Source organism: Rheinheimera sp. (assembly GCF_030824435.1).
Classification (GTDB): Bacteria; Pseudomonadota; Gammaproteobacteria; order Enterobacterales; family Alteromonadaceae; genus Pararheinheimera.
In genome coordinates, this window is record NZ_JAVBXS010000066.1 from 1 (window position 1) to 57,452 (window position 57,452).

Here is a 57,452-nt window from a genome sequence, read left to right on the forward strand (position 1 = left end):
GAGTCCGTCCGTATCTATAATACCCGCCGTCCTCACCTTGCACTAAAATACAAAACGCCCGATGAAGTGCATCGGGCGTTTTAATGAAATAAGGGTCAACTTATTTCAGGACTAGTCACGGTTTAATACCACCTTCCGCAGCAGATGGTTTATGACTAACCCAATTGCTGCAGCTCCTGCTCAGCGGCTTTGTGGTCAAACACACCTTTGACCACCTGCCAGCTCACCGCCAATGCGCCGATAATAAAAATAACGTCGCCAAAGGTGCGTACCCAACGCAGGGTGCGCAAAATGTCGCTTTGCATAAAGGCTTCACTGCGGGCATACCATAAACCTTCGCTGGCGCTGGCATAAAACTGAATAAAACCAACAGGCAGCAGGCTGGTAAATAACATCAGCGCCAGACCACCGTTCATCCACCAGAAGGCGGTTTGCATCAGCTTTTCATCAAAGGTCAGCTGTGGCCGGATATAACGCAGGATCAATAAACAAAAACCAAGCGCCAGGAAACCATAGACCCCAAACAGCGCGGCATGGGCATGGGTTGGTGTGGTGTTTAAACCTTGCAGATAATATAAAGCGATAGGTGGGTTGATCATAAAACCCAACACACCGGCGCCTAACATATTCCAAAACGCCACAGCGACAAAAAACATCAAAGGCCACTTAATATCGGCCATCCATGGGGCTTTATGTTGTAAACGCCAGTTGTCCCAGGCTTCATAACCCAGCACCACCAAAGGCACCACTTCCAGCGCACTAAAAGTGGCGCCAACCGCCATCACAGGGGTAGTGGTACCGGCAAAATACAAATGGTGGAAAGTGCCCGGAATACCACCCAGCATAAACAACGAGGCCGAAGCCAGACTGGCGCTGGTGGCAACAGAGCGTGACACCAGACCCATGCTGCTGAAAATAAAGGCCAGCGACACAGTGGCAAACACTTCAAAAAAACCTTCAACCCACAGATGCACCACCCACCAACGCCAGTATTCCATCACAGATAAGTGGGTGCGCTCGCCATAAAACAAACCGGCACCATAAAACAGGCCCACACAAATGACTGAAGCGGCAAAAAGTGCCAGCAGGTTTTTGTCGCCCGGTGCTTTAAAAGCCGGTACCACAGCACGCAGCATCAGCACTAACCAGAACAATACGCCCACATACTTAATAATTTGCCAGAAGCGGCCAATGTCGATGTATTCATAACCCTGATGACCAAACCAGAAACTTAAGTTCGCCGGCATGATCTGCATAATGGCAAAGTAGTTACCGGCAAAAGAGCCTGCCACCAGCACCACCAGTGCCCAGAACAGCACATCAACACCAAGTTTCTGATATTTAGGATCTTTACCGCCGTTAATAATGGGCGCTAAAAATAAACCCGCTGCTAAAAAGCCGGTGGCAATCCAGAACATGGCAGCCTGAATATGCCAGGTACGGGCCAGGCTGTAGGGCAGCCATTCAGTGGTGTTTAAACCATAAAAACCATCACCTTCCACCGTGTAATGTGCGGTAAAACCACCCAGTAACACCTGCAGCGTAAATAACGCCACCACCACCAGAATATATTTGCCCAAAGCCCGTTGTGACGGAGTGAGTTTTAACCGCGCTATAGGGTCCAGTTTGGGCGCGGCCGGCTCTTCTTCGTCGTGCTGACGTAAAAAGGCCCAGCCCCAAATCAAACCACCAACACCTGCGATCAGCAAAATAATACTGACCAGCGACCAAATCAGGTTTTCAGTAGTTGGTCTGTTATCAATCAGCGGCTCGTGCGGCCAGTTATTGGTATAAGTGGCACCTTTGGCAGTGCGTTCTGTGCTGGCGGCCCAGGCGGTCCAGAAGAAAAACTGTGTCAGCTCCTGCCGGCGTTCCAGCGAGGGCAGGGTATTGTTTTTCATTGCATAGTTTGCGCGGGTTTGCGCCAGCGTCGCATCGTCACCAAATAACGCCTGATAATGGGCGGCGGTTTGGGTGATAGCCAACACCCGGCGCTCACTGAGCAGCAGCGTATCGCTGTTTTTGTCATAAGTATTGCTGCGATAGGCCTGTTTTAACGCAAATTTCAGCTGATGCTGCTGCGCTTCAGTCAGGCTCGCATAGTCGGCGCCAAATTCAGCCTGTGCAGCCAGCTCCAGCCAGGCGGTCAGCTCGCGGTGCAGCCAGTCGGCTGTCCAGTCCGGCGCCTGATAAGCACCATGGCCCCAGATAGAGCCTAATTGCATGCCGCCGACCGATTGCCAGGCGGTCTGACCGTTTAAAATGGTTTCTTTGCTCATTAATACGTTACCGGCAGAGTCCACCACTCTAGCCGGAATAGGGGGCGCCGAACGATAGACTTCAGCACCAAAATAACCCAGCACTGAAAAGGTAATTGCGAGGATGGCGATTAACAACCACCAGAGTTTACGATAGCCGGCCATAAAGACCCCCTGCAGTGTGATGAAGATGCGGATTGTTCATATGCTATTCCTGTGTTTTTGTTTTGAGCCGGGAGTTCCACGGCTGAGCTGCTTTGGCAATAACCAGGCCAGATATTAAGTTTTTGAATTTATTGAATATGTTTTGAAATTCACGCGAGTGGGGTGTTTTTTACCTTGTGGTAGCCGGGTTTTTTATACCCTTGCAGGGTGAAAAATACCCTGACGGCAGCTCTGAAAGCCGCTTTACCTATTTGGCGATATAGGCCGCTTTGGCTGAATGTTTTAAGGTGGCGCAATAGCGGTGCTGGCAGCGACTGCGTTGCAGCTGGGTTGATGCTACAGAGCAAGCCTCATAACAAGTCAAAACACCAGCAGCAAACACTCATACAAAGTACAAAGGGAAAAACAACAATGCAGTATTATCTTGAAATAAAACAAATACATATGTTGTGTGCTTATTTAAGTGTCAGCCTTTTTACCGCGCGTTTTTTACTGGATATGTTAAGGCCCGTAGCGGGCGGCTTTGATTGGCGTAGCAGTAAACTGCGGTTTGTGCCTCATCTGGTGGACACCATGCTGCTGACCATGGCCCTGGCGCTTTTGGCAGTTGGTCCCTGGAAATCTTTTATACATCATTGGCTTGGCATTAAAATTTTATTCTTGCTCTGTTATATTCTGTGCGGTAAAGCGGCGCTGAACTTAAATTATGCCAAAAGTACCAGATTGGGTTTTGGCTTGTTGGCGCTGATGCTGCTTGCTGGTATTTTTTACCTTGTGAAGTTTAAGCCATTGTTATTTTAGCCTGAGCTGCTGCTATGTTAGTCTGAAAGACGCAACTGCTGCCGCTTTGGCAATGAAGGAATAACCTGATGAATGTAATGATTAAACTTTCTGTGGTGTTGCCACTGTTATTGCTGCTGGCCTCTTGTGCTGAAATTAAAGATACCGGCCGTGCCATTGGTCACGGCACCAGGGATGTGGCCAAAAAAGTCGGCCATACCACCCGGGATGTCACAAAAAAAATTGGTCACAGTTCAAGAGATGCGGTGAAAGCTGTTGGCGATAAAACAAAAGAAGTAGTGAAAGATTTAAAAGATGAAGATGAAAACGACAAGACTGATCAATAACATCAGCTGTCGGCCTTTGAACTTTACCTTCGGAAAAACAACGTAAAACAAGGAGTTGTGATGCGTTATTGGATATTGCCGGTGCTGTTGTTGAGTACCGTGGTTTTTGCCCATAACACAACTGCACTTGCTAACAGTGCAACTGAAGTGGCCGATACGCCAGACCTCGCCACTACACCAGAACAAACAGTCGCCACTTTATGGCGGGCTTTGTCCCATGAGCCCGGTGTGGCTGCCGATGTCACAAGCTTAAAAACAATTTTTCATCCGGATGCCGTGGTATTTGGCGCCACCTATAAAGATGGCCAGCCACAATTGAGTCAGCGCAAAGCCACTGATTTTTTGCAAAAAATGGCCGAAGCAAAGCCCAAAGGTTTTTATGAATGTGAAGTGAGCCGGCAGCTGGTGCAGCATGACCTTTTTGCCACTGTGTACAGTGTGGTGGAATCCAGAACAGATAAAAATGCCAAAGCTGCTGATTTTGTTGGGGTAAACAGCATTCAGCTATATAAAGCCGATGCCGGGTGGCAAATTTTGTCTTTGTATTACCACGTCAGTAGACCTGAATTGCCGCTGCCGCTTGGTACAGGCAAGTCGGGTCACTGTTTGTCATAAGTTTTTTGTTTGCGGATAAAGCAGCGGCCACAGCTGCTTTATTGTTGAAATAGTAAAACCCGGCTGAGATGGATCACTTTGTTTTACAAGGAAAGGTTGTGTTAATTTTTGCTTCGTTATTATTAGTGCTTATTGCTTTAGTACATTCAGTGTTGGGTGAGCGTTTTATCTTGCGGCCTTTGTTTAAAAGAGACAATTTACCGCGTTTATTTGGCAACGATAGCTTTACCAAAAGCACTTTAAGATTTGCCTGGCATATTACCAGTCTGGCCTGGCTGGGTTTTGCGGCTTTACTGCTGATGTTGCCTGATTCCAGGCCGCTGTTGTTAACCAGCACTGTGGTGTTTTTCACCAGTGGTTTGCTTGCCGCTTGTTATACCAAAGGCAAACATTTGTCCTGGCTGGTGTTTTTTCTCATTGCCGCGCTTACGCTGACACAAGCCTGCACACTGAGTTGAATTATGCCGTTTTTCAAACAACACAATGACGGCAAATAACAGTAGAAAAAGCAGATGCCTTGCAAGAATAAAAGGGCTTGCTGGTCACTTAATGGCGGCTGTAGTGATAGTTTTGGCCTATAGACCTCAGGGAATATAAATGGATGATATCAAAAAAATGCTGCAACCTTTGTTGAGTGCTGTGGCAGAACAAGCCAACAGTATTGAGCCCTGGCATAGTTTCTGGTACCACAGGCCACAACTAAATTTTCCGCCAAAACCCATCCGTTATATTGCCGATTATAACGGCGGTAAACACCTTGCGCTGGCCTGCACTCAGACTGAACTCAGCGCCGCAGAGCAGAAAAAATTACTGCATTCCTGGTGTGATTACCTGCCACAGCTGCAGCAGGTTGAGTTTTTGTGGTTGCAGTCCAGAGTGCCGCAACAGCTGTTTGATGCAGCCTGTGCCATGCCAAAGCTAAAAGGTTTGTATATCAAATGGGGTGGTGTGACCTCAGCTACTGCGCTCAGTGCTGCCAGACAATTAACATATCTGCACCTTGGCAGCATGCCTTCATTGCAGCCGCTGGAAGTGCTGTCTGAATTAACGCAGCTCAGATGGCTGGAGCTTGAGAATATCAGGGCGAGCCGGGATCTGTCGTTTTTAACTCCCCTGACAGAGCTGCGGGGCCTGTCGTTAATTGGTGATTCAAACAGCTTAAAAACCTTAACACTCAACACACTGACACCCCTGTTGTCGCTGCAACAACTGCAATGGTTGCAACTACAAACTGTTGATATTGAAGATAAATCGCTGGCACCTGTTGCCAGGCTGCCGGCGCTGCAACAGTTGCTGTTAAGCAATAGTTTCCCGATGGAACAGATTGCTCTGCTTGCCGGGCAACGACCTGATATCCACTGCGAATTGTTTAATCCTTGCGGTGAAGCTGTAAACTGGACCCAATGCAAAAAATGCCAAAATGCCACTATGGTGATGCTCACCGGAAAAGGCACACCCTGGTTATGCACAAGTTGCGATGCGGCCCGTATCAGCCGTCATCAGGACGAATTTTGGCGTATTGTGCAAAGCGCCAGGCTCTGAGACTGGCAGCGCTGAGTTATGGCCAGAGGCTGAAAACAAAGCTGAGGTTGTAATATTTGCCGGTTGCTGCCAGCTCACTTGATAATTGCCTGCTGCTCCCCAATTACGGAGCAAGTGATTGTTTATTGGCGAAAAAATAATGGCCGCGATACAGCAGACTTCCCTTGGAGAGCAGATTTTTGGTGATGTGATCTTCTGTGCTGTTGTGGTGTTGATGCTGGCGTTTTTGCCGCTGATTTCGCTGTTGCCCATTCCACCTACTGAAATTAAAAAAATTCAGCAAATTAAACAGCAGCAAATAAGGCAAAAAGATGAATCGGGCGAGCCCAAAAAAGCCAAAGGCCATACCGGCTCCGGCAACTAAAGCCGGCAATCAAAACCGGCAGCTAAACCCAGGCTCATCCTCTTCATCACTTCTGCAAACCGAAACTGCGGTAGCTGATAACTTCCGCAAGCATCATTATCATCATTGGCATTCACCGGATCGAACTTGCTGTCTTCAGCTGAAAATTGTTGATAAAACAAACAAAGGTTATTGACCGCTGTCGGTCAGGCTGGCACAGTCAAAGTTGTTTAAAACCTTATTTTCTCTATCAACCTTGGTTGTTGCTTTAATCGCAACATATTGATGATTAAAAGGATTTACCCTATGAATTATTCGCTGAATGCAGCGCAGACCGATATGCGTTTTGCTTATTGCAGTGGCGCCGCCGGTATGTTGGCTTCGTCTTTGGTCTGGCTTGCCAGTGTGGTGACTGTGATACAGTTTTCCGCACAGCAGGCGGTGTGGGTACTGTTGGTGGCAGGTATGTTTATTCATCCGCTTGGGGTACTGATTGCCAAAGTAGTTGGCCGGCCGGGCAACCATCATAAAGGCAATCCGCTGGCCGGGTTGGCTTATGCCAGTACCCTCTGGCTGATTTTCAGTTTGCCGCTGGCTTATGCTGCGTCTCTGCTGCACATTGAATGGTTTTTTCCTGCAATGTTGCTGGTGATCGGTGGCCGTTATCTGGTATTCAGCACTTTGTTTGGTGTGCACTTGTATTGGATCTGTGGTTTGGCGTTAGCTTTTGCCGGTTTTATGCTTGCCAAAACAGCGGCTGGGCCGCTTTATGGTGCTGTTGCCGGTTGTGTGATTGAGCTGGTATTTGCAGTTGTGCTTTTTGCGCGGGATAAAAAAGAACAGCGCACCAACAGTAGTTTTGGCATGCAGACATTTCAGTCGGATAAACCCTGAGCCAGCAGCAGTCGCAGAACGCTGACAAAAGCTGCGGGCTGGACGCGGCAAAGCAGAGCCCCGGCTGAACAAAAAAGGCAAACCTGAAGTTTGCCTTTTTTGCTTTTGTGATGCAGTCAGTGCAGTGCTGTTATTGCTGTGGTTTGGTATCCGCGGTGTTTTCCAACGTTTTGGCTTTGCGAACCATCGCCCTTACATCACTTAATAACTGCTGCGCGTCATAAACAACACCATCTTTAATGGTGTAACGCACGCCCTGAGTGCGCTCTGGCTGGTTGTTGGCATTCAGCTGATAATGGCCTGTGCCATATAACACTTTAAAATTGGCCAGCGGGTTTTCGGCAACAATCAGCATATCGGCTTTTTTACCCGGCACCAGGCTGCCAATCTCATCGGCCATGCCCAGCGCTTGTGCACCATTGAGTGTTGCTGCCTGAATCACTTCCAGTGCATGAAAACCGGCTTCGCGCAGCAGTTCTAATTCCTGAATATAAGCAAAACCATAAATTTTATAGATATAACCGGCGTCAGAGCCTGCGGTAATTCGACCACCATGGTTTTTAAAATCATTTAAAAACAACATCCAGATGCGGTAGTTTTCGCGCCAGGCAATTTCCTGATCAGTAGTCCAGTTAAACCAGAATGAACCATGGGCGTCGCGGTTGGGCTGAAAAAACTTGCTTAAAGTGGGCAGGGTATAGTCCTGATGCCAGGGGGCTGTGCGCTGCGCTTCGGCATTGCGGGTGGCTTCATAAATGGTCAAAGTCGGGTTAATGGTAAAGTTCAGTTTGATCAGTTCATCCCGCACTGCATTCCAGCGCTCAGAACCAGGCGCTGCTGCCTGTTTCCACAGCTCACCGGCGGCGGCAAAGCGGTCTTGTTCGTTCTGATAGTTATAATGCGCCGGATATTGCTGGATCACCTGACCGGTAAACAGCGCTTCCGGCAAACCATACCAGTGTTCCATCGAGGTCAGCCCCATGCGGGCGCTATCGAGCACATTAGTGCGCATTACATTCAGCTGGGCATGGTGCATCATAGTGCCAAGTTTTAATTTGGCTGCTTCATCCAGTGCAGCGGCAATAATGGCCGGGGTAGCGCCAAAAAACTTAATACCGGCAGCACCGGCTTTTTTTACACCCCGCACCCAGTCGCGCGCTTGCTCCGGGCTGAACACAGGTTTTTTCAGGCCCTGGCCAAAACCGATATAAGGTACTATGCGCGGGGCTACGATGCGGTTGTCGTTGGACGCTTTGACATGTTTTAAGGTCCAGTCGACACCGTTAAAACTGCCGGGTTCCCGTACTGTGGTAATACCGTGCGCCAGCCAGAGTTTAAATACATATTCAGCCGGAATACCTTTGGCAGAGCCGCCAATATGGCCATGCATATCGATAAAACCGGGCAAAATGTACATACCGCTGACATCCAGCTCTTTGTCTTCCTTGCCCGCTTTGGGCCTGTTTTCGGCCACTATCGGCAAACCCGGGTTGCCTACGGCAACAATTTCGGCAATACGGTCGTTTTCAATGACAATATCTACCGGGCCTTGTGGTGGCGCACCTTCACCGCTGATATAAATGCCACCACGTAAAATCAGCCGCTGATAAGGGCCTTCACCTCTGTCGCGTTCTGGCGCCGAAGGCGTGCGCTCGCTTGAGCTTGCCGCCTGAGCCGGTAATAAACAACTGAAAACCAACAGTAATAAAAAGCCAAACAGGCGCGGACTGGCATTGTTCTTGTGCATATAAGTTCCGGTGGGTTGTGATTGTTGTTGTATGGCGCAGTGTGGCAATTGCAACTTGTTGTGGCAACCGGATACGTTTAACAGAGCCACAGCTGCGATAAAACGAGCTGAAGCGCTATGGTTTGCGCTCTGGTTGGTACTTTGTTGTAGTGGCAATTTGTGTAGCCGGGTTTTGCCGATTGCATTCCTGACGGGCGCTCAGTACATTGATGTGGTTCTAAAGCTTTGTGGTTGTTGTAAAAAGCACCCCAAAATGCCTGCTACTATATTGATTTGATTATAAAAAGAGGTTGTTGTGCGCTTAGCCATTTTCATGCTGTTGTTTGTCGTGACTGCTGCCAAAGCAAAAGTCGAGTTATGGGAAAATTATGTTTATTATCCGGTGAATGCCAGCACCAAACAGGAGTTGATAGCAGCCACCGCAGCACACACGCCTATTAAAAAAGATGGCCTTAGTGATATTGCCGACAGCAGTTATGCCATTCAGTGGCGATTTTATGTCAAAGACTGGAACCGGCAGTGTCGTATCGACAGTTATGTCACCGATCTGAGAATTGAGCTCACTTTGCCAAAACTGCAGGTATCGACCACAGAGGTGCAGGACTTGTGGGCACGCTGGTATCCCAATTTATTGCGCCATGAAATGCAGCATGTGGCTATTGCCAAAAAAGCCGCCAACGATATTGATAATGCACTGCGAAGCCTTGGCTCCAAAACAAACTGCAAGGCACTGGAGCAGGAAGCCAATACTGTTGCCAATGCCATTCTGGCTAAAGCAAAAGAAGCGCAGCTGGCCTACGACAAAGAAACCCGCTACGGTGAAACCGAAGGCGCTTCGTTGCAGAGCTTATAACTGACGCTTGTATCATTTAAAGTTTGATACAAACAAATAAAGCGTTACCGGAGTCTGGTGCCAGTGGCTGGATTTTTTCAAAGTCGTGCTCCAGCATCACCACTTCAAAGTCAGGTTCAAGCAGCGCTTTCAGCTCAGCAAAACTGACCGCCACCATAGGGTGGTGGTCCTGCCACAGCTCAGTCACGCCTTGTGTCGTTTTCTGAATTTTCAGCCTGAGCTGCTGTTCATCACCAACACCCTGATAAAACCAGCCCGATTCAAACACAAAATCGCTGTGCTGATGGCTGGCGTGGTGGCGCACCAGGCTGTTGTTATCAATTTTGTGTTTATCCACTGCATTAAAACAAAACACCCCACCGGATTTTAGCGCTGCTACCACATGGCGCAGACAGGCTTTTAAACCCGCAATATTGCCGCTGTAATGCAGCGAATATAAAAAACAAGTAATAAAATCAACGGGTTCGGCAATGTTGAATGCACACATATTTTGTTGTAAAAATTGTGCTTGTGGGCAGCGTTTTTGCGCTAAATCCAGCATCGGCTGATTTAAATCCAGGCCAGTGCACTGATAACCGGCCTTTAAAAAGTGTTCAATATGCGGCCCTGTGCCACAGGCTAAATCCAGATGGGTTTTGCCATCAGCACCAAAAAACTGCTGCAGGCGCATGGCACCGTTACTTTGGGTCTGATAGTCGATGTCGGCACACATTAAATCGTAATAACCTGATAAATCAGTATATAAAGCGTTAAAAGACATCGGCTCTGCTCAGCGGGGGATTGATGTGGGGCGCGCATTTTAACTGAGCAGAGTCCCAATGCGAAGTATTAGTGTTGATGCGAAGTATTTTGCCGCCTTTGCATGGCTGGCGCGCAGTGACGGCGCGCATGTTGCTTGCTTTGCAAATGCGTCCAAAGCACAAAGCTGCCGTGTGCTATGGTGCCGCTTAGGCAAAAATGCTACCAATCCACAGACAACAGCCATGACTGACGGAGGTTGCTCTTGCCGGCTGGCTTTGCCACTAGCACTATAAAGAGCGGGCAGTGACCTCTGCGCTGAGCAATAACCCAAACTATAACTCCGGCGATAACAACAAAAAGGATCTGTGAAGTGCGATATTCACCAGTAGCAAAATCTGTATTGGCCATCAGCATTGCCGTTGCATTGTCTGCATGCCAGCCAAAAAGCGACAATCAGAACAACAGCAGTTCAACGGCGGTGCCTGCAGCTGCGGCTGTGGTCAAAGAACAGTCGGAGTCTGAGCGGCTCTCACAGTGGTTTGAACAAAAATACGAACAACAATTGCAGATGAGCCCACTACGGCTGACCGCGCTTGGTCGTAAAGATAAATACCACGAAATTGACGATATGAGCGCGCAGGCTGAACAAGAACAGCTGGCCTGGTTTGAAGCATCAGTGGTGGAGCTTAAAGCTGGTTTTGATTACAGCAAACTTGATACCGAAGCAAAAACTTCCTACGACTTATGGCTTTATCAGTTTGAACGCGCCAAAGAAGCAGCCACCTTCCGTGACCACTCTTATTGGTTTAATCAAATGCGTGGCATGCATTCGTCTTTGCCACAAATGTTGATTAACTTTCACAAAGTCGACAATCAACAGGATATGCAGGCTTATATCAGCCGTATTGCAGGTGTGGCCAAAGCCATTGCCGATTTACAACAAAGGGCCATAGTTTCGGCCAAAGCCGGGGTCAGGCCACCCCGTTTTGCCTATGAAGGTGCTTTGGTACAGGTGAATAACCTGCTCAAAGGTCAGCCTTTTGCCAAAGAAGGCGCCGATTCACCGCTGTGGAGCGATATCAACAGCAAAATTGATGCACTGGTCAAAGCTGACAAAATCAGCAATGACGCTGCCAATGAGCTGCGTAATAATGCCAAAACGGCGTTAACCAGCCAGTTCCAGGCCGCTTATACCGCGCTGCAACAGTATTTACAGGCCGAAATTGCCACTATGCCGGTTGAAGCGCATGGCGCCTCCGCCTTGCCGGACGGTGTAGCTTTTTATAACTTACGGTTAAAACAATCCACCACCACCAACCTCAGTGCCGATGAAATTCACCAGATTGGTCTGGATGAAGTGGCACGTTTAACGGCCGAGATGATTGCCATTAAAAACAAAGTAGGTTTTACCGGTGATTTAAAAGCCTTTTTCCATTTTATTAAAACCGACGACCAGTTTGTCTATCCGGATACCGATGAAGGCCGCGAAGCTTATATCAAAGATTCTGAAGCTTACCTTGCTTTTATCGGTGAAAAATTACCGCAATATTTTGGTATTTTGCCCAAAGCCAAACTGGTGGTGAAAAGGGTAGAAGCTTTTCGCGAGCAGCCGGGCGCGGCGCAGCATTATTCGGCCGGTACACCGGACGGTTCACGCCCCGGCGTTTATTACGCGCATTTGTCTGATATGAAAGCCATGCCAAAAAATGAAATGGAAGCCATTGCTTACCATGAAGGCAGCCCTGGCCATCATATGCAAATTTCCATTGCACAAGAGCTGGAGTCAGTACCAAAATTCCGTACTCAGGCGCGTTTTACCGCTTATTCCGAAGGTTGGGGTTTGTATTCAGAATTATTGGCCAAAGAAATGGGGGCTTATCAAAGTCCTTATTCTGACTTTGGCCGTTTAGTCACCGAAATGTGGCGGGCAGTGCGGCTGGTGGTCGACACCGGCATGCACGCTAAAGGTTGGACAGAACAACAAGCCGTTGATTATTTTATTGAAAAAACACCAGTGGCCAAAGCGGCAGTGGTGTCGGAAGTGCGGCGTTATCTGGTGATGCCGGGTCAGGCCACTTCTTATAAAATTGGTATGTTGAAAATTCTGCAACTTCGAAGCATGGCGCAACAACAACTGGGTGATAAATTTGATATCCGCGCTTTTCACGACACAGTGCTAAACGGCGGCGCTTTACCACTGGAGTTGCTGGAAAAACGGGTGCAACAATGGGTAGATAGTGTAAAAGCAACTTCAGCTGTTTAATCAGCTGATTGTTGTTATTGCGCAGCGGCGGCCCGCTATCTGGCTTGGGCTGCCCTGTGTGGTTTTTGAGACTTAACTTTATCGGGTGTTTCACAAGGAGGTGGCTTATGTCAGAGCAACAAACAACAAAAATTGCCGTACAAGGGCATTGTTTATGTGGTGCCGTAAGTTTCAGTGCTTTTGCCAGTACGGCGCTTGACGCCTGTCATTGTGGCATGTGCCGGCGCTGGGGCGGTGGGCCATTATTGGCGGTGCATTGTGGCACCAATGTTGAATTTTCCGGTGCTGAACATATTGCGGTTTATGCTTCATCAGACTGGGCAGAACGTGCTTTTTGCCGTGGTTGTGGCAGTCATTTATATTATCGTTTTATTCCGCAAAACAGCTATATAGTGCCGGTTGGCCTGCTGACAGCTCAGGAACAGTTTGTCTTTACCGAACAAATTTTTATTGACCACAAACCGGCTTATTACCGTTTTGCCAACCAGACTGCTGAATTAACCGAAGCAGAGGTGTTGGCAAAATTTGCCGGGCCTGAAGTATAAAAGCTGTTGGCAGACATGGTGCAGGTGGCAAAAAAGTACAAGTGGCAGCCCGTGACTGCAATAATCACACGGGCTTTTGTTTCAACTTAACATTGTGTATTTGCTGCAATATCAAAACAGTAGGGTTCACCTTTTTCCAGTTCATAAGTCACTTTGGAAAAATTCAAAGAGATATTTTCTGTTTGTACTTCTTTTTTATTGGTTGTACCGCCAACACTATAAGAAGTAACCAATACATCCTGTAACAGGATACGCATGCCTTCGCGTTTGATTTCCACTTCGGGAAAGTGTTGTCCTGTCGCCACTGCTTTTAACAGTGCAACCGATTGAGCATCGGTATAACGGGTCAGTGAAATATCCTGCACATTTGCTTTGCCGGCACCACCACCGCCGCCCATATGAGTACTGCCTGAATTGGATGCTCCCCAGGACCATGCCAGTACTTCAGAGGTACCAACACTGTTGATAGTTAACGAAATAGGGCCTTTCACTTCAGCCAGGGCAGGGCCTGCACAACATAAAACTGCGCTGAGGCTGCCTAGATATAAAGAGCGTAAAGCATACATAACATAATCTCCGTCAGATCAGGCCGGGCGCCTGTCACAGCAGTATAGTTGAAGCTCTTTTTATATTAGGAATATCTTTATAAGGTGATATTGAACAACAGCTTACTGTTGTGACTGAGCCGTGTTGCCCGCCATACCAGAGGCAGACGTTGTACTTTGGTCTGCACTGAGACGCCTTGCCTCTTTTTGTTGATCTGGACGCCTGATGGGTATAACGGCAACTGCTGGTTGTACCACTTATGGCGAATTTATTTGCCAAGCTCAAAACCGCACCGGCTTTTATTGCGGCTGCCAGGCCGCAGTTCTACTGTGGCAACAACAAGACTTCAGGGTCTTGGTTTTTCTGACATCAGCATAAGGAGCATTTTGGATGTCACATCACACCATTCAGTTACATCGTGTATTGAAGGCAAGCCCGGATGTTATTTTTCGCGCCTTTTTGGCCCCCTCGGCTTTGGTCAAATGGTTACCGCCCCACGGTTATGTCTGTACTGTGGAGCATTTGGATGCACGGGAAGGTGGTCTGTTTAAAATGGCCTTTACCAATTTCCGCTCCGGGCAAACTCATTCGTTTGGTGGCCAGTATCTGCAGTTAAAACCCGGCGAACTGATCCGTTATATCGACAAGTTTGATGATCCAAATTTACCGGATCCAATGGAAGTCACTGTGACTTTGCGTGAAGTCAGTTGTGGCACAGAACTGCATATCACCCAGCAAGGAGTACCTGCGGCAATACCGGCGGAAGCCTGTTATCTTGGTTGGCAAGAATCGTTGTCGATGTTGGCTTTGTTGGTTGAAGCCCGGTTAGCTGCAGAGAGTTAACGGCTCTTGGTGGATATTCAGTGTAATAGCGCTGGCAACTGTTGTCTGAAAAGTTAATCAAAGGTATATTTTTGTTTTTTCAGGCTGGTCCGGGCCAGCCTTTTTGTTATCAGGCACTGGCTTTTTGTTTGCTGTCATGGAGGATTCGTGCGTCATCATCAGTGGTTACAACAACAACTTATATTTACCGAACATTTAAACAGTGCTCAGTTGGCTGAAATAGTGTTGCAAGCCAAACAAAGTACCATGCTACTGCGTTATGTCGCGAGGTTGATGCCCTGGCTTATCACAGTGTATTTGCTGGGTTTGAGTCTGATGTATTTTAATCAGCGCAATGATGCCGGTTTTATCAGCTGGTTGACTGTGGTGACATTAATTTCAGTGGCGGGGCTTTGTAGTTATTATCTGGATCAAAAAGTGGTGCGCTCCAGATTGCTGGAACTGCTTAAAGGTCGTTGTTAAGCCGCTCTTGGCTGTTGACCCCGGCTGCGGCACAAGGCGTTGCCAGCAGTCGAAAGCCCCAGACCCCATCAGCAACCGGAGTATAACGCATGAAAACCATAGGCATGCTTGGTGGTATGAGCTGGGAATCAACCTTGAGTTATTACCAGGCCATTAATAGCATGGTGCGGCAACAATTGGGTGGTCTGCATAGTGCCCGTATTCTGTTGTACAGTGTTGATTTTGCAGATATTGAACAACTGCAACAACAAGGCAATTGGCAGCAGGCGGCTGAGCTGTTAACTGATGCCGCCCTTGCACTACAAGGTGCCGGCGCCGATTTTTTGATTTTATGTACCAATACCATGCACAAAGTGGCTGCTGATTTGGTGCAAAACATCGACATTCCGTTGTTACATATTGCCGATGCCACAGCTTTGCAGCTACAACAAGATGGTATTAAAACTGTAGGTTTGCTTGGCACCCGCTTTACCATGGAGCAGGATTTTTATAAAAAGCGCCTGACTGAACAATTTGGCATTCAGGTGCTGGTGCCGGATGAAGCTGGCCGTGCTCTGGTGCATCAGGTGATTTATCAGGAGTTGTGTCTGGGAGAAATTAAAGACAGCTCCCGCCAGCAATACCTGAAAATTATTCAGCAGCTGGCTGACGCTGGTGCTGAGGCAGTTATCCTCGGTTGCACTGAAATTGCGTTGTTAATCAACACTTCAGACAGTAGAGTACCTTTGTACGACACCACGGCATTGCATGCCAGAGCTGCAGTGACCATGGCGCTTGCGGATACAGCTGAGCCGCAGTTGTAACCCATCAGCAATGCCCCTTGTTTGTGGTCTTTGCAGGCAAATATGCTTGCTAAAACAAGGCGCTGGTGCTGTTTGCAACAAATAGCCCGGGCGGCGCCCCTTTGGCCCGGACATACCATCATTAACAATATACAGGTCAGCAGGTTTTAGACCAGCGGGGAGCGGGCATGGAATATCTGTTTTCATACGGAACTTTGCAATTGTTACAAGTGCAGCTGGATACATTTGGCCGGCCGTTACAAGGGCAGGCCGACAGCCTGAGTGGTTTTGTATTGACCCAACTTTTAATCACAGATCCTGCTGTGCTCAAAAGCAGTGGTTGTCAGCACCATCCTATGTTGCATTACACAGCGTGCAGTACCGACATCATTAAGGGCACAGTGTTTATGCTGACAGCAGCAGAACTACTGGCTGCCGATAGTTATGAAGTTGATGCTTATCAACGTGTGATGGTGAAAATGGCTTCAGGTTTGTCTTGTTGGGTTTATGCTGCCGCCTCTGAAGCCGCGATGATAGCGCAGGCTTTTGCAAAACCGCTAGCTGCAAAACCAGCTGCCGCAACCTAACGGCGTTTTGTTGGCAGCAGTCCACACTTTAATTTTTTATCAGCCTGATGAGTTTGTTATGTTGCATAAAACACCAGATCCTGCAGTGATGATCCGACCCGCCTCAGTTGCAGATGCTGCTTCTATTGTACTGATATATAACCATTATATTGAACACACCACTGTGACTGCTGAACAGGAAAGCCTCTGCGCCAGCGACATGGCCGAACGTATTCAGTCCGTGCTGAGCGAAAAGCTGCCATGGCTGGTATTGCAGGGAGAACACGGACTTATTGGTTATGCATATGCCAGTAAGTGGCGCAGCCGTATTGGCTATCGTTATTCAGTGGAATGCAGTGTCTATCTGGCACCACAGCAAAGTGGGCGTGGTTATGGGTTTTTGTTGTTACAACAATTATTCAGTGTATTAAATCAGGCTGGTTATCATGCTGTGATAGCGGGTATTGGCTTGCCTAATGCTGCCAGTGTGGCTCTACATGAAAAACTGGGAATGAAAAAAGTAGCGCATTTTCAGGAGGTTGTAACCAAGTTTGGTCAATGGCTTGATGTGGGTTATTGGCAGCTGGTTTTTGACCAGAGCCCGCAGGCGGCAAATACGCAGCTGTCGGTGGACGGCAAAACAACAGTATAACAACGGCGCCACCTGCCGCTTTGGCTTCAGCTTTGCTTTTTACAAAGCCGCTGGTTTGATGTTGAAACAGACCAGGTTGTCACTGAATAAATACAGCAGGAGAGTTTTTATTTATGTTACAGATCCGCCATGCCGAGCCCGCCGATGCTGTAGCTATCAGCACACTGGTGCAACAACTGACCCTTCGTTATATAGCCCCCGACTGCAGCGAAGAGGGCACTGCCTTATTGTTAAAGTCAATGAGTGCTGAGGCCATTGGCGGATATATTCAGCAGTCCCACTTTGATTATTTGCTGGGTGAAGTTGATGGTGAACTGGTAGCAGTGGTAGCAACCAGAGACAACAGCCATTTATATCATTTGTTTGTTGTCAGTCATTGTCAGGGGAGGGGTTATGCCGGTGAGCTGTGGACAGCAGCCAAAACACGTTGTTTGCAAAGGGCAAATACCAGGGTTTTTACTGTAAATGCATCCTTAGCTGCGGTTGCTGTTTATCAGCGTTTTGGTTTTGTGGTGGTGGCCGGACGGCGTGAAGCTCAGGGTATTGTTGATGTGCCAATGCAGCTGTTATTGTCAGATGAAACCGCCACAAGGGCTGAGTTTTAGTTGTTTATGCTTTTTTCTCCTGTTGGCAATAAGTAAAAACAGCTACAACTGGCGCGATAATAGAACCAACCACCTCTTTCCTGCTCCTACCAGTGGATATTTTTCCAGATTCTGCTGAAATTATTCGCTTAATAACTGCTGTTTTAATCAGTTTTTGGTATATCTCTTGCGGTTTCGGTTTATCTTTCGTTAACAAAATGTGCTTTTGTTTAGCACTGGATGTCATATGAAAGCGCTTTTTCACAATTAAAAGCTGTAGTAGTGCCAATTGTCTTTACATGTTGTTTATTAATTGTTTTTTAAACGTATATTTTTATGTTTGCTAAAAGTTATTTTTGTACTTTTTTATGTGTTTTTTGTGCTTCTGGATATTGTTTTTTGTTTGTTCTACATTACAAGATGATGTTTAGTTGTACGAGAACATACGGAGAAGTAAATGAATGGAGTGTTGTTGTCTGTTCGTTCAGGTAAACGGAATGCTGGTTTTACGTTAATTGAAGTGATGATTACCGTTGTTATTATCGCCATCATCGCGGCTATTGCATTTCCTGCTTACCAACAAATGGTACTGAGGTCTCATCGCTCAGATGCCATAGATACGCTTGCCAACACAGCACAGCTGCTTGAACGTCAGTTTACCGAAACCAACAGTTATACCGGCCTTGTGTTACCTACCGCCAGCACCAATGGTTTTTACACAATCAAAGCTGATATTACAGCTGCCAGCTATACCCTGACGGCAACGGCCACCGGACGTCAGGCCAAAGATACCGAATGTCTGACTTTTTCTATTGATAACACAGGTCAGAAAGACGCCACAACTGCAGGAGCCTGCTGGTGATGACAGGCGCAAAGCTGAGAGGCAACAAAGGTTTTAACCTGATTGAGCTGCTGGTAACGCTGGCCGTTTTTGCAGTGATTTTAGGTATTGCTATTCCATCTTTTATGGACCTTATCCGCGACAGTAAAGCCAGAACCCAATCCAACCAGATTTTAAGTTACCTGCATTTTGCCCGTTCCGAAGCTGTTAAACGCCAGTTGAATGTTGAAGCGCGTATGACGCAGTTATCAACAGGCTGGAATATGCAGATATTGCGCACCGACACCAATGAACTGCTGCGGCGGCTGGATGTATCGGATGCTGCTGTGGCATTGGGCGGTGATGGTAATGTGATTTTTGACAGCCGGGGCAGACCACAACAACAGGGTTGCATTGGCGTGATTGTTGAACAAACCAGTAAATACAGCCGCCAGGTGACAGTGTTGCCGGGTGGCAAAATTGCAGTGGAGGCAGGGCAATGTCAATAAAAAATGGCGTTGTATCACAAGCTGGTTTTAGCTTATTGGAAGTGCTGATAGCCATGTTGATTTTGGCTTTTGGCGCTTTGGGCCTGGCTGGTTTACAGATGAAAACCTTACAGTCCAGCCACTCCGCTTATCAGCGTGGCCTTGCCAACATTATTGCTGCTGACACTGTAGAAAGGTTGTGGGCCAACGCTGCTGCTGCCGCTCCTCTGACGGTGCCGCAAATTCAGGCTCAGGTACAACAACGCTGGAGCCTGACTAACGATAACAATGTTACTTTGCCAGGTCTGGTGGCAACCATTGTTGAACCTGCTGCCGGCGATACGCTGTATACAGTGCAAATTACCTGGGATGAAACCCGTTTCGATGACGATAACACCTCGTTTTCTTATTCATTCCGGCTTTATCCTTAGGAGCAACTGATGGTTCGGCAGCGACAATTTACCTATCAGGCCGGCGTAACGCTGGTTGAGCTGATGATCAGTCTGGCTCTGGGCGCTATTCTGTTATGGGGTGTCACTTCAGTGATGGTCTCGGGGCATTTGTCATACAGTGAAGCGCAGCGTTTTACCGCTTTGCAAGGTGATTTTTCTTATATTAATGACTCTATTTTAGTGGACAGCCGGGGTGCCACCGTTGTAGCAACTGCCAATAATGGCGCTGTGCTGACGCTGACAACAGCTGCCGGTGCCATAGTGTACCAGCGTAATAATAACGGCGAACTGACCCGTCAGTTAAATGCCGATCCGGCTTCCATAGTGGCCGAAAACGTTGACATTTTTACGGTCGCTTGTTTAGACCCGCTGGGGGCTGTTGTAGTTTGTGGCAGCGCAGTGCAAATTGAAACCACAGTTGAGCTGACAACCAGCCGTGGTAATGAGGATCGTCAGCATCGTATTTCGTTTCGCTCTGCGCTGCGAAATGCGGTATTGCAAAGTAAATTTCAGCCAGCTGCGGGGGCGTGAATATGAAGTATGGTCAGAAAGGCTCAGTGTTGATCATCTCACTGTTACTGTTAATGGTTGCAACCTTAATCAGTGTGGCCGGTATCAGTTCGATGCAAATGAACGAACGGATTTCTTCCAATCAAAAACAAGTGTCTGAAGCTTTTATTGCCGCCGAAAGTGGCCTGATAGAAGTAAAAGCTTTTTTTGATAACGAAGACAATGCCGGTTTGTGGGGCGACCCTGATGCAGTGCTTGAAGCACTGAAAGCAGCCGAACATGGCCTGGGTAACAATGTGGAATGGCAAATTGAAACCATCGATTTTGTCAGCAAACCAGGTTATGTGCGGGTGGTTAGTGTTGGTAATGTGACCTCCACCGGGATAGAACGTAAAGTGCAGGCTTATTATCAGCCGAAGAAAGCGTCGGGTAATCTGGGTGCGATGAACATCATTGGTGGTATTAAAATTTTTGATACCGCCAACAGTAACAAATTTCAGGTTATTGGTGAAAAAGACAGTGCAGGTAAAATTATCGGTCCGGCATTGGCGACCAATACCGAAAGTAACTTCGAAAAAATTGTTGACGATATTGAAGCCAAAGACCGGATGGACAATTACCAGGGGGGGATCAAAGTGGTTGATTTTGACGACCCTTTTGGCGACCCGGAAAAAATGAACGATTTTATTGAGTCTATTAAAACCCAATATTACGCCATGCCGCTGGCTGAACGTGGTGTAGCGCCAAACAACATGGGTAAAGTGGGTGAAGAGCGTATCACTTATGTTTCCGGCAATATCGAATTTAAAGGCCAGGCAACTGGTGCCGGTATTCTGGTGATTGACGGTAACCTGACGATCAGCGGTAACTTGTTGGATTTTGAAGGTTTAGTGGTAGTTCGTGGTCAAAGCTTCCAGATGAACGGTGGTGGTAACAGAGACTTAAAAGGTTCTATTGTGTTTGCCAACCCGAAAAAAGATGCTGTGACAGGTGAATGGAGTTTTGGTGAAGCTGAAGCCACTTTTGTGTTTGATATTAACGGGGGTGGTAACGCTACCTTCCAATACGATTTAGACGCCCTGACCAAAGCCCGCGACATGCTGGACGATAGCGGCAAAGCCAAAGAAATGTGGCAGCTGCAAAGTGGCCCTAGCGCCAGTGGCAATGCCAGCGTCAGCTCCATGTCGTTATGGAGCGAAGTGATTGATGGATATTAAAAAATAACGCTGTATTTGCTAAAAAACCGCCTGCTGGCGGTTTTTTTTATATTTTATTGTGGTATTTCCTGACACTGTTGGCGCTTGAAAGTTTAGCTTACAAATCAGTTTTAGACCTTGGCGCCTGAAGCAGTTATGCTGGGGCAACTGTCATTTCTGACAGTGCAGCTTTTTTCTGATTGAAGGCGGCAGTTGGCCGTTATTTTTTATTGAAGTTTTGAACCAGTAACCACGCAAAAGGATAACTAAAGTGCGCCAATCTTTATTAGCTCTGAGTATTGCTGCCTTATTGGCAGGTTGTAATCCGGCTCCTGAACAAACAGCTCAGGCCCCTGCCAAAGCAGACAACGCTGTTGCCACAGCAGCATCTACCACAGATACAGTGCAACAATCTGAGTCTGAACGTTTAAATAAATGGTTTGAAACCAAATACGAAGAACAACTGCAAATGAGCCCGTTGCAGCTGACTTTCCTTGGTCGTAAAGACAAAAACGACCAGATTGATGAAATGACCGAAGAAGCCGAAGACAAACAAATGGCCTGGCTGGCGGCATCTGTTGCTGAACTCAAAGCCCAGTTTGATTATGAGAAGTTAGAGCCAGAAGCCAAAACTTCATACGATTTATGGATTTACCAGTACGAACAAGAAGCTGAAGCGGTGAAATTCCGTGGCAACCGTTATGTATTTAACCAGATGCAGGGTGTACATGCGCTGCTGCCGCAGCTGTTGATGAACTTCCATAAAGTTGACGAAGTAAAAGACCTGGAAGCTTATATCAAACGTATCGGTGGTGTTGCCAAAGCCATTGCTGATTTACAACAACGCGCTGAAAAAGCCGCTGCTGCCGGTGTACGGCCACCCCGTTTTGCTTATGAAGGTGTAATAGAGCAGGTAAATAATCTGCTGGCTGGCGCCCCTTTTGCCGAGTCTGACAAAGACGCGCCTTTGTGGGCTGATGTTAAAACCAAAGTAGATGCACTGGTGAAAGCCGACAAGCTGGACGACAAAGCAGCGCAGCAGTTATTGGCCGATGCTAAAACCGCTTTAACCAGTCAGTTCCAGCCGGCTTATCAGTCGTTGTTAGGCTTTTTAACCAGTGAACTGGATAAAGCCGACAAAATTGCCACGGGTGTGGCCAAACTGCCAGACGGTGTGGCTTATTACAATCTGCGTTTAAAACAATCGACCACCACAGCCTTAACAGCTGAGCAAATTCACCAGATTGGTTTAAATGAAGTAGAACGTTTAACTGCCGAGATGATCGCCATTAAAGACAAAGTAGGTTTTAAAGGCGAGTTGTCTGAGTTTTTTAAATTTATTAAAACCGACGCGCGTTTTTTCTACCCGGACACGGATGAAGGCCGCAATGGTTATTTAAAAGATTCAGAAGCTTATTTAGATTACATTAATAAAAAACTGCCTGAGTATTTTGGCATTCTGCCAAAAGCGCCTTTAGTTGTTAAAAGGGTGGAAGCTTTCCGCGAACAGCCGGGCGCAGCACAACATTATTACCCTGGCACACCAGACGGTTCACGCCCGGGTATTTATTACGCGCATTTGTCCGATATGAAAGCCATGCCAAAAAATGAAATGGAAGCCATTGCCTACCACGAAGGCAACCCTGGCCACCATATGCAAATTTCAATAGCACAAGAGTTAAAGTCGGTACCAACCTTCCGCACTCAGGCCGGTTTTACCGCTTATTCTGAAGGCTGGGCGCTTTACACTGAGCTGCTGGCCAAAGAAATGGGCGCATATAAAGACGATTATTCCGACTTTGGCCGCTTAATTACCGAAATGTGGCGTGCGGTGCGGTTAGTGGTCGACACCGGCCTGCACTCCAAAGGCTGGACTGAACAGGAAGCCATTGATTATTTTAAAGCCAAAACCCCGGTCGCCGAAGGCGCTGTAGTGTCTGAAGTGCGCCGTTATATTGTGTGGCCAGGTCAGGCAACAGCCTACAAAATTGGCATGTTAAAAATTCTGGAACTGCGCGAAAAAGCCAAAACCGAACTTGGCGACAAGTTTGATATCCGCGCTTTCCACGACACAGTATTAGGCGGCGGCGCGCTGCCACTGGACGTGCTGGAAAAACGGGTAAATAACTGGGTTTCAGCGGTGAAAGCACAACCGGTTTCGGCGGGTTAATTCACCATCGATTGCTAAAGCGCTTCGATTGATAGCGAAGCAGTCCGGCTCTTAGTTTGGGTTGGCATTTGCAAGGCGTACTGGCTTAGGCGGTACGCCTTTTTTATTGCCTGTACAGGCATGGAAGTGCTTTATGCTTAGCTTGCAGCTAAGGTACTGATGTCGGTTTTCACTCTGGCAGGTTTGGATTTTGGTATTGCTGTAAATTAGTCGTTTCGATGAAATTACATTGAGGTGTTCAACCTCATAAGTAACATATCAGTTCAAATACATAGGTAACACTTTGTGGGCACCGCTGGTGCGAATGGTTGATGCCTGCGGCATGGCGTGTTAAAAGCGGTTTCGCCGCAAGGGCGAGCTACTTTCTTTGCTGACAAAGAAAGTAGCCAAAGAAATCACCCCGGTGAGCCTTCGAAAGCCCGCTAAAAATCAAAAGTTTGAGGCGCCGCCAAAACTCAGCGAGCGCTAGCGTCGCTCGCTTCAAACAGTTGGCGTCTTAAAACCTCAAACTTTCAATTTTTATCGGCTCGGCTAAACGGGGGAGAAAAGCGCTGGCTTGGGGATTTGGTTTTCTGGTTTGTGCCAGAAGCGGAAATTCGGCATTGTGGTAAATGCCTATTCATCACTCCCTTTATTAGCCCAAACCACTGGTTAAATTTCCATATAACCAGCTTGAATAAATTCAAGAACAACTAGCGTACAGCCTGCATAAACTTTGTTGGATTCAAATCTACTCATTACAGAAAAACCTGTTGAAATAGAGGTACATCAGAGTTAGTTTGGTATGAGTAAAAATCAGGAAAGAAGGCAAAAAATGTTCGACTTGCGGGCGGACTGCCTTTGAAAACGGATTGTTATGTTGTAAGGATAGTCATGCGTATATTTCTAACATTAGCTATTTTGATTTGTTTTACTACTCAAGCTGAATCTTTGACGGAATCAGCTTTCAAAGATATAAAAATAGGAATGTCCGCAAACCAAGCGAGCAAGGCTCTTAAAGAATATGAATCGGGAAGGATTAATAGTGAGGATGTGAGTTGTTATTACCTGTCTCCATCGAAAGATGAAAACCTTCCTCACTTTATGATTGAGTCAAATTCAGTGGTCAGAATAGATGTATTTTCAAATACAGTCACAACAAAGGACGGTATAACTATTGGCTCGTCAAAAAATGAAATTATGACAATATATAAAAATGTAAAAATTTCACCTCATCCATATAATTTTCAAACGGGTGAATACCTGGAAATACATCTTTCCAATGGTTACGGAATTATATTTGAAACAGAAAATGATATTGTAACTTCATATAGGTTAGGCCGTTATCCAGCAGTGAGTTACATTGAGGGATGTCTGTAATTACAACATAACAAGCCACTCAAGTGGGACAAATAACCGTTGGCTTTCGCTCCTTCGTCGCTTATTTTAGCCAACAATTATTTGCCCCTTAGTGGGGCGTTAATTCCGCAATTCGCTCAAAGCAGAAATCACGTAAACAAAATCCGCAATTTCATATCAACCCGCGTTGTGGCCCCAATAGCAAAACCAACACCGGGAGCTGCGGAGTGAGCATTCAAGAGTGAGCGCAGTAGGCGCGAACGGGCGAACGCAGTAGTTGCCGGTGGTGGTTTAGCACAGATCGCTATTGTTCAGGCCTTTGTTTGTTGTGGTTGCTCGACAGGTGTCAGTCAGCAAAAAGTTGCGGGTTTCCAGCGTCAATAGCAAAACCAACGCCGGGAGCTGCGGAGTGAGCATTCAAGAGTGAGCGCGGGAGGCGCGAACGGGCGAACGCAGTAGTTGCCGGTGGTGGTTTAAAACAATAGTTCTTGTTAAAGCCTTTGCTTTTGGTTGCAGCTTCAAACAATAAGCTGTCAATTTAAAATATTAAAAATTCATTTCATCAGAATTAACCAGCACATCAAAAGGCATAGTCACCCAGCAACTACCGGTTAAAAACGGCAACCACTCACTCCGACCAATACCAGCTGGTGATGTTATAGCGGTATGGGCTGGTATCGCCGCCGCTGCCGTTGTTGCCAGCGTCAGTAGTCACAGCTTTTACCCAGTGCTCGGCCCCTTCTGACGAGGGGTCGAATAACACACAGCGGTTGTAGAGTGGGGGTATCACCACTGGTTGGTTGTTTTGGCCCATAAACACCAGCTCACCACCCATGTGCGGCTGCCAGTTTTTGTTGAGATACAGCAACATACACACCTCGCGCCCTGGCGAGTCGTCGGCGTGTTGATTGACAAAATCCTTGGGCCCCAGGCGAAAATAGTTGGTATTTACTTCAGGTTTTGCCACGTTTTTGTCGGTGAGAGTTACCCGGAATATACGTGATAACAACAGCATAAATTCTTCACTACGCAAAAACGTCAAAAATTCTGCTGCGCTATTGGAAAGAGCATCTGCGCTATTGCCAGAGGCATTAGTGATGTTGGCAGCATCAGGCCTTAACCATAAATCCCGTTGCACAAAACGTTTTGCCTGCGGTGTTTTTTGCCAGGTGCTGTCACTGACATATAAAGCCGCATAACTGTGTTTTTGCGTTTGCCACTGCTGCTCTAGTTGTAAAACCTGAGTGACTTCATCCAGCTTGTCGCTTCGAAATAAATCATCAATCACCAGATAGCTTGGTGCTGCACTGCGTAAAAACTTGCGGTAAGCGCGAATAGCGTCGTCAGTTATTTGTTGTTGATTCAGCCACATGCAATAACTCAGCGCCCGTTTTAATAAAGGTTGGAGATAAATTTTAGCGCGGCATCATACAATATTTTTTGCAGCTTTTATGCACAGAAGCCAAGCCTTGAGGTTTTTGTTTGAATTTGAGGTGCATATCCGTCCGGCCACATTCTTCTAAGGCTTAAAATGTCCGAAGAAAAAAAACAAAAAACCGCTAACAGGCGGTGCTTTCCGTGGCTTTGCCTGTTACCGGTTTATTTTGCGCTTTATTGGCAGCAACTTAGCTCTGAAGTTTGTTGCTGCCGGTTTAGTCACTGTTCGACTGTTCAGCGAAAGCTGGTTTGATAAACCAGGTTGAGCAGCCTTTTACAACAAGGCGGCTCAGACCGGGTTTTAGCACCGGCTTCAACCAACCACAGCTTAGAACGCATAACGCACAACCAAAGAAGCGGTGCGGTTGGTTTGCAGCTCGGTGGCAGTATTCCAATCCGGGTTGGCGGCAAAGCTGCCATCTGTATTGGTAACCTGCGCCACTTCGTTCACGGTAATTGGTGTGTCGAAGTTAAACAGGTTGTAGACAGTGCCTTTTACTGTTAAATCGCCGCCTTTGATGGTGGTGGCATAAGTTACAGAAAGGTCGAGCTCATACAACCAGTCAAGGCGACCTGCGCTGCCCCTTGGTGCCGGCGTGCCGTCCCAGTCATAAAATGATGCCTGATCATACCATTGGCTGGCACACCAATCGGCCCATAAACCACTTTCACAGGTGTCTACCCCTGTTGGGTGAATACTGAACTTGTTACGTGGTTGGCCTGAAGTAGCGCGCGCCACTAAACCCATGCTCCAGTCGTCGCTGAGCTGATACACACCACTGAATTTCAGCGAATGACGACGGTCGTTTGGCAGGTTACCGGCAGCATGGTCCATTAAGTCGGCATAGTCGTAAGAGGTGGTCCAGCCCGGATCGGCCTGACCATTGTCGGTACGCACCAAACCTTCGGTCATGCCCCAGCTGTGTGACCAGACATAAGAAGCAAATACCGTCAGCTCATCAGTCGGGCGGCCTTCGAGGGTAAATTCCCATGCCAGATAACGACGTTTTGGTATTGGCAGCTGCAGATCGTCAGCGCTCAGTTGCACCCGCTCTTTAGTACCGTCTTTATCAAAGTCATAAAAGAAGGTCACATCTTTGCCAGGGTTAATCAGAGTATAAAAATAACTTTCGTTGGCTTTGTTCTGCACGTTATTTTGTTTTAACCACTGCGCGACAACAGGGCCTAAATCCGAATCTTCAATGGATTGTTTTAAGTCACGATACACAAAACGGACGCCACCTTTAAGGCGGTCGTGCAGTTGTTGCTCGTAGCCTAAAGTCCATTCATCAGAATACATTGGGCCAAGGTTGTCGGAGGCAATACGCTCAACATCCACTTCACCACTTTGTACCAGGTTGGTGGCAACCAGAGCACCCAGTTCAGGTGAACCGTCGGCTTTGAGTTTGAGCGAACCGTCGGCGTTTAATGCACCCGGCTGAAAATAATAATGCACGTCTTTTTGGCCGCTGGCCTGCTTGATGTTCATATTGGCTGCTATCGGCTGGAAATAACGGCCAGCTGTGGCAAAAATTTTCTGCTCACCATCGCCCACCGGGTCCCAAATCAGCTGTAACCTTGGTGCCAGCTGATTTTCCAGCTTGGCGTAAGTTTGGCCAGTGGTGGCGGTATTTTCAAAGTTGCTGTAACGCAGGCCGGCATTTAACGTCAGGCCATCGGTAATTTGCCAGCTGTCCTGCAGGTATAAAGCTTTAGAATTTACTTCAGTTTCACCGCCGGTGTCGCGTTGGCGTTGCCGGATATAAGTGCCACCAGGTAAACCAATACGCGGTATGGCCGAATAGGTGCGGTAATCCCACCAACCACGGGCATTGCCAACACCGTTTTGGAACTCAAGGTAATCCACACTCAGTTCTTCACTGTCGATACCCATTTGTAAAGTGTGGTTATCCAGCTGATAAGTCACGTCAACCCGCAGTTGGTCACGTTGATATTCTTCGCTGATCAGGTTGCTGGTACTCCAGTCACCGTATCTTTCGCCATTCAGATTCACGTGATCCCAAATGCCTGGCAGCGCATTGGTTGGCACTGTAGCACGGCTGTCTTCTACCCGGCCTATGGTGGCGGCAACAGATAACTCGTCGGTCAGGAAACCCTGATAACGGGCTGAATACATATTGCCACCCGAAGTGCGGGCCGTTGTGCCTGTTTTATTGCCAATGCCGGTGTCTGTTTTCCAGCCAAACTCGTTGTAAGTTTCGTCAGCGCTGTTATCAAGGGCTGTGACTGTAATGCTGTGGTCGTCCGTCAGATACCAGTCCAGGTTTACAAACCAGCGGTTTTCATCTTTGGTGTAGTCGGTAAATAAAGTGCCGGCCGAGTTGGCATATTCGTTATTAGATTCACGTGGGTTAAACAGCGCATAGAAAAACATTTTGTCTTCTAACAAAGGACCACTGACCCAAACGTTGGCTTCCTGGAATTGGTCTGATTTGTCGAAGTTGTTGATAGACATAGCGCCATTGGGCTTGTACACAGTGTTATGCGCGCTGTACATGCTTGACGGGTCATAACGCAGCTCGGCGCCATAAGCAAAATCATTGGTACCGGAGCGGGACACTGCGTTCACTACACCACCGATAAAACGGTCGTATTCAGCGGAAATACCACCGGTTTTTACCTGGGTTTGGGCTATGGCTTCCCACGGCAGGTTAATAGAACCAATACCGGTGCGAAGGGCGCTGATATTCATGCCGTTCAAAAAATAACCGTTTTCTGCTGACGAAGCACCACCAAAGCTGGAAGCGTCAAACTGGGCGCTACGAGCAACACCAGGGGTTAATAACGCAATATTTTCAAAACCTGTGTTGACCGGCATTAAATCTAAAGTGTCGGCGTCAATAGTCAGGCCAGCGGTAGAGTCGTTGGTATCAATCTGGCGCATCACAGCGCCTGACACCGCAATACGTTCAACATCAGCACCAGCTTGTCGCAGCACCGGGGCATAGGTCAGGCTCTGGCCCAGGCTGATATTAATTTGCTCCATGGCAACAGGTTGCTGACCGTTTTCACTGACAAGCACCTGATAACGGCCTATGGGCAAACCACGCAGCACATATTCACCTTTGGCATTGGTTTGTACCGAGCGGGTAAAACCCTGCTCCAGATGTTTAACAGTGACTGTTGCCTGTGCCAGTTGCTGGCCTGATGCGGTGCTCACCACACCTCTTAATAAACCGCTGGTGTTGTCCTGGGCTTGAGCCGGCACTGAATGCAAGGCAAAAGCTAAGGCGCTTGCCAATAATGACAAGCGTAAGTTGTTGATATTGCGACTGTGTTTCACTTTTCGTCCTTATTATATTGTATTAAATATATTGTATACCATTTAAGGTGGTCACCATCCTAGATTAAAAAAACGCCAGTTGTAAAGGGTTGATGGCTGGGGGTAGCCGCTTTTGTCAGGTAGATGTGGCAATTTTGTGCTGAAAAACGGCTGGGCTGCCGGGCAGACTGCGGTTGATTATTTTGAATAATATTTATTAAATCATGTGGTTAACTGCTGATTAAGCTGTGTTTCCGCCATTTGCGGCAAAATAATGCATAAACGGCTTTTGTTGCTCCGACCAGTACAGTGATTTACTGGCTGGCAAAAAGTGGGCGTAAAAGTAACAAGGCCGCAGTAACAGCGGCGTAGTTATGGTGACATCAGCCTGTTGAGTATGATCTGGTTATATCTGCTGTTCTGACAGCCGCTTGTTGTGGCCGTTATTTGGGGCAGGCGGGGTATTGTTGCAAAGTGGCTGAAGCTTGTTGTCTTAGTTGCTGCTGCACCTGGGCCGGTACGTCAATATCGGCCAAATCAGGCAGTTGATCGGCCGGTGAATTGGTGATCACTTCATATAACACCAGGGCACTTAACAAAACACCTTGCAGATTGGCATGATTACCATCCGCATCATGCAGCCTGAGATCGGTGTTGCGCGTTAGCAGTTGTTGCCAGGCATGAGGAATAGGTGCCAGACAAGCCGGATTCTGTTGCTGTACCTGACGCAGTATATTGTAGATGTGGTTGCCTTCGTAAAAGTCACCAATTTGTGCATGTTCAGGATAAAGCACAGGCGTGGTTTGTTGTGCTTTGGCCAGTTCAACCCAGGCGCTGGTGAGCTGAGTAGGGTAATTGCTGCCACCGGACACCGAATATTTTTGTCCTTGTAATATCAGATGGGACCAGGTGCCTTGACTGAGTAAATCACGACTCTGACTCTGGTAATAACGCTCGTCAAGAAAGCTGCCGCCCGGAGCCTGTACCACAGTCACCTGACTGGCTTTTTTACCGGTTTTTATCAGCTTTTGCAGTAGTTGAGGGAAATCGTGACTGCGTAGATGGCTGTTGCCAAAAAGCAGAATCTGATAATGACTTTGTTGACTGTTATCGGGCAGGGGTAACACGTTTGGCTGCTGTGGTGGCGGGTTTGTGGCACTGGTTTGAGCTGCTTTATCACCACCCCCACCACAACCAGACAGTAACATTGCAGTCAGTATTAAAGTGATGCTTAAGGGCGCGCTTTTGTTCATACACAATCCTTTGCTGTAAAAAGATAAGCATTTTGTAAAAGTGCTGTATAAGCACCTGGTATCTGCGCCACAATAACCTGATTTGACAGGCTTTTAAATACTGTTGTTGCTGTGGTGTTTGGCGGCTTGTATGCAGAAAACAACAGCCGGTGTTGGTCTGTCTTCTGGCGAAGCGCAAAAAGGTCATGTCATTTAGTATATTTAGTTGACATGGTTGTGAAATTGGCGATGCTTAAGAGATTGCGTCTGAAACAGAACCAGGATCGTTGCGTTGACAGAGCCAGCAGTATCGCGACCGAAAACAATACCTATGATGACAGGGCAGCATAAAACTGCCAAAACGCGTTGGGTATGGCTTTGGTTTGGTTTTTGGTATTTGTTTTTTGCTTTTATAACCATGTATCTGTTCCAGACCGTCAGTGTCTGGCCTTCCGCTGGTGTTGCTGTTGCTGCTTTATTATTGTTCGGTTACCGTATGGCCTGGCTGGTGTTTATCGCCTCTGTGCTGGTGGTGCTGGCTTATTTTTCCTGGCTTAATGAATCCCTCTGGTCCTGGCAAATCCTTTTTGTGACTGCTGCAACTGCCACCGGCAACACACTTGGCGCTGTGGTGACTTATTTGATCTGCCGCAAAACCAGTTCTATGGCACAGTCTTTTGCCGATTTACAATGGTTATTAAAACGTTTTTTACCTGCCACAGTGCTTTGTGGTGTGGTGGCTGCTGTGTTTGGTGTCGGCAGTTATTGGCTGATTGGCTGGCCCTGGACTCCGGGTTACCTCAGCGGTATGGTGAACTGGAGTGTCAGTAATATGGTTGGCGCCCTGGTAGTGACGCCTTTATTGATGTGCCAGCAGCTGCAGCCGGGTTGGCGGCGCAGTATGCGACAAGCCAGATTAAAACTGCTGGCCTTGTTATGTTTGTCTGTTGCGGCATTTTTTCTGTTTGGCCCGGGTCAAATCTGGCTTCCGCCAGCTTTTTTACAACCTGCTTTATTGTTGATCCCGCTGCTGTTTGTCACTTTAACCGCCAGCCCTTGTGTGGTGTTTTTGTTTCAGGCCATGACATTTTTGCTGGTATGGGTGGGCACCACCGCCGGTTATGGGCCTTTTATTTCAGCCAGTCAGACTGAAACTGACACCGCGATGCAGTTGTTTTGTGGCTTTTTGGCTGCAGTAATTTTAGTGATCCAGGCATTACTTGCTGAACAACGCCGACTACGGAAAATTTGGGCTGCGGAACTATTAAGTAGCAAAAGATTGTTAGAACAAAGGGTGGAAGAACGCACCCGGCAGCTGTCGGAAGCCAACCGTCAACTTGAACTGTTGAGTGTGACAGACGCCCTGACCGGTCTTGCCAACAGAAGACGTTTTGACAGTTATCTGGCGGCGGAATGGCAAAGAGCCAGCCGGCTGGGTCAGAAAGTGGGTTTGATGATGCTGGATGTTGACTGGTTTAAAAATTACAACGACCAATACGGTCATTTGCAGGGTGACGAATGTTTACGCCAGATAGGCCAATTGCTGAAGCTGGGGGCGCGCCGGGCCACTGACTTAGCGGCCCGTTATGGCGGCGAAGAATTTGCGCTGGTGGTGCCACAAGCCGAAGTGCAATATCTGAAACAACAAGCCGAACTGATGCGGGTTGCTTTTGCTTCTTTACATATTCCACATCAGGGTTCGCCACTTGGGCATGTCACCGTCAGTATTGGCATTGCGGTGTTAATGCCTATGGCACAACAACAGCCGGAGTTATTGATCCAGCTGGCTGACGAAGCTTTATACCGTGCCAAACATCAGGGCCGTAACCAGGTGGTGCTGGCCGACGAAGGTCAGGCCAGGGCGCCGGTGCAATAAAACAACAAAAAGCTGCGTCAGATCAGCTTCTGCCCTTGCTGGCTTTTATAAAAATCGGCCATCATCACGATATGGCTGAATAAATTCAGAGACTTGGCATGGCAGAATTTGATGTGGTTACAGTGCGTAATTTTTTGTTGGCACTGTCGATAGGCGCTTTGGTGGGTATTGAACGCGAAAAACATAAAACCATGGAGCATCCCGGCACCTTTGGTGGTTTACGCACTTTTATTCTGATAGCTCAGGTAGGGGCTGTCAGCGCCTGGTTGTCCATTCATCTGCAAAGCCCCTGGTTATTTATAAGCGCTGTGCTGGCACTGGCGCTGGTGGTGGTGACTGCTTATGTGTTGGAAAACCGGCCGCAAGCTGTTGCACTTGGTCTCACCACTGAAATCAGCGCTATTACCGTCTGTTTGCTCGGTGGTGCCGTGATGTTTGGTTATGCTGAACTTGCGGTGGCGTTGGCTATTCTCACTTCTGCCATCCTGACTTTTAAGCAGCCGCTGCATGGCCTGGTTAGTAAACTTGATACCACCGACTTATATGCCGGTACCAAGTTGTTATTGGCCACTTTTATTGTGTTGCCGTTATTGCCGGATCAGGCGGTTGATCCCTGGCTGGCGCTGAATCCTTATAAACTCTGGTTGTTGGTTATTTTTATTTCGGCGTTGTCGTTATTGGGTTATATCGCGGTGCGCATGTTGGGCGCAGCCAGAGGCATTGCGGTTGCGGGTCTGGCCGGTGGACTGGTGTCTTCAACAGCTGTCAGTATCAGTATGGCGCGCCAGAGCAAAGCAGAGCCTGATGAGGATGCCGCTGATAAACTGGCCAGTGGTATTTTGCTGGCCTGGCTGGTGATGTTTGTGCGGGTGATGGTGATGGTGGCGCTGGTGTATTTGCCATTATTAAGCCAAATTTGGTTACCTTTTAGTCTGATGGCGTTATTTACCGCTGCCCTTGCCGGCTTTTTTTATTGGCGCGGCAGTGCCAAAAGGCAGATGAAACAACCTCAGGATAATTTAACCAATCCTTTTAGTTTATGGGCCGCCAGCAAATTTGCATTGTTGTTTGCACTGGTGTTGCTGGCGGTGAAACTGACGGAACATTATGCACCGGACGGTGGTTTGTATCTGCTGGCTGCTATTGCCGGCATGACAGATGTGGATGCCATTACCTTGTCAATGACTGAGCTTGCAAGACAAAACAATCAGTTAAGTCTGGCTGCTACTGCCTTATTATTAGCGGCGCTGAGTAATACCCTGGTGAAAGGCGCTTTGGTGATGACACTTGGCAGTGTGCTGTTGCGCCGTAAGTTATTGCTGGCAACCAGTTTGATCCTGCTGGTTGCTGTGCTGATTGTATTGATGCTGTGACGGCGCTGTTGTGCTGATTATCGGGGACCATCACTGCTGCTGGTGATGGTTTTTTGGCAGCTAAAACAGTAACTTTAATAACAGCGCCGGTAAAAAGCTAAAAGTGACACTTAACAAAGTGCCCAGCAGCACATATTCGGTCAGTTTGGTTTCATGGGCGCGGGTTAAATCACCAAAACGGAAGACCGACTTAGCGGCCAGTAAAAAACCAATACCGGCATATTCTTCCAACAGCACAAAAGTCAGAATTAATAAGCGCTCCAGCATACCAATATGATGGCCGGCAGCCGCTAAAGTTTGCGGTGCCTCCTTTGCCGGTAACGCGCTGTGCCAGCTTTGCAGCAACAGCTGGATGAGCACTGAGCAGGGTTTTAACACCCACAGATAAGCCAGCAGCACGGCCAGATGTTCAGTTTTGTTGAGTGCAGGCCAGAAGTTTTCCAGAATAATAAAACCGTCGCAATAATAACCCCAGACCAACAAGATCATAATCAGATGCAGTAGCTGATCCAATAAAAACACTTTGCTGTTGTTTTTGGCATAAGATTTAGCCAAATCAATCAGATAGTGACTGCCACCAAGCGCCAGCGTTGCCAGTAGTGCCGGTCCCCAATGCCAGCCCCAGCCATAACTTTGATTCCAGCAAAGCAGCAGCAATAAATAACAGCTGCTATGCACCAGGCTGTGTGCCAATAAAGCGACAGATCGCAGATGACGTTTGCGGTCTGCTATCCAGCTTGTGGGTTGCAGATAAAAATCTGCCAGCAAATGGGCGCCCAACAGGGCAGTCAGCAGCATCAATTCATCATTGAACATAATGGTGGATCCAGTTTTGGCAATGTTGTAAAAAGTCGTTGAAGAGCCCGTAGTTGGCCTGATTCAGCAGTGCAGTAACATTGGCTCTGGAGGTGTTTAGCTCAATGGCCAATGCCTGATGGGACTGATCAGTTGCCAGCAGATACAAAAGCAGTACCTGCGCCTGCCTGGCCGTCAGCTGCAGCAGGAGTTTGTCAGCAAAACGTAATAATAAATCCAGCGGCTGGCTGGCATCGGCACAATACAAACTCCAGCGTTGCTGCGCCAGCTGATCAAGCCCGGTGCCCGACAAGGTAAATACCGGCCCTGTGGCTGTTTTAATATCGGCGCGTAAATTATCGGCAGGGCCTATGGCGATACAAAGTCTGGCATCAGAAGCTTCGGCTATTAAGTTAAGTCGCAGCAATAACGCGGCGCGAACGGCCTGTTCAGGTTCAGTCAGCAGCAGCTGAAAAGCATCACCACGGTAGATGTTGTAATAGTGGGGTGGACTGAGTAAACGCAGGCTTTGATCAAGCAAATACAACAGCCGCTCATAATCCGTGCTCTGGTAACTGGAAGACTTCACCAGATCTCCGGTGATCACTGCAAAAAGTGTCATCTGAACCTCCGTTGTTGGGATTTTAACAATAGCAAAGGGCGGTAATGTAATCAATATCGCTTACATCTTGAGATGTAACTTAATTTGGTTACATTGTGCTTTGTCACTATATTTGCTTACCTGCAAGCAGCCACAAGCAACAGAACCGGCGCTATCACGGCCAAAGCAGCGATTGTGTTAGCATATTGTTTTGTTTCAACCATAAACATATGGCTATGAGTATTGCCCATCAGGCTTCAGAAATTACCTTACCGCCGGTGAATCCGGGTTGTGCCAATCTGCTGGAGTTTTTGTGCCGGCAGTTTCCGCGTATTGCGCCCGAAATCTGGCAAGCGCGTTTTGCCGATGGCAAAATTCACTGGTTTGGCGGGGAAATGGTGACAGCCACAACGCCTTTTAGCCCCAGCCGGCGTTTGTGTTATTACCGTGAAGTTGTGGCAGAGCCTAAAATTCCTTTTACTGAACAGTTGGTGTATCAGGACGAGCATATTCTGATTGCCTGCAAACCGCATTTTTTGCCAGTGACGCCAGGCGGCGATTATGTCAACGAATGTCTGCTGATGCGGTTAAAACAACAATACCAGCTGGACGATTTAGTGGCAGTGCACCGGCTGGACCGCGAAACCGCAGGTTTAGTGTTATTCAGTAAACAACCAAACAGCAGAGCCGCTTATTATCAGCTGTTTGCCAGCGGGCAAATTCAAAAAAGTTATCAGGCGGTGGCTGCTTTGCCAGCAGGCCAGCAATTTTCGGTTGGGCAAAAGTGGCAAGTGCAGAACAGGCTGGAAAAATCCAACCCGAAATTTTTAATGCAGCAGGTAGAAGGGGAGGTCAATGCCCGCTCCAATATTCGTTTATTAGAAGTAAAACAAGGCCTTGGTTTGTTTGAGCTGCAACCTTTCACCGGTAAAACCCATCAGTTGCGGGTGCATATGCTGGGGCTTGGGTTACCACTGCTTTATGACAAATATTACCCGGAGTTGCAGCCAAAAGAGGCGCTGGAGTTTAGTCAGCCGTTACAGTTGTTGGCAAAAACTTTAAGTTTTATCGACCCCATCAGTGGCAAACCACAACATTTTAGCTCTGAAAGACAATTACAAAGCTGGTCTGACTGAACCGGTTGCTCATCAACAGCCACGGCATTGCCGGTTGACGCTGCTGCCTGTTGATAAAAAAACGCTGCAATTGCAGCGTTTTTTATACTTTCTGGCCGACAGTTGTTATTGGCCAGGCACTGTCACCAGCAATACACCCACAGTAGCGCTGCTGATCTGCACTTCAGTGCCGGCTGCTATAAAGTCCACCGGGCAATCCGGCGCCAGCTTCAGCTGCCAGCTGACGCCACTAAACTGCACTGTCGAGCTGCTGGTTTTACTGGCGGCTTCGGTAAGGGTTAGGCGGGTGCCGACAAAATCTGAAATATCGTTTTTTTCCTGCTGTTTTTGTTTGCCATGTTGCAGTTTACGCAGAGGTTTCCACAGTAGCAGTGCCAACAGCAAAGTACTGATGGCAAGGGCTGACAACATGGCAGGCCAGGCATCCGGCAACACACCAAGCGCCAACAATGCCGCGGCCAAAAAGCTGGCAATGCCCAGCGACAGCAACGCTTCGAGCACGCCTGGCACTGCAAAAGGCAATAACATCACACAAACAATGCCAAGCAGAATAAACCAGGTGGTGATAGACAAGTCCATAAAGACTCCTTAACTGAGCGCGCCGGATTTTTGCATGGCGGCCACCACACTCAAAGCTTCGGCAACAGTGTTGCCAGCGGCCGATTTATCATTGTCCATCAGCACCACAGTTGATGCCTTGGCAATGGCTTTTTTGGCGGCTATGGCTTCAGTGGCCAAATCCAGTTGTACCGCAGCCTGACCCTGAGTGGTTGCTGCTGCTTCACCTATCATGGTCAGTGCTTTGGCGCGTGCTGCTGCCACCAGCTCTATCGACAGCGCTTCGCCTTCGGCTTTTAGTACCTGCTCTGCTTTGTCGGCTTCAGCGGCCAGCACTGTGGCCTGTTTTTCACCTTCAGCCAGGTTAATGGCGGCCTGACGTTTACCTTCTGAATCTAAAATGGCAGCGCGTTTTTCCCGTTCGGCGCGCATTTGTTTTTCCATCGCATCCAGCACAGAAGCAGGCGGGTTGATGTCTTTGACTTCATAACGCATTACCTGCACACCCCAGGCGGCGGATGCCTGATTAATGGCTTCAATAATTTTGGCGTTTAAGTTGTCGCGTTCTTCAAAGGTTTTATCCAGATCCATTTTACCCAGCTCAGAGCGCATAGAGGTTTGCGCCAGCTGAATCACTGCATATTCATAATTATCAATACCATAAGATGCTTTGTACGGTTCCATGACTTTGATATAAAGCACACCGTCTATGGTCAGACTGATATTGTCTTTGGTAATGGCGGCCTGACTTGGAATATCAATGGCACTTTCTTTCAGCGACACCTTATAAGCAATACGATCAATAAAAGGGATGATAAATTGCATACCCGCTGTTTTGGTATCGTTATATTTGCCTAAACGTTCCACAATAAAGGCCATGTTTTGTGGCACAATCAACACCGCTTTACTGACCACAATCAACACGGCAATCACAGACAATACAGGTACAAATAATTCCGGCATAAAAACTCCTTTTTGCTGGCAAGAAAAATAAAAAAACAGCCTCAATGTGCCATCAGGTTGAATATTTGTAAATAAGCATACTGAGGTTCCGCTTCGTTGATATGCGCAGTTTTTTCATCAAAAACCAGTGTTCTAACAGTGGTTTACAGAATTTGTAAAAGCTATTCAGAGGTTTAAATATGCAGCCTGAACAAAATATGCAGAAGTTATTGCAGTGGCTTGGCACTGGCATCCTGATTGTTTTATTGCTCTGGTCCGGTATTTCACCTTTTGACCGTATCACCTGGCTGATGGAAGTCTTGCCGGTGCTGATAGTGCTGCCGCTGCTCTGGTACAGCAAAAACAACTATCCACTGACCAACTTATTGTATGGGCTGATTTTTTTGCATTGTATTGTGCTGATTGTTGGCGGTGCTTACAGCTATGCCAGGGTGCCTTTGGGTTTTATGCTGCAGCAGTGGCTGGAGCTTGACCGCAACCCTTATGACAAAATTGGCCATTTTTTTCAGGGTTTGGTGCCCGCCATAGCGGCGCGGGAAATTTTATGGCGGGGTGCTTATGTAAGCTCCGCAAAGATGCTGAATTTCCTGATTATTTGTGTGGTGCTTGCCATCAGTGCCAGTTATGAGCTGATTGAATGGGGCGCTGCTTTGGCTTTAGGCCAGGGCGCAGACGAATTTTTAGGCACTCAGGGTGATGTCTGGGACACCCAGTCGGATATGTTTTTGGCTTTGCTCGGCGCTTTGGCTGCCTTGTTGTTTGGCCGTTTTCACCAGCGTCAGTTGGCTTCGTTGAAGGCAGGTTCCATTGTCGAACATGCAGTTTCCGGCCATCAAAGCCGGTAAACTAACTTGATAAGTTTTTGAAATAAAATAAATAAGAAGTGGGTATATAAATTTGCGGCATTGGAAGCGTTTAAAGCTCGATAAAATTTCTATCTGGCTGGTATTGGTGGTGGTGGTGGCGCTTGGGGTCACTGAAACGCTGTTGTTGGCCCGGCAATATAATTTATTTGCCGCCCCCGGTTTTTTACGTCCTCTGACTTTTGACCTGGGAACAGAAAGGGTCGTTTTTGCCTTTTGTTCTTTGCTGGCGGATGTCGCGCTGGTGTTGCTGAGCTTTAGTCTTTATCTGTTGTTATGGCGTGGCAAAGCCAGTGTGCGTAGCCATCTGATGTTTATGTTGTTATTGCTTTTACTGCTGCTTGGCGCTGCGCTGGTCAACAACGAAGTGGTGTCTTATTTTGGCGGCAATATGGATTGGCAGGTGCTGGCGAATCTTGGCGGCGGCAGTGCCTGGCAGGCTATCCGGATGGTAGCAGCTGAGATTTGGAACCATGCCTTGTTATTACTGGCCCCGCTTGGGCTGTTGTTATTGTTATGGGCACTGGTGTATCGCAGGCTGGAAGTTCACCGCCTGACGCTGGTACCCAACCGCAGCGGCTGGTGGCTGCTGACTTTATGCTGTTGTTTGGTGCTGATGCCGCTGCAATTGCAGTGGGTCGGTGGCAAAGAGCTGTACCGTGACGGTTTAGGTAAAAAAATCTCCCAGCAGCTGTTTAGTCGCATAACAACCTCGGTGACAGATTGGGACAGGGATGGTTATGGCTGGTTTTTGCCCCATGTTGATCAATATCCCTTTGATGCCAAACGTTATCCTGGGGCCATGGACATACCGGGCAACGGTGTGGATGAAGATGATTTATTTGGCGATTTACCTGCGTTACCGCAACTGGCCGATCCATTGCCTGTGCTGCTGCAACAAGCCAAAACACAGCAGATAACAGCAAAACATCTGGTATTGGTAGTGCTGGAAAGTGTGCGCTCAGATCAGCTGTTTGCTGAACTGAATGGCAAAGCCGTGATGCCGGTGTTGTCGGCTATCGCCAGACAAGGCAGTTTTAGCCAGCAGGCTTATAGTCACACAGGTTTTACCACCAGCTCGTTAAAAGCATTATTTAACCGAAGCTTAAGCAGCAGGCCGCTGGAGCTTGGGCTTATTCCGGCTTTAACGGCTTTGGGTTATCAGCAAAACTTTATTTCCGGTCAGGCTGAAGATTTTGGCGATGTGGCAGCCACTGTGGGCATGAAAGCGCCAGGTCATTATTATTTTGATGCCAAAACGGCCATTACAGACCGGGTGTATCCGGCGACTACGCTGGGCTCGTTGCGTTTAAGCGAAGACAGAGTGGTGCAACAGGTCGCCACCAGGTTTAGCGAGCTGAACTGGCAACAACCACAGTTTGTTTATATTAACCTGCAGGCGGCGCATTATCCTTACGCCCATCATGCAACCAAAAAACTACTGACTGATGTGTTGATCAGCCGCAGCCAAATTTCACTGCGGCATAAAAAGCTGCTGGAACAAAGTTATGCCAATGCAGTGGCCAATGCCGATCTGGCGCTTGGCCAAATTCAACAACTGTTGCGCCAACATCAGGTGATGGAAAATACCGTGCTGGTGGTGACGTCCGATCACGGTGAATCGTTATTTGATGATGGTTTTTTGGGGCATGGCCATCAGTTGAATGATGCACAAACGCGGATTTTTTATGTCAGCAACCAGCACCAGCAGTTGCCGCCGGTGTTTGGTCATGTGCATATGGCCGAATTGATGTTGCGCTCTGCGCTTGGGCAACAACAACAAACTCAGGTACCGCAGCTGCTGCAAGTGGTGGGATTAATTCGTTCACCTTTGCAAATTGCCGCTGTCAGCACAGATAACAGCAGATTATTGTACGATTTTCGGGATAACAATATCAGCAAACAACAGACAGATGCCGTCGGCAAACGCCATTTGCTTTATCAGCAAAAACTGCCGGTATTGGCAGCAGCAGAGCAGCAGGACGCACGGCAGTTGTTGCAGCACTGGGGCTGGTTGCGTTATCAGCAGTCTGATTTACATCACGGATTAAGCAGTCAATAACCCAGCTGAAGCCCTGACTCAGTGCAGACGCACAACAACTGCGCTGCAGCTGTTGTGCGTCTGCAACAACATCTTGGGGTATCAGCGGTTGAGTGGTGCAAAGGCCTGTTGCGCCTGATACAGCTGGACCTGCAACCGGCCAAGCTCGGCATTGTATCTTTCTAAATCATCGCGCAAGCGGTCGGTTCTGTATAACAAAGCGGCGCGCCGATTCGGGTCATTTTCAGCGGCAATGTGTTGATTGTTGCGGTAAATTTCATCACGGCTCTGGTCGATACGCAGCTCTATATTACTGATAGCTGCTGCCAGCTGATCAACAGCAGATTTGGCCTGATGCCAGCGCTGACCTTGCTGGTAACCCCGGCGAAAATCCGCTTCGAGTTTACCGGTACAGGCAGTATTGTATTGTGCGCCACTGCGGCCATGGGCTTCACCATGGGGGAAATCACAATAAAACACCAAACCCTGACTATGACCCTGCTGATAGGCTTTAAAATCCGGTTTAACACCATGTTCAGCACAATCTTTTTGGTAATCGCGGAATTTAGTGGCAAGAGTACCGGCTTTGCCATCATTCACACCAAGGCTGTACCAGTCCCCTAACAGACATTCGTTTTTGCTGATACTGCTGCAAGCCGTTAACAGCAGCATAAGGCTTATGACCGATAAGCTGGCCAGCGGATGTAGCTTCATGAAAAGTCCCGTTTTCTGTAAAAATCAGCTGTATGCTAATGTTTGTTGTGATGACTGCCAAGCACAATGCGGTTTTATTCAGCTGGTGCCGGCATTTTGTAGATGCGGGATGGATCAACAGGGCAAACAAAGTCCGGACTGGTTTTGGGTGAAGCCCGTTATTCAGAGTATGTGGTTTTATGCTGAGTCGCAGACAAGGAGTAGTGATATGGTTTGGCGATTTTTACAAAGAGCAGCACTGTTTTTATTGCCGTTGCTGCTGACTGAACTTGCCAGTGCTGCAACAGCCGATCTCTGGTTTCCGGTTAAAGTGATAGCAGATGGCAAAACACAACAATATCAACCGCTGCTCAAAGCAAAAAAGCAGTGGCGGATTTGCGCTTTGTTACCGCATGGCAAAGACCACTACTGGTGGGGCGTCGCCTGGGGCTTGTCTGAAGAAGCGGCACGGCAAGAAGTCATGCTTGGCATTTACGAAGCCGGTGGTTATGAACATCTGGATAAACAACGTACACAACTGCAGTTGTGCCGGCAGAAAAAAGCCGACGCTTATATTATTGCTGCCATTTCTGCCGAAGGTCTGGCGGTTGAAATCAGTCAGTTGGCCTCTGAAGGGCGGCCGGTGATTGATTTAATTAATGGTATTGACAGTAAAGATGTCAGCAGCCATTCAGTGGTGTCATTTGCCGATATGAGTGAAGCTGCAGTTCGTTTTATTCTTGGCAGCACGACAAAATCAGCGCTGCAGTTGGGCTGGTTTCCCGGCCCCGAAGGTGCGGCCTGGGTCAGGGATGCTGAATCAGGGTTAAAAAAGGCGCTGCAGGGCAATAATGTTAAGGTTCTGCATGCGGGTTATGGTCCGACCGATGCTTTTAGCCAGGCCGGACTGGCCCGCAACTTTTTTGCCCAGCAACAACTTCCTGATGTTGTGTTAGCCAATGCTGTGGCGGCAACAGCAGTGGCGCAATATGTCGCAAAAACACCGGCAGCTGATATAAAAACAGCCCACCGGGCTTTGCCAATAGTGGCCTATTATGCCAATCCGGCTGTCATTGAACTGTTGCAAAGTGGACAGATCACGGCAGCCGTCACGGATTCACCTGTGATCCAGGCCCGGATAGCAGTGGATTTGGCAATCCGGCTTTTGCAAAAAGAGCAGGTGCCCAGGCGTGTTAGTCCGGGTATTGATGTGCTGCAGAGCGCTGATCTGGCCAGCTATCCGATGCACCGGCTATTACCACCGGATGAGCAGTGGATCATCCGTCGTGAATTATTGGATGTTCCGGTGCAATAGCACTAAAGCGTCAAAAGGCAGTTAAAAATTGCGGTAAAGCTCTGATATACGCTGTCCCTGCTTTGGCAGAAAAGTGACCGGCAACTGCTGGCCGCTGCAGCGCAATTCCACTATGCTCAACATTATGCAATGTATTCAAAGGTTTTAGCTGTTATGGCCAAGTTTCTGGTTTGGCGTTGTTGTGTGGTGCTGATGTTGTCCATGCTTTTGGTGGTCAGTACTTTTTCATCTCAGGCACAAACCATGATCCGAACTCTGGGACAGCAATCTATTCAGGAAGCCAGCCATGCCTATTATCAGGATTTATTGCTGCTGGCACTGAAACAAACAGAAACCGAATTTGGTCCGGCCCGGGTGCAGGAACTGATGCCACCACGCCATGGCAATATGTTTTATATGTTGCATAAAGGCGATTTTATTGACCTGCACCGTTTTGGCACCGATCTGCAACTGGAAAAAGAGTTGTTGCCGATCCGGGTGCCTTTGCTGGGCGGTGGGTTAGGCTGGCGTGGCATGATTATCCGTAAAAACGATCATGCCGGTTTTATGCAGATGAGTAGTTTTTCAGAGCTGAAACAACTGACCGCCTGTCAGGGCAGAACCTGGCCGGATTCCACTATTATGGAGCAGGCTGGGCTGAAGGTATTGCGTATTGATGGTTATGATCAGATGTTGTTGATGCTCAGTAAAAAACGTTGTGATTATTTTCCGCGTAGTGTGTTTGAAGGTCCTTCTGAAGTGGCGCGTTTTGCCAAAGAATATCCTGATCTGATGTTCAGTACAGATGTGCTGTTAAAGTACCCTTATGCCATGTATTTTTTTGTGAAGAAAAACAATGAAGTACTGGCCAATCGTCTGCACAAAGGTCTAACGGCGCTGGCCATTTCCGGACAGCTGCAGGCTTTTATGCAACAACATCCGGTGAGCCGTCATGTGTTTCCGCTGAGTCAATTTAGCCAGTCGCTGGTGTTTGAACTACCAAATCCGGTGTTGCCACCTGCGACACCACTGACCATCAGCGAGTTCTGGTTGCAACTGCCACCTTCAGCCAGGGTTGAAAAAATTAAAATACCCACTGTTGCCCGTCCTGTGCAGCAGTCGTTTTGACCACAGCTCTGATATAATCCGGCCAGTTTTTTTACCAGACCCGGATAAATCATGACCACTTTAGCTTCTGCCGCAGCCCCGGCAACAGATCCTATGCTCAGCGACTTTTTAGGCTTGTTCAGCCAGGCCTTTTTAGCAGGGGAGCTATTGCGGCTGGTGTTATCCAATTATCAGGGGGCAGACCCTGAACTGCAGCGGCTGCAAATCAGGCCGGTAGAAATTAAAGGTGAGTTACAGCTGTCGTTTTTGTCACAAAACCGTACCTTTGATACCACCAAAAACTACCCGTTACATGAGGCGATTCAATGGTTGCAACAAGGCATAAGCAGCGATTTTCGCAGTGCTTTATTGGAAACTCAGAGCCTTGAGGTGCAACTTAGCGTCAGTAAAAAAGGCAAAATATTGCTGAATAAACGCAAAACCAGCAACAACAAAGCACAGGCCGTACTTGCACATAACAAAGAAAAACACCGTTATGTTGAACAAAGCCGCCCTTATTTGCAGGCGCTGGGTATTACTGACGCCCAGGGTCAGATTATTCCGTCCATGTCAAAAAAGTGGAAACAAATCAACAAGTTTATTGAGGTACTGCAAAAAGCCATCAGTCAAACCGGCCTGGCAGAGCAGCAGGCTGTGCATGTGGCCGATTTTGGCTCCGGCAAAGCTTATCTTACTTTTGCCGTTTTTGATTATCTGACCACCATACTGGGTTTAAAAGCGCAGGTGACAGGGGTAGAACTGCGCCAGCCACTGGTAGATTTATGTAACAACACAGCAAAAAAGCTGGCACTTAATGGTCTGCAGTTTGAACAAGGCGACGTCAAACATTTTAAAGCCCGTGGCATTAACGTGATGATAGCTTTGCATGCCTGTGATACCGCCACTGACTATGCCATTGACATGGGCATTCGTACCGGCGCCGAAATTATTATGTGTTCACCTTGTTGCCACAAAGAGTTGCGGCCTCAGCTATTAAGTCCACCGGTGTTGTCACCTTTGCTGGTGCATGGTATTCATGCCGGACAACAAGCCGAAATGCTCACTGACGGCCTGCGCGCTTTATTGCTGGAGGCTTATGGGTATGACACTCAGGTGTTTGAATTTATCAGCCTGGAACATACCAGTAAAAATAAAATGATTCTGGCAGTTAAAAGAAAAAAAACTAAAGATAACAAAGCAGTACTGGCACAAATTGCCGAATTAAAAGCTTTTTATGGCATTCAGCATCATTGCCTGGAAACCTTATTACAAACTGCTGAACCGACCAGCTGACAACCTGAGATCAGCGACAATCGGCTGCGTGAAGTCAACTGAAGGAGCTCATCTTGTTTGCCGTCGATTTTAAAGTGCGCGATTACGAATGTGATATGCAGGGTATCGTCAATAACGCTGTGTATTTTAATTATCTGGAACACGCCCGCCATGAGTTTTTACACAGCAAAGGCATTGATTTTGCGGCTTTAGCGCGTGATGGTGTCAATCTGGTGGTGGTGCGCAGTGAAATGGACTACAAAGGTTCACTCACCAGTGGCGATTTGTTTCAGGTCACTGTTGTTTATGAACAAATTTCCAAATTGCGTTTTGGTTTTCGCCAGCAGGTGGTGCGTAGCCGTGATGCTGCGGTGTTGCTGGAAGCGCTGGTGATTGGCACTGCAGTAAACGCCAGAGGCCGGCCTTTTGTGCCTGAAGCTTTAACCTTATTAAGCGGAGCCTGAGTTTTGTGGTGTTGGCGTAAAGTTAGCCGCTTGAGTCTTTGGTTATGGTTGGCTTTGTTGTTGGCCTTGCCCGCCTCAGCCAAAGACACTGTTATCGTCTGTGCTGAAGATTTAGCTTATTACCCGCATTATGACTTTACCCCAGCCAATCAGGGCAGTTATGCCAATGATGTACTTGCACTTTTTGCCAAAAGTGCCGGACTGACACTGCACATTAAAGCGCTTCCTATTAAGAGGCTGAAAGAAAACAACGACTGCGATTTACAATATCCGGATAATCCACGTTGGCATCAGCATGAAAAAGCCCTGGGGCAGCGTTTTTACAGCAAGGCGCTGGTTGCAATTTTAGGTGCGACCCTGGTAAAACCGGCGCAACAACAACTGACGCTGGACAAAGTGCATGCTATTAGTGTGATCCGCGGTTTTGTGCCTGATCATTTGCTGGCAGTGCAGGGCGCTTATAGTTTTAAGCTGGTGGAAACTGTAAACGCTGAAGCTGCGCTGCAGATGGTGCTGAAAGGCCGGGTTGATGCCGTGGATATGGAATGGAATGTAGCCCGGCATTTATTAACAAAAATGGCGCAACCGCAGGCGCTGGTCATAGCACAACAACTGCCACACTCTGAAGTTGCTTTTCATTTATCCAGTCAGACAAAACCAGAATTAATTCAGCAGTTTGATTTATTTTTACAGCAACAGCAGCGACAGATTCAGGCGCTGAAACAAAAATACCGGCTGGTGGAAAGCTGGCAACAGGCCGTAGCTACACAGCCATAAAACCGTTGGAACTGCCCCAAAAGTCACCCGCTAAGTGGTTCATAGTCAGAGCTTTATGTGATCAGCAGGCTTCTTTGCCCTTTATTCACAGCTACTAACTGCTCGCAATCATTGCTGCCAGAGTTTAGTGCCATCAGTATAAGTCGGGTTGCAAAAACGGGATTAACGCCAGAATAAGCGCTTGCTGATACACGCTGCCACGGCTTAAGCGATTGCCTGTTAATAATGCAATGGCGCCACCGGCCTGTTTGATATTGTCGGTACCAAACATCTGATCCATCACATCACCAAGCTCAGCACCTTCTTGCAGTTGTGTTAAGGCTTCAGGCGGCAACATCAGGCTGGCGGAGCGCGCCATGCCTTGTTTACCCTGATGTTCAATCAACATCCAGGCAAAGGTAAAATCACCATCAAGGCCAGCTTCAATACTGACATAAAAGTCGGCTGTAACCCTTTGTTTCAACGCCTGAATACGGTTTTGGGCACCTAATAAAGTTTCAGCGCTGCTCATAGGTTGGGCAGCAACACCAGATGGCACCGCATAACCCTGCACTTCGTGGTGCTGAGTGGGGAACACTTCTGTAAAACACTGTTGTACTGCTTTTATTTTGGCAGGGTTGGCTGAAGCAACAGCAATATGCCAGTGCTGATTCATTTGATTGGCTGTGATGGTCGTGTTTGGCATCAGGTAAAAGTCCGGAAAAAACAGCGGCCATCATACTCCGGACTGCCAAATTTTGCCTACCTGTGGCAACGGCATTTTTACGCTGCAGCTTTTTGTGTTTAACCGCAAGATTGAGACAATTCGCTGACGGCCAGACGGACCTTATCATTGCTGTCGCGAAATCCGATAAATACCGCTGCAGTATCATTGATCAGGGCATGACCGCGGTCTGACTCGGCGCTGGCCTGCTGCATACTACAAAGCGCATGTTGAGTTAAACCCAGATTGGTTTTGACCACAGTTTCAATTTCAACCGTCGACTTGCCGGTGCTGGACGCCAGATGCCTGACTTCGTCGGCGACCACCGCAAAACCACGGCCATGCTCACCGGCTCTGGCCGCTTCAATGGCTGCGTTTAATGCCAGCAAATTGGTTTGATCGGCAATACTGCGAATGGTACTGACCATGGCATAAATGGCCTGCGACTGCTCTGCCAGTTGTTGTAACAAAGTAGCGGCTTTATTCACTTCCAGGTTCACGGCGCCACTGTTATCAACACTTTGTTTCAAAAGCAACTCACCCTGGCTGAACAGTTCGGTATTTTGTTGCTGAATTTGTTGCACTGTCTGGGTTGCGCGCTGAACCGCCTGTTGTTGTTTGATCAGCGCCGTAATATCACTGGCAAACTTGATCACCTTCACCACACGCCGCTCTTCGTCAAATACCGGGTTGTAGGTGGCTTCCAGCCAAAGCGACTCGCCAGTGGCATTTTTGCGTTCAAACTGACCGGATTTAAACTGACCTTGTTGCAGCTCTTGCCAGAAATCAGGCTGTTCAAGGTAAAATTGCGCAAAACAAAACATCCGGTGATGTTGGCCACGGATTTGTTCCAGACTGTAACCCACAGTGGCCAGAAAATTGGCGTTGGCGTGCAGAATATGGCCATCCGGACTGAATTCGATAATAGCTTGCGATTTATGCAAAGCGGCAATAATGGCTTGTTGTTCCATCAACTGGCGCGTTTTATAACTGACGTCAGCGGCAAACTTCACCACCTTCACCACTTTGCCTTGTTGTAACACCGGGAAATAAGTGGCCTCCAGCCAGATCTTCTGGCCGGTTTTGCTCAGTCGCATAAAGGTTTGCGCCTGACTTTGTCCCATGCCAAGTTGTTGCCAGAACCGACGGTAGTCGTCACTCTGAATATGGTTATTGTCGCAAAACATACTGTGATGACGGCCACATATTTCGTCCCAGCGATAACCTACTGTTTCCAGAAAGGTGTTGTTGGCATGCAAAATGGTGCCATCCGGCATAAATTCAATCACAGCAATATGCCGTTCAATAGAGCTGATATAAAGCTGAATGGACTGCAAGTCCTGCTGACTTTGTTGTAAGGCTATTTTCAGTTTTTGATTAAACATCCTACTCTCCCTGTCTGATTGTTTTTTGAGGTGCCTTTGTTGTTTTGATATCACTGTTTTGCACAAAGTGATTGTTGTGCAATGACATAGCTCAAAAGCAAACAATGTTGAGATCAGTTCTGGCTGTGATTCACAAAGCAGGGCACAACTTCAGGTCGGCCGGGGATGCAGAAGCAACGCCGGACACTGAGGTTAATCTGTGGTGACATTGCGCTATGGTGCAACCTGGCGACCCTTGTTTTACAACTTTAGGCCCATGGCTTTGCGTGTTCAGCTTTTCAACTGACTTGCGAATATCGATTCTAACCATGCTTCCGGCAATAATCAGCTGCAAAATAAGCGCGGTGCTGTACATTTATGTTAACAATTTGATTTTGTTGGAAATGTTGAATGTACAAAATTGTACAACATGCTTAATCAGCAGTGGTCGTCGCACTGCTGTGCAACTTGTGACAATACTGAGACAGATGAGAATACAGAGCCAGATTGCAGCAAAAATGAAAGCGCAGCGACGCACAATTGTTGTGAGCAGCAAGGGCATAAAAACAGCGGTTAAGTCTGTGTCAAGCGCAGGACCACAAAGCAAAAAGGAGCTGTATCACAGCTCCTTTTTAATGGGCAAAACCGGCTGGTTCTGTAACAGGGCAGGACTATTATCCGCCTAAACCAACATAAACCGTCTGCACGTCATCGTCGTTGTCGATGGCTTCAAGGAAAGCTTCCACTTCGGCGCGGGCTGCGTCGTCCAGGCTCATTGGGTTTTTCGGTTTGTAAATCAGCTTGGCGGAGCTGACACTAAAACCAAATTCCGGCAGTGCTTTTTGTACTAAATCCAGATCGGTAGGTTCTGTGTAAAAAATCACGCCACCTTCATCGTCCTGCTCAAAATCCTGCGCGCCGGCTTCAATAGCGGCAACTTCGACATCAGCGTCTTTATTGTCGGCAGTGGCTTCTATCGCACCTAAATAATCAAAGTCCCAGGATACTGAACCTGAGTTTCCCAGTTGTCCTTTACGGAACAAAATCCGCATACTTTGCGCTGAGCGGTTTTTATTATCGGTCAGACATTCAACGATGACCGGCACCTGATGCGGGGCAAAACCTTCATACACAACGTGTTCGTAGTTGACCGGGCCATCCAGTAAACCCGCACCTTTTTTAATGGCACGTTCCAGTGTGTCTTTTGGCATTGAAGCTTTACGTGCTGTTTCAATGGCTAAACGCAGTTTGGAGTTCATGCTTGGATCGGCGCCATTTTTGGCGGCCATCATAATTTCTTTGGCTAACTTGGTAAAAATACGACCTTTAGCGGCCGCAGTGTCTTGTTTGTGTTTTGCTTTCCATTGTGCGCCCATGGCTACAATCTCGCTTATGCTGGCTGTGAAACGAAGAAAATCGCCGTAGTCTAGCCAAAGGGCAGTAGCGACGCAACCGCCACAGCGGGGTAGCGCCAAGTGAATAGCATTTTGTGATAAACTGCGGCCTGTTTTTTTCCGTGAGATGACGAATGAATCACCTGATGTTCAGCCCCTTAAAAAAGTTGTTGTTAACCTTATTGTTAGCCAGCATTAGCCAGAGTGTGCTAGCACAAACGCCAGCTGACAATACCCAAGTCGCAGCCGCTGACAGTAAAACAGTGAGCACAACTGTTGTTGCCACCACAGATGTGGAAGCGACGATGAAAGCCATGGCACTCCATTATAAAAAAGCCCAGGCTGCAGCTGACATCAAGCAAATGCAAAGTGAAATCAACGCTTTACAACATGAAATTGCCAAGGTACAAAGTTATCAGTTTCCGTCTGAAAAACAGCAGTTATTTCAAAAAGGCCTGAGTGAAGTCCAGCAGCAGCTGTTATTGGTGCAGCAACAGTTGCTTGATGGCAATATGGCACAAGCCAAAGAACAGCTGACACAGGTAGATTTACTTAAAAAACAATATCATAAACAGCGTAGCCCGGGTTTCTGGCAATTGTTGTTTGGTGGTTAAGGCAATAAGGAACAGGCAATAATGAATGCTTATGTCATGGTCGCACTGGCTGCTTTTGGTATTGGTCTGGTCACAGGTAAGTTAATTTACCAACAGCCCCCGCAACTGGTGGCTGTGCCCGCTATTGCTGCTGTACCGGAAGAATATCTGGCGCCGGTTAGCACAGGCGCAACCGGTGTTGCTGAAGGTGCTGTACAACAACAGCCCGCTGCGGCTGCAACCAGCTTGAGTGAACAGTTTTTACCAAGCGCTGAAACTACAGCTGAATTTACCTGTGACGGCCGCACTATGTGCAGCCAGATGAATTCAAGAGCAGAAGCCGAGTTTTTTATTCAGAATTGCCCGAATACGAAGATGGATGGAAATAATGACGGTGAACCTTGTGAAAGGGACAGCCGCTGGTAGCCAGTGATAAAGAAGCCGGTGTTGAAGGTATAACAGCGCAAGTGGCAAAAGGATGTGATGCAAAAATTAACGCTTGGCGCCTATGTACAAAAACGCAACGGGGTGCCGATGAGTGCACCGGGTTCTTTACGCAATAATTTGTCCCGTGCTTTTGGCGCAAGTTCCTTTGCCGCTTTCTGGCGTAGCTGGAACCCGATTTTTGGTTATTATCTGGCGCGTTTTATTTTTATTCCGCTTAAAGGCTGGCTGCCGCCGTCGCTGGCGCTGATCCTGACATTTGCGCTGAGCGGTTTATTACACGATATGGTGACTATGCTGGTAAGTCGCGAACTCAGGTTGTTATTTACACCCTGGTTTGTGTTGATGGCTTGCTGGCTTTTGTTGTCGGAGCAATTAAAACTGCAATATGGCGCTTTGCCATGGTGGGGCAGGATGTCGTTAAATTTACTGCAAATTATCACAACATTTGTAGTGGTGTGGCCTTACCGGCTTGGTGCTGGTTAGGTCAAAAACAGCAGGTTACTTAGGGTAACCTGCCGCAACTTTCAGTGTTTGTTAATGATGGTGGTGACCACAATCATCATCACAGTCTTCACCGTGTTCATCATCAAAATCGTCATCGCCGTCCTGATGTTGCATTACACCCCAGCCGTCGTTAAAACCACCAAATTTTTTGGCAAATTTGTCCAGTTCAGCTTCTTTATTGGTGATAGCGGTATGATCCGGCACCATATTGAGGCTGACAATCAGCTCCCACTGCTCTAAATCATTAAAATTCAGTTCAACTTCACCGGGTTGATCCAGCGCTGTTAACTCATTTAATGCCATTTCAGCTTTTTCTTTGTTTTTAAATACCAGATAAAAATCTAACGCCAGGCTTTTGCTCAGATCAACACCGGCATCAGCCAGCGCCTGCAGCATATCGCCATTACCATCATCCGGGAATTGACTCATTTGGCACTCCGTAACACAAATTAGGGGAAAATTCTGCGCGCTAGTTTAGCAAGTTTTTAAAATGGCAGGCATTAAATTCTCAGAGGAAAGGCGTTATCCGCTTGGTATTGCTGCACAAATGCCTGCAATTGTGGGAAAAACTGCAAAAAAAGCTGTTCAAACTGTGGTTGGTGTTCGGTTAAATCTGCAATACAACCGGCAAAAGTATTGGCAAAACGTAGTCTGCCAGCGATGCGGTCCAGCGCTTCGCCTATGGTATCTAGTTCGGCGTAACTGCCAAACCAGTCCTGCGGTACCAGATAATCAACAGTGCGAGCCATAGCGGCCGGCATCAAAGGCCTGTCCTGCCACAATTGTTGGTATAAACGTGTTTTGTACAGGGCAAAAGGTTCGGCGGAAAATAACGACCAGTGTTTGACCAGATAATGGTCAAACACTAAATCCAGTGCCACGCCGGCAAAACGCCGCCTGTTTGTGGCAAACAACAGCCTGGCCTGACGGACTTGTGGGTGCTGGTCGGTAAAACGGTCAATAGCCCTGTGCTGGGCAAGTCCTGCAGCAGTGGCTTCGGATAGCTGCTGCAACTCAACACCACGACAAAAATCACCCAATAAATTACCGATACGGGACTCGCTGCTGTCAGCGGCAAAATACAAATGGGCCAGATAGTTCATAAGATGCCTTCTGTTGCTGAATAAGCGGCCATGATCAGCCTTTTATGGTTGGCAGCCTTTAATATAACGGCACTGATGCCGGGCGGCATAAGTCTCTATAGCTTGTTGCATCTGTGTTTTATGTGCAGAACGTGCTGATAAGACATAAAAAGTATCAATGCTGCTGAGGGCTCTGCGTTCAAACTGCGCTAACAGCGCGGCATCTTTGGCCAGTGCATAAGCGCGAAAAGGCCCGTCGTAGGTTAACAAATGTTGACTGCGCTGATGCAAAAACAGTTCGCTGGCACTGATGCTGTCGGGCAAATCTACCAAGACAAAACCACGTTGCAGCAGGCTGGCGCGTTGGCCCTGATAATCAAAACCACGAATAAGCGCCACACTATTGTCTCTTGGTGCGGCACTGGACGCTTTATGGCTGTACATCACCAGCTGTAACTGCGAATAAGGCGGGGCAATAAACTGATGTTGGGCGTTTTGCAGCGCCGAAAGTGCTTTGGTACTTTTGATATTAATGCTGAAATCCAGTTCACCGGTGTCGAGCAGCAGATACATGCGGGCCGGAGTCACACAGACGGCTTCAATCTCAATCTGGTGTTGGGCAAAAATCTGGCGGGTTAATTCAAAACCAGGACCGCCACAACTTTGGCCATCCGGGCTTACCACAAAATCAGGCGGAAAGTTATGTAAACCCATTTTTAGATGCAAAGGGGTGGCTGCAGTTGCTGGTAAAGGGCGCCACAACAGACAAAGCAGCACAACACCGGCTGACAACAACACAGATTTTGCCAATATAGGCGTTCTGGCCAACATAATACCACCCGATTCTACTGCAGCCTCTGAGTATGAAAAGGCTGCAGCCGACTTTCAAGCCTTTTGTGCAGGCCTTGCTAACAATGTTTGGGCTATACCACAACACAAAATCAGCAGCACGCCGGCAAGTTGTAATAAATTCAGATTTTCGTGGAATAACAACCAACCGGCAAGTATCACAGCTGCTGGTTCAATATATGCCAAAGTGCCATACACCCGGGTTGGCAGATGTTGTAGTGCTGTTAAAGCCCATAAAATGGCTAAAAAACCCGGAAAAATGCCTGCCAGCAAAATCCAGGGCAGATCAGCGGCGACTGGCAACTTTGCTTCGGCTAAAAAAGGCAGCACACAACAGGCGCCAATGGCCAGTTGGTAAAAAGTGCGTTGATATAACGACTGTGCCGGATCTGGTTTTCTGTTCAGCAATAAAAAAGCACTGTAGGCCAGTAGGGACAACACACCATAAACAAAACCCGGCAGCTGGGCCGGTGTCAGCGCCAGATCCAGTTTAAATTGTTGCATCATGGCAAAACCCAGCATGGCAAAAATAATACATAAGCTGCTGGCGCTGTTTAGTTTTTCGCCAAAAAGCCAGTGGGCGGCCAGACTGGTAAGCGGCGGTGCCAGATAGACCAGCATAATGGCGTTGGCCAGACTGATGCTGTGAATGGCCAGCAAAAAACACAACATAAAACTGGCCAGCAGGATGCCGTTAAGCAGCACATGCCAGTCAGGTCTGGTTTTGAGCAGTTTGAGTTCACCACGGCTGAGCAGCAACAGTGCCAGGCAAAAAGCACCCACAAAAAGACGGTAAAAGGTGAGCTCGGCAGCACCAAGCCCGGAGTAACGCGCGATAATGCCACTGCTGGCCATACAAAGGGCTGAAAGCAGCGCCAGTACTACATAAAAGTTCACATCTGTTCCTTGGTTGGCGCTGCCATTACTGCGGCGTTTTATGGGTTTATTCTGCTGTGGCAGGGCGCATTTAAAAGCCTGTCGACGGTTTTTTTGCTGCTATTGCCTCTGTGCTGTGCGGCAACCCAAGTGCAAAGCCTGTTGAGCGTACTCAGCAGGCTTTGCTGCAGCTTGTGTTTATTGTGCTGCGCTCCATAACAGTGCTTTATGGATCACTGCCTGATTCAGCGGGCCGGTGCGACCCCCTTTACCGCCGGTATAAAGTTCAAAATGTTGCAGATAACTCATATTAAAACCGTCAACTATGCTGATTTGACACACAGTGCCTGCCTTGGCCTCGAAGCTGGCGGCGGTGGAAAGTCCGGCTTCAGTTGCTGTTGCCAGGTGTGGCATCACCAAAGTGCTTTGTTGCAGTGGCATGACCGGACATTGCACCTGTGCTTGTTTCACCACAGCAGTGATACCTGTGTTGATAGGGCCGTTGTCGATAAAATATTCAAGCGCCAGCCGCTGTGTGCCGCTGTGGCTGATAGTGGCTTCAAATTGCAGTTGTTGTTCCGGCAACCCCCAGTTTTTAAACACCGGCACTCCCAGATAGTCGCTGGCAATGAGGTCGTTGCTTAGTAATGTCTGGCCAGCGACAAACTGCTGTTTTGTGGTTTCGGTGCAGACAGTGCGGCTTGGTAAAGACGTCAGGCCGGTGTCGGTATAACTTTGTACCAGTGCATAACATTGAGAGTTTTTGTGCTGTTCTTTGTCCTGATAATGATCCCGCTGTTTTTTCAGCTGCACTTTGGCGCCGTTTTTATACAAGGTAAAACGGGTTTTATGTTCACCATTGGCGTCAAAATGCAGTACAGCCTGGCCTTTTTCATTGCTGCTCAGGCTGAGCTGTGGTTGTTTTGGTGCAAACAATGCCCTCTGTTCGGCCGTGCTCAGTTTGGCCGGGTCGGCCACTTTTAACAGCCGCGGCTGCTGGTTCTGCTGCAGCACTGGTGTCAGCACCATGTCGATATTGTTCTCTTCTGTTGAAAAATCATCCAGTTGCAATTGCAGCTGATGCGGGCCTGTCAGGGGTTGTTCCACATCATTGATGCTGATTTTTGCCAGCCGGTAACTGTGTTGTTTAGTGGCTTTGCCGTCAAAACGTAAAGTCAGTTGTAATCTGCTGCTGCCAAGGCGCAGGTTTTCCAGTTTCAGCCCGTCACCAAGCTGTAAATCCTGCGCCAGCTGCGCCGGAATAAAAGGGTTGAGTTGCAGGCTGCGACCAGAGACAGCCACACCAAACAAAGCGTTGACCACAAAATCATGATAAGCCGCCACTGACCATAGCTGGCGCTCTGAGTTAATGACTGGGCCTGATAATTCGCCATCAGCCACATGGGCTTTTTGGCTGAGCCATTCCAGATTTTCCATATTGGATAAGTTAAAAGCGGCGCCCTGAAATAACGACATCGCAATTTTGTGAAACAGTTCAGCATGTTGTTGTGACTTGGCGGCTCTTAACGCATAAGCGCTGACAAAGGGCCACAAGGCTCTGTTGTGGTAAATCGGAATTTGTTGTTTGGCCGGAAAAAACACCGGTGGCCCGGCCTGGGTCAGCGGGTAATTTTGTAAAATCTGACCCGCTTGTGCTGCGGATGCGACCTGATGATTGATGGCCAGCGCCAAACCTAATAAATCATATTGTTGCACCGGCATAGGGTTATATTCTTCACCGAGATAACTGGCGTACAAACCTTGTTCTGCCAGCCAAAACGACTGGTTAATGGCGGTTTTCAGCTCATCGGCCCAAAGCGCAAATTGTGCCGCAGCCGCTGGTTCCTGCGTTTTGGCGGCCTCGGCCACAGCTTTAAGAGCAGCGTAATGCAACACATTGGTAGACAGTGCATAAGACTGCGCCAGATAGCGGGTGTCTTTGGCAGTCCAGTCCGGATAATTTTGTTCACGCCAGTCTAAAAAAGAAGTTTCACCACGGTACAAACCCAGTTTTTCACTGAAGATATATTGTCTGTCCTGCAGCAAGGTGTTTTTGGCGATGGGGTACCATTGTGCTTGCCAGGCTTGTTGTGTTTCAGTGCTGCTGCTGTCAGCCATGGCATTTAACGTCAGGCCACTGGCCGCCAAAATCCACACCACCCGATCTGAACTGACCGGCCAGCTGCCGCCAGAACCGGTGTCTTGTAAAGCCACTTCAATAGGGGATACCTGACGTGCTATCAGCTCGGGCCGAACTTTGGAGGTTTTAAATAACAATGAATTGCGGGCGCGTTCAGGGTCGAGATAACCCAAACCTAAATCCAGGCTGTAGGACAGGTCCCTGGTCCAGACATAATGCCATTTGGCGCCGGTTTCAAAACAAGGGCAGGGTACTGCTTGTTGATCATTAAAACCCCAGTCGGTAATTTCACTGACACTGTTTTGCTTTTTTTCCTGTTGTGCCAGGCTGAACAGCGCATCAAACAACACATTCTTGCTGCGTACCTGTAAGTCATCAGCAGTGACATTCAGCGTTTTACCAGATGAAACAGCGGCTTGTGTTGTCTCATCGGCTTTTTCTGCGGTATCGGTTTTGGCCAGCGGCATAGCGTCACTGCGCAGTTTAAATTCACGTTGACCATCAGGCAGCAACAAAGCGTCCACACTGACCTTGCCAAATTTATTGCCATATTGCCGTTGTTGCTGGCTGGCTTCGCCGTCGGCCCGGGCAGCAAAGCTCAGGCTAAGCAGTGTAGAAAGAAGTCCCAAAGCAAAATAAGAGCGCATATGCATACCTGTCCTTGCCGATGTCCGAACCGATAGAGTCGGCTTGAGTTTAACAGGCTCTGTGACAGTAGTGTATGGTTCAGGGGACAAAAAAACGCCGCCAGGCAAAGGCTTAGCAAAATGTTTACAAATAACCTGAGCTGTATTGCTGAGCTGGCCTTGTGTTGTTACCTCAGGGCTGCCCTGGCGTTGTATTTTTATCAGCAGCACTGCGTTGCAGGCCCATAAATTGTGGCGCTGAGCGATAAATCAGGCAGTGTGCTCAGGCAACAGCGGGTTATGTTGCAGCTGCGTGCTGGCCCGACAAAATGGCCTGACGTTCTGCTTCAGTTAAAATTGCGGTCAGGGCGGTGCGTCTGCGGTATTTGCGGCTTTGTGCATCGTCGCTAAGCAGGGCCTGTCGAAATAACACAGGCTGTTCCAGCTGCAATAACGCCGAACTCCAGAACAGGTATTCGTTATGGCGCAGCAGCCCCTGCTGATAACGTTGGTCGAGCTGCGCCAAAATACGATTGGCATGGCTGGGTTCTGCCAGCATTTTTTCGACCATCGCCTGATGCAGCAGCCAAATTTGTTGGTCTCTGTG

General features: G+C 48.0%; 58 protein-coding genes and 1 riboswitch (1 of these 59 running past the window's edge). Of the genes, 36 read left to right on the forward strand and 22 right to left on the reverse strand.

Going from position 1 to position 57,452, the window contains the following annotated elements:
* Positions 1-155 precede the first annotated feature (155 nt).
* Positions 156-2,423, reverse strand: coding sequence for a nitric-oxide reductase large subunit (locus RCH83_RS12835; protein ID WP_306522700.1), 2,268 nt, complete (start codon positions 2,421-2,423; stop codon positions 156-158).
* Positions 2,424-2,834: 411 nt separating this feature from the next.
* Between RCH83_RS12835 and RCH83_RS12840 the strand changes: the two genes are divergently transcribed.
* From RCH83_RS12840 to RCH83_RS12870, 7 genes are all read left to right on the forward strand, one after another.
* Positions 2,835-3,224, forward strand: coding sequence for a SirB2 family protein (locus tag RCH83_RS12840; RefSeq protein ID WP_306522703.1), 390 nt, complete (start codon positions 2,835-2,837; stop codon positions 3,222-3,224).
* 68 nt (positions 3,225-3,292) lie between these two features.
* A complete protein-coding gene (locus RCH83_RS12845; protein ID WP_306522705.1) occupies positions 3,293-3,550 on the forward strand; it encodes a hypothetical protein in 258 nt (85 codons plus the stop codon).
* Positions 3,551-3,610: 60 nt separating this feature from the next.
* Complete coding sequence (locus RCH83_RS12850) at positions 3,611-4,165, forward strand: hypothetical protein (protein WP_306522707.1); 555 nt, start codon at positions 3,611-3,613, stop codon at positions 4,163-4,165.
* Positions 4,166-4,263: 98 nt separating this feature from the next.
* On the forward strand, positions 4,264-4,623 hold the full coding sequence (locus RCH83_RS12855; RefSeq protein ID WP_306522709.1) for a hypothetical protein: 360 nt from the start codon (positions 4,264-4,266) through the stop codon (positions 4,621-4,623).
* A 139-nt stretch (positions 4,624-4,762) separates the two neighbouring features.
* Complete coding sequence (locus RCH83_RS12860) at positions 4,763-5,707, forward strand: hypothetical protein (protein ID WP_306522711.1); 945 nt, start codon at positions 4,763-4,765, stop codon at positions 5,705-5,707.
* Between the two features lie 139 nt (positions 5,708-5,846).
* Positions 5,847-6,071 carry a hypothetical protein gene (locus RCH83_RS12865; protein ID WP_306522713.1) on the forward strand — a complete coding sequence of 75 codons (225 nt, stop codon included), beginning with the start codon at positions 5,847-5,849 and terminating at the stop codon, positions 6,069-6,071.
* 285 nt (positions 6,072-6,356) lie between these two features.
* Positions 6,357-6,944 carry a hypothetical protein gene (locus RCH83_RS12870; RefSeq protein ID WP_306522715.1) on the forward strand — a complete coding sequence of 196 codons (588 nt, stop codon included), beginning with the start codon at positions 6,357-6,359 and terminating at the stop codon, positions 6,942-6,944.
* Positions 6,945-7,074: 130 nt separating this feature from the next.
* On the opposite strand, the gene RCH83_RS12875 is transcribed toward RCH83_RS12870, so the two are convergent.
* A complete protein-coding gene (locus tag RCH83_RS12875) occupies positions 7,075-8,691 on the reverse strand; it encodes an amidohydrolase family protein (RefSeq protein ID WP_306522717.1) in 1,617 nt (538 codons plus the stop codon).
* A gap of 295 nt (positions 8,692-8,986) precedes the next feature.
* Between RCH83_RS12875 and RCH83_RS12880 the strand changes: the two genes are divergently transcribed.
* A complete protein-coding gene (locus tag RCH83_RS12880) occupies positions 8,987-9,544 on the forward strand; it encodes a DUF922 domain-containing protein (RefSeq protein WP_306522719.1) in 558 nt (185 codons plus the stop codon).
* A gap of 16 nt (positions 9,545-9,560) precedes the next feature.
* Here the strand turns inward: RCH83_RS12880 and RCH83_RS12885 are convergent, their stop codons facing one another.
* Entirely contained in the window at positions 9,561-10,304 is a 744-nt protein-coding gene (locus RCH83_RS12885; RefSeq protein ID WP_306522721.1) for a class I SAM-dependent methyltransferase, read from the reverse strand.
* A gap of 351 nt (positions 10,305-10,655) precedes the next feature.
* On the opposite strand from RCH83_RS12885, the gene RCH83_RS12890 reads away from it, so the two are divergent.
* Complete coding sequence (locus RCH83_RS12890; RefSeq protein WP_306522723.1) at positions 10,656-12,548, forward strand: DUF885 family protein; 1,893 nt, start codon at positions 10,656-10,658, stop codon at positions 12,546-12,548.
* A 107-nt stretch (positions 12,549-12,655) separates the two neighbouring features.
* The gene (locus RCH83_RS12895; protein WP_306522725.1) at positions 12,656-13,093 is read left to right on the forward strand and encodes a GFA family protein; all 438 of its coding nucleotides are present in this window, start codon (positions 12,656-12,658) and stop codon (positions 13,091-13,093) included.
* Positions 13,094-13,179: 86 nt separating this feature from the next.
* Here the strand turns inward: RCH83_RS12895 and RCH83_RS12900 are convergent, their stop codons facing one another.
* A complete protein-coding gene (locus tag RCH83_RS12900) occupies positions 13,180-13,659 on the reverse strand; it encodes a type VI secretion system tube protein Hcp (protein WP_306522727.1) in 480 nt (159 codons plus the stop codon).
* Positions 13,660-14,029: 370 nt separating this feature from the next.
* Between RCH83_RS12900 and RCH83_RS12905 the strand changes: the two genes are divergently transcribed.
* The 6 genes from RCH83_RS12905 to RCH83_RS12930 all read left to right on the forward strand — a co-directional run bounded on the left by RCH83_RS12905 (position 14,030) and on the right by RCH83_RS12930 (position 17,549).
* Complete coding sequence (locus tag RCH83_RS12905; RefSeq protein ID WP_306522729.1) at positions 14,030-14,482, forward strand: SRPBCC family protein; 453 nt, start codon at positions 14,030-14,032, stop codon at positions 14,480-14,482.
* Positions 14,483-14,629: 147 nt separating this feature from the next.
* The gene (locus RCH83_RS12910) at positions 14,630-14,944 is read left to right on the forward strand and encodes a hypothetical protein (protein WP_306522731.1); all 315 of its coding nucleotides are present in this window, start codon (positions 14,630-14,632) and stop codon (positions 14,942-14,944) included.
* Between the two features lie 89 nt (positions 14,945-15,033).
* Positions 15,034-15,747: an aspartate/glutamate racemase family protein gene (locus tag RCH83_RS12915; protein WP_306522734.1), complete on the forward strand. Its 714-nt coding sequence runs from the start codon at positions 15,034-15,036 to the stop codon at positions 15,745-15,747.
* A gap of 167 nt (positions 15,748-15,914) precedes the next feature.
* The gene (locus tag RCH83_RS12920; protein WP_306522736.1) at positions 15,915-16,313 is read left to right on the forward strand and encodes a gamma-glutamylcyclotransferase family protein; all 399 of its coding nucleotides are present in this window, start codon (positions 15,915-15,917) and stop codon (positions 16,311-16,313) included.
* A 58-nt stretch (positions 16,314-16,371) separates the two neighbouring features.
* Positions 16,372-16,944, forward strand: coding sequence for a GNAT family N-acetyltransferase (locus RCH83_RS12925; protein ID WP_306522738.1), 573 nt, complete (start codon positions 16,372-16,374; stop codon positions 16,942-16,944).
* A gap of 113 nt (positions 16,945-17,057) precedes the next feature.
* Complete coding sequence (locus tag RCH83_RS12930; protein WP_306522741.1) at positions 17,058-17,549, forward strand: GNAT family N-acetyltransferase; 492 nt, start codon at positions 17,058-17,060, stop codon at positions 17,547-17,549.
* A gap of 4 nt (positions 17,550-17,553) precedes the next feature.
* Here RCH83_RS12930 and RCH83_RS12935 read toward each other — a convergent pair whose 3' ends face one another.
* A complete protein-coding gene (locus RCH83_RS12935) occupies positions 17,554-17,793 on the reverse strand; it encodes a hypothetical protein (protein ID WP_306522743.1) in 240 nt (79 codons plus the stop codon).
* 192 nt (positions 17,794-17,985) lie between these two features.
* Here RCH83_RS12935 and RCH83_RS12940 point away from each other — a divergent pair, with 192 nt between their 5' ends.
* The 7 genes from RCH83_RS12940 to RCH83_RS12970 all read left to right on the forward strand — a co-directional run bounded on the left by RCH83_RS12940 (position 17,986) and on the right by RCH83_RS12970 (position 24,523).
* Positions 17,986-18,390, forward strand: coding sequence for a type IV pilin protein (locus RCH83_RS12940; RefSeq protein ID WP_306522746.1), 405 nt, complete (start codon positions 17,986-17,988; stop codon positions 18,388-18,390).
* Positions 18,390-18,857, forward strand: a complete 468-nt coding sequence (locus tag RCH83_RS12945) for a GspH/FimT family pseudopilin (protein ID WP_306522748.1) — start codon at positions 18,390-18,392, stop codon at positions 18,855-18,857. The genes RCH83_RS12940 and RCH83_RS12945 overlap by 1 nt, the downstream gene beginning before the upstream one ends.
* Positions 18,848-19,267 (forward strand): type IV pilus modification protein PilV, encoded by a 420-nt coding sequence (gene pilV / locus RCH83_RS12950; protein WP_306522750.1) that lies wholly within the window; start codon positions 18,848-18,850, stop codon positions 19,265-19,267. Before RCH83_RS12945 ends, pilV begins: the two co-directional genes overlap by 10 nt.
* Positions 19,268-19,276: 9 nt before the next feature.
* A complete protein-coding gene (locus RCH83_RS12955; RefSeq protein ID WP_306522752.1) occupies positions 19,277-19,819 on the forward strand; it encodes a PilW family protein in 543 nt (180 codons plus the stop codon).
* Positions 19,820-19,821: 2 nt separating this feature from the next.
* Positions 19,822-21,015, forward strand: a complete 1,194-nt coding sequence (locus RCH83_RS12960) for a PilX N-terminal domain-containing pilus assembly protein (RefSeq protein ID WP_306522754.1) — start codon at positions 19,822-19,824, stop codon at positions 21,013-21,015.
* Positions 21,016-21,265: 250 nt separating this feature from the next.
* On the forward strand, positions 21,266-23,164 hold the full coding sequence (locus tag RCH83_RS12965; protein WP_306522756.1) for a DUF885 family protein: 1,899 nt from the start codon (positions 21,266-21,268) through the stop codon (positions 23,162-23,164).
* 873 nt (positions 23,165-24,037) lie between these two features.
* Positions 24,038-24,523 carry a hypothetical protein gene (locus RCH83_RS12970; RefSeq protein ID WP_306522759.1) on the forward strand — a complete coding sequence of 162 codons (486 nt, stop codon included), beginning with the start codon at positions 24,038-24,040 and terminating at the stop codon, positions 24,521-24,523.
* Positions 24,524-25,130: 607 nt separating this feature from the next.
* On the opposite strand, the gene RCH83_RS12975 is transcribed toward RCH83_RS12970, so the two are convergent.
* The 3 genes from RCH83_RS12975 to RCH83_RS12985 form a co-directional block, all read right to left on the reverse strand.
* The gene (locus RCH83_RS12975; RefSeq protein WP_306522761.1) at positions 25,131-25,874 is read right to left on the reverse strand and encodes a 2OG-Fe(II) oxygenase; all 744 of its coding nucleotides are present in this window, start codon (positions 25,872-25,874) and stop codon (positions 25,131-25,133) included.
* Positions 25,875-26,267: 393 nt separating this feature from the next.
* Positions 26,268-29,243: a TonB-dependent receptor gene (locus RCH83_RS12980; RefSeq protein WP_306522764.1), complete on the reverse strand. Its 2,976-nt coding sequence runs from the start codon at positions 29,241-29,243 to the stop codon at positions 26,268-26,270.
* A gap of 422 nt (positions 29,244-29,665) precedes the next feature.
* Complete coding sequence (locus RCH83_RS12985; protein WP_306522766.1) at positions 29,666-30,475, reverse strand: hypothetical protein; 810 nt, start codon at positions 30,473-30,475, stop codon at positions 29,666-29,668.
* A gap of 310 nt (positions 30,476-30,785) precedes the next feature.
* On the opposite strand from RCH83_RS12985, the gene RCH83_RS12990 reads away from it, so the two are divergent.
* Entirely contained in the window at positions 30,786-32,330 is a 1,545-nt protein-coding gene (locus RCH83_RS12990; RefSeq protein WP_306522768.1) for a diguanylate cyclase domain-containing protein, read from the forward strand.
* A 98-nt stretch (positions 32,331-32,428) separates the two neighbouring features.
* Positions 32,429-33,703, forward strand: coding sequence for a DUF4010 domain-containing protein (locus tag RCH83_RS12995; protein ID WP_306522770.1), 1,275 nt, complete (start codon positions 32,429-32,431; stop codon positions 33,701-33,703).
* A 60-nt stretch (positions 33,704-33,763) separates the two neighbouring features.
* Here the strand turns inward: RCH83_RS12995 and RCH83_RS13000 are convergent, their stop codons facing one another.
* Both RCH83_RS13000 and RCH83_RS13005 read right to left on the reverse strand, forming a co-directional pair.
* Positions 33,764-34,519 (reverse strand): DUF3307 domain-containing protein, encoded by a 756-nt coding sequence (locus RCH83_RS13000; RefSeq protein ID WP_306522773.1) that lies wholly within the window; start codon positions 34,517-34,519, stop codon positions 33,764-33,766.
* Positions 34,509-35,120: a hypothetical protein gene (locus RCH83_RS13005; protein ID WP_306522775.1), complete on the reverse strand. Its 612-nt coding sequence runs from the start codon at positions 35,118-35,120 to the stop codon at positions 34,509-34,511. The genes RCH83_RS13000 and RCH83_RS13005 overlap by 11 nt, the downstream gene beginning before the upstream one ends.
* 215 nt (positions 35,121-35,335) lie before the next feature.
* On the opposite strand from RCH83_RS13005, the gene RCH83_RS13010 reads away from it, so the two are divergent.
* Positions 35,336-36,235: a pseudouridine synthase gene (locus tag RCH83_RS13010; protein WP_306522777.1), complete on the forward strand. Its 900-nt coding sequence runs from the start codon at positions 35,336-35,338 to the stop codon at positions 36,233-36,235.
* 105 nt (positions 36,236-36,340) lie between these two features.
* Here the strand turns inward: RCH83_RS13010 and RCH83_RS13015 are convergent, their stop codons facing one another.
* Together RCH83_RS13015 and RCH83_RS13020 are read right to left on the reverse strand one after the other, a co-directional pair.
* Positions 36,341-36,814: an NfeD family protein gene (locus tag RCH83_RS13015; RefSeq protein WP_306522779.1), complete on the reverse strand. Its 474-nt coding sequence runs from the start codon at positions 36,812-36,814 to the stop codon at positions 36,341-36,343.
* 9 nt (positions 36,815-36,823) lie between these two features.
* Positions 36,824-37,756 (reverse strand): SPFH domain-containing protein, encoded by a 933-nt coding sequence (locus RCH83_RS13020; protein WP_306522781.1) that lies wholly within the window; start codon positions 37,754-37,756, stop codon positions 36,824-36,826.
* A 179-nt stretch (positions 37,757-37,935) separates the two neighbouring features.
* Between RCH83_RS13020 and RCH83_RS13025 the strand changes: the two genes are divergently transcribed.
* Together RCH83_RS13025 and RCH83_RS13030 are read left to right on the forward strand one after the other, a co-directional pair.
* Positions 37,936-38,601, forward strand: coding sequence for a DUF2238 domain-containing protein (locus RCH83_RS13025; RefSeq protein ID WP_306522783.1), 666 nt, complete (start codon positions 37,936-37,938; stop codon positions 38,599-38,601).
* A 52-nt stretch (positions 38,602-38,653) separates the two neighbouring features.
* Positions 38,654-40,681 (forward strand): sulfatase-like hydrolase/transferase, encoded by a 2,028-nt coding sequence (locus tag RCH83_RS13030; protein WP_306522785.1) that lies wholly within the window; start codon positions 38,654-38,656, stop codon positions 40,679-40,681.
* Positions 40,682-40,762: 81 nt separating this feature from the next.
* Here the strand turns inward: RCH83_RS13030 and RCH83_RS13035 are convergent, their stop codons facing one another.
* Entirely contained in the window at positions 40,763-41,374 is a 612-nt protein-coding gene (locus RCH83_RS13035; RefSeq protein ID WP_306522788.1) for a DUF2799 domain-containing protein, read from the reverse strand.
* 208 nt (positions 41,375-41,582) lie between these two features.
* Between RCH83_RS13035 and torT the strand changes: the two genes are divergently transcribed.
* The 5 genes from torT to RCH83_RS13060 all read left to right on the forward strand — a co-directional run bounded on the left by torT (position 41,583) and on the right by RCH83_RS13060 (position 46,267).
* On the forward strand, positions 41,583-42,668 hold the full coding sequence (torT, locus tag RCH83_RS13040) for a TMAO reductase system periplasmic protein TorT (protein ID WP_306522790.1): 1,086 nt from the start codon (positions 41,583-41,585) through the stop codon (positions 42,666-42,668).
* A gap of 153 nt (positions 42,669-42,821) precedes the next feature.
* On the forward strand, positions 42,822-43,775 hold the full coding sequence (locus RCH83_RS13045; protein WP_306522792.1) for a hypothetical protein: 954 nt from the start codon (positions 42,822-42,824) through the stop codon (positions 43,773-43,775).
* 51 nt (positions 43,776-43,826) lie between these two features.
* The gene (locus RCH83_RS13050; protein WP_306522794.1) at positions 43,827-45,047 is read left to right on the forward strand and encodes an SAM-dependent methyltransferase; all 1,221 of its coding nucleotides are present in this window, start codon (positions 43,827-43,829) and stop codon (positions 45,045-45,047) included.
* Between the two features lie 53 nt (positions 45,048-45,100).
* The gene (locus RCH83_RS13055; RefSeq protein WP_306522796.1) at positions 45,101-45,490 is read left to right on the forward strand and encodes a thioesterase family protein; all 390 of its coding nucleotides are present in this window, start codon (positions 45,101-45,103) and stop codon (positions 45,488-45,490) included.
* Positions 45,491-45,520: 30 nt separating this feature from the next.
* Positions 45,521-46,267: a transporter substrate-binding domain-containing protein gene (locus RCH83_RS13060; protein ID WP_306522798.1), complete on the forward strand. Its 747-nt coding sequence runs from the start codon at positions 45,521-45,523 to the stop codon at positions 46,265-46,267.
* Between the two features lie 133 nt (positions 46,268-46,400).
* Here RCH83_RS13060 and yjjX read toward each other — a convergent pair whose 3' ends face one another.
* The 3 genes from yjjX to RCH83_RS13075 form a co-directional block, all read right to left on the reverse strand.
* A complete protein-coding gene (gene yjjX, locus RCH83_RS13065; RefSeq protein ID WP_306522800.1) occupies positions 46,401-46,952 on the reverse strand; it encodes an inosine/xanthosine triphosphatase in 552 nt (183 codons plus the stop codon).
* A gap of 98 nt (positions 46,953-47,050) precedes the next feature.
* Complete coding sequence (locus tag RCH83_RS13070; protein WP_306522802.1) at positions 47,051-48,355, reverse strand: PAS domain-containing methyl-accepting chemotaxis protein; 1,305 nt, start codon at positions 48,353-48,355, stop codon at positions 47,051-47,053.
* 216 nt (positions 48,356-48,571) lie between these two features.
* Positions 48,572-48,657, reverse strand: a riboswitch (cyclic di-GMP riboswitch).
* A gap of 351 nt (positions 48,658-49,008) precedes the next feature.
* Entirely contained in the window at positions 49,009-49,710 is a 702-nt protein-coding gene (locus tag RCH83_RS13075; protein WP_306522804.1) for a YebC/PmpR family DNA-binding transcriptional regulator, read from the reverse strand.
* A 152-nt stretch (positions 49,711-49,862) separates the two neighbouring features.
* Here RCH83_RS13075 and RCH83_RS13080 point away from each other — a divergent pair, with 152 nt between their 5' ends.
* From RCH83_RS13080 to RCH83_RS13090, 3 genes are read left to right on the forward strand one after another with little or no spacing between them, the layout of a single operon-like run.
* Positions 49,863-50,342: a cytochrome b562 gene (locus RCH83_RS13080; protein ID WP_306522806.1), complete on the forward strand. Its 480-nt coding sequence runs from the start codon at positions 49,863-49,865 to the stop codon at positions 50,340-50,342.
* Between the two features lie 21 nt (positions 50,343-50,363).
* A complete protein-coding gene (locus tag RCH83_RS13085; protein WP_306522808.1) occupies positions 50,364-50,747 on the forward strand; it encodes an excalibur calcium-binding domain-containing protein in 384 nt (127 codons plus the stop codon).
* A gap of 57 nt (positions 50,748-50,804) precedes the next feature.
* Positions 50,805-51,251, forward strand: a complete 447-nt coding sequence (locus tag RCH83_RS13090) for an MBOAT family O-acyltransferase (protein WP_306522810.1) — start codon at positions 50,805-50,807, stop codon at positions 51,249-51,251.
* Positions 51,252-51,302: 51 nt separating this feature from the next.
* Here the strand turns inward: RCH83_RS13090 and RCH83_RS13095 are convergent, their stop codons facing one another.
* The 6 genes from RCH83_RS13095 to RCH83_RS13120 form a co-directional block, all read right to left on the reverse strand.
* The gene (locus RCH83_RS13095; RefSeq protein ID WP_306522812.1) at positions 51,303-51,701 is read right to left on the reverse strand and encodes a ribonuclease E inhibitor RraB; all 399 of its coding nucleotides are present in this window, start codon (positions 51,699-51,701) and stop codon (positions 51,303-51,305) included.
* 71 nt (positions 51,702-51,772) lie between these two features.
* The gene (locus RCH83_RS13100; RefSeq protein WP_306522814.1) at positions 51,773-52,375 is read right to left on the reverse strand and encodes an ACP phosphodiesterase; all 603 of its coding nucleotides are present in this window, start codon (positions 52,373-52,375) and stop codon (positions 51,773-51,775) included.
* A gap of 42 nt (positions 52,376-52,417) precedes the next feature.
* On the reverse strand, positions 52,418-53,185 hold the full coding sequence (locus tag RCH83_RS13105; protein ID WP_306522816.1) for a hypothetical protein: 768 nt from the start codon (positions 53,183-53,185) through the stop codon (positions 52,418-52,420).
* A 54-nt stretch (positions 53,186-53,239) separates the two neighbouring features.
* On the reverse strand, positions 53,240-54,100 hold the full coding sequence (locus RCH83_RS13110) for a DMT family transporter (RefSeq protein WP_306522818.1): 861 nt from the start codon (positions 54,098-54,100) through the stop codon (positions 53,240-53,242).
* A gap of 177 nt (positions 54,101-54,277) precedes the next feature.
* The gene (locus RCH83_RS13115; protein ID WP_306522820.1) at positions 54,278-56,866 is read right to left on the reverse strand and encodes a hypothetical protein; all 2,589 of its coding nucleotides are present in this window, start codon (positions 56,864-56,866) and stop codon (positions 54,278-54,280) included.
* 277 nt (positions 56,867-57,143) lie between these two features.
* Positions 57,144-57,452 carry the 3' portion of a hypothetical protein gene (locus RCH83_RS13120; protein ID WP_306522822.1) on the reverse strand. 165 nt of this gene lie beyond the right edge of the window, so only the last 309 of its 474 coding nucleotides appear in the window; its start codon lies beyond the right edge, outside the window; the stop codon is at positions 57,144-57,146.

Coding starts and splice junctions, on each gene's coding strand:
- RCH83_RS12835 (WP_306522700.1), bottom strand. CDS start 2,423: ATGGCCGGCTATCGTAAACTCTGGTGGTTGTTAATCGCCATCCTCGCA.
- RCH83_RS12840 (WP_306522703.1), top strand. CDS start 2,835: ATGCAGTATTATCTTGAAATAAAACAAATACATATGTTGTGTGCTTAT.
- RCH83_RS12845 (WP_306522705.1), top strand. CDS start 3,293: ATGAATGTAATGATTAAACTTTCTGTGGTGTTGCCACTGTTATTGCTG.
- RCH83_RS12850 (WP_306522707.1), top strand. CDS start 3,611: ATGCGTTATTGGATATTGCCGGTGCTGTTGTTGAGTACCGTGGTTTTT.
- RCH83_RS12860 (WP_306522711.1), top strand. CDS start 4,763: ATGGATGATATCAAAAAAATGCTGCAACCTTTGTTGAGTGCTGTGGCA.
- RCH83_RS12865 (WP_306522713.1), top strand. CDS start 5,847: ATGGCCGCGATACAGCAGACTTCCCTTGGAGAGCAGATTTTTGGTGAT.
- RCH83_RS12870 (WP_306522715.1), top strand. CDS start 6,357: ATGAATTATTCGCTGAATGCAGCGCAGACCGATATGCGTTTTGCTTAT.
- RCH83_RS12875 (WP_306522717.1), bottom strand. CDS start 8,691: ATGCACAAGAACAATGCCAGTCCGCGCCTGTTTGGCTTTTTATTACTG.
- RCH83_RS12885 (WP_306522721.1), bottom strand. CDS start 10,304: ATGTCTTTTAACGCTTTATATACTGATTTATCAGGTTATTACGATTTA.
- RCH83_RS12895 (WP_306522725.1), top strand. CDS start 12,656: ATGTCAGAGCAACAAACAACAAAAATTGCCGTACAAGGGCATTGTTTA.
- RCH83_RS12900 (WP_306522727.1), bottom strand. CDS start 13,659: ATGTATGCTTTACGCTCTTTATATCTAGGCAGCCTCAGCGCAGTTTTA.
- RCH83_RS12905 (WP_306522729.1), top strand. CDS start 14,030: ATGTCACATCACACCATTCAGTTACATCGTGTATTGAAGGCAAGCCCG.
- RCH83_RS12915 (WP_306522734.1), top strand. CDS start 15,034: ATGAAAACCATAGGCATGCTTGGTGGTATGAGCTGGGAATCAACCTTG.
- RCH83_RS12920 (WP_306522736.1), top strand. CDS start 15,915: ATGGAATATCTGTTTTCATACGGAACTTTGCAATTGTTACAAGTGCAG.
- RCH83_RS12925 (WP_306522738.1), top strand. CDS start 16,372: ATGTTGCATAAAACACCAGATCCTGCAGTGATGATCCGACCCGCCTCA.
- RCH83_RS12930 (WP_306522741.1), top strand. CDS start 17,058: ATGTTACAGATCCGCCATGCCGAGCCCGCCGATGCTGTAGCTATCAGC.
- RCH83_RS12940 (WP_306522746.1), top strand. CDS start 17,986: ATGAATGGAGTGTTGTTGTCTGTTCGTTCAGGTAAACGGAATGCTGGT.
- RCH83_RS12945 (WP_306522748.1), top strand. CDS start 18,390: ATGACAGGCGCAAAGCTGAGAGGCAACAAAGGTTTTAACCTGATTGAG.
- pilV (WP_306522750.1), top strand. CDS start 18,848: ATGTCAATAAAAAATGGCGTTGTATCACAAGCTGGTTTTAGCTTATTG.
- RCH83_RS12955 (WP_306522752.1), top strand. CDS start 19,277: ATGGTTCGGCAGCGACAATTTACCTATCAGGCCGGCGTAACGCTGGTT.
- RCH83_RS12960 (WP_306522754.1), top strand. CDS start 19,822: ATGAAGTATGGTCAGAAAGGCTCAGTGTTGATCATCTCACTGTTACTG.
- RCH83_RS12970 (WP_306522759.1), top strand. CDS start 24,038: ATGCGTATATTTCTAACATTAGCTATTTTGATTTGTTTTACTACTCAA.
- RCH83_RS12975 (WP_306522761.1), bottom strand. CDS start 25,874: ATGTGGCTGAATCAACAACAAATAACTGACGACGCTATTCGCGCTTAC.
- RCH83_RS12985 (WP_306522766.1), bottom strand. CDS start 30,475: ATGAACAAAAGCGCGCCCTTAAGCATCACTTTAATACTGACTGCAATG.
- RCH83_RS12990 (WP_306522768.1), top strand. CDS start 30,786: ATGATGACAGGGCAGCATAAAACTGCCAAAACGCGTTGGGTATGGCTT.
- RCH83_RS12995 (WP_306522770.1), top strand. CDS start 32,429: ATGGCAGAATTTGATGTGGTTACAGTGCGTAATTTTTTGTTGGCACTG.
- RCH83_RS13000 (WP_306522773.1), bottom strand. CDS start 34,519: ATGTTCAATGATGAATTGATGCTGCTGACTGCCCTGTTGGGCGCCCAT.
- RCH83_RS13005 (WP_306522775.1), bottom strand. CDS start 35,120: ATGACACTTTTTGCAGTGATCACCGGAGATCTGGTGAAGTCTTCCAGT.
- RCH83_RS13010 (WP_306522777.1), top strand. CDS start 35,336: ATGAGTATTGCCCATCAGGCTTCAGAAATTACCTTACCGCCGGTGAAT.
- RCH83_RS13015 (WP_306522779.1), bottom strand. CDS start 36,814: ATGGACTTGTCTATCACCACCTGGTTTATTCTGCTTGGCATTGTTTGT.
- RCH83_RS13020 (WP_306522781.1), bottom strand. CDS start 37,756: ATGCCGGAATTATTTGTACCTGTATTGTCTGTGATTGCCGTGTTGATT.
- RCH83_RS13025 (WP_306522783.1), top strand. CDS start 37,936: ATGCAGCCTGAACAAAATATGCAGAAGTTATTGCAGTGGCTTGGCACT.
- RCH83_RS13035 (WP_306522788.1), bottom strand. CDS start 41,374: ATGAAGCTACATCCGCTGGCCAGCTTATCGGTCATAAGCCTTATGCTG.
- torT (WP_306522790.1), top strand. CDS start 41,583: ATGGTTTGGCGATTTTTACAAAGAGCAGCACTGTTTTTATTGCCGTTG.
- RCH83_RS13045 (WP_306522792.1), top strand. CDS start 42,822: ATGGCCAAGTTTCTGGTTTGGCGTTGTTGTGTGGTGCTGATGTTGTCC.
- RCH83_RS13050 (WP_306522794.1), top strand. CDS start 43,827: ATGACCACTTTAGCTTCTGCCGCAGCCCCGGCAACAGATCCTATGCTC.
- yjjX (WP_306522800.1), bottom strand. CDS start 46,952: ATGCCAAACACGACCATCACAGCCAATCAAATGAATCAGCACTGGCAT.
- RCH83_RS13070 (WP_306522802.1), bottom strand. CDS start 48,355: ATGTTTAATCAAAAACTGAAAATAGCCTTACAACAAAGTCAGCAGGAC.
- RCH83_RS13075 (WP_306522804.1), bottom strand. CDS start 49,710: ATGGGCGCACAATGGAAAGCAAAACACAAACAAGACACTGCGGCCGCT.
- RCH83_RS13080 (WP_306522806.1), top strand. CDS start 49,863: ATGAATCACCTGATGTTCAGCCCCTTAAAAAAGTTGTTGTTAACCTTA.
- RCH83_RS13085 (WP_306522808.1), top strand. CDS start 50,364: ATGAATGCTTATGTCATGGTCGCACTGGCTGCTTTTGGTATTGGTCTG.
- RCH83_RS13090 (WP_306522810.1), top strand. CDS start 50,805: ATGCAAAAATTAACGCTTGGCGCCTATGTACAAAAACGCAACGGGGTG.
- RCH83_RS13095 (WP_306522812.1), bottom strand. CDS start 51,701: ATGAGTCAATTCCCGGATGATGGTAATGGCGATATGCTGCAGGCGCTG.
- RCH83_RS13100 (WP_306522814.1), bottom strand. CDS start 52,375: ATGAACTATCTGGCCCATTTGTATTTTGCCGCTGACAGCAGCGAGTCC.
- RCH83_RS13105 (WP_306522816.1), bottom strand. CDS start 53,185: ATGTTGGCCAGAACGCCTATATTGGCAAAATCTGTGTTGTTGTCAGCC.
- RCH83_RS13115 (WP_306522820.1), bottom strand. CDS start 56,866: ATGCGCTCTTATTTTGCTTTGGGACTTCTTTCTACACTGCTTAGCCTG.